The following is a 57378-nucleotide window of genomic DNA, read 5'->3' as shown; positions in this document are numbered from 1 at the left end:
AGCTCGACGAGGGTGGCACGCAGACCTTCTACCTGCGCAAGTTCGACCGCTCCAACCAGGGCACGAGCTACAACCACCGCGTGGTCGTCTCGGCCGGCGAGCGTGTGGAGCAGGGCGAGGTCATCGCCGACGGTCCCGCGACGGAGAACGGCGAGCTCGCGCTCGGCAAGAACCTCCTCGTCGCGTTCATGCCGTGGGAGGGCTACAACTACGAGGACGCGATGATCCTGTCGCAGAACCTCATCAAGGACGACACGCTCTCCTCGATCCACATCGAGGAGTACGAGGTCGACGCCCGCGACACGAAGCTCGGCAAGGAGGAGATCACCCGTGACCTCCCCAACGTCAGCCCGGACCTGCTGGCCGACCTCGACGAGCGCGGCATCATCCGCATCGGTGCCGAGGTCCGCCCCGGCGACATCCTGGTCGGCAAGGTCACGCCGAAGGGCGAGACCGAGCTCTCCGCTGAAGAGCGCCTCCTCCGCGCCATCTTCAACGAGAAGTCGCGCGAAGTGCGCGACACCTCGCTGAAGGTGCCCCACGGTGAAGAGGGCACGATCATCGGCGTCAAGGTGTTCGACTCGCAGGACGGCGACGACGAACTCGGCTCTGGTGTCAACCAGCGCGTGGTCGTCTACATCGCCCAGAAGCGCAAGATCACCGCGGGTGACAAGCTCGCCGGTCGTCACGGCAACAAGGGCGTCATCTCGACCATCCTCCCGGTCGAGGACATGCCCTTCCTCGCCGACGGCACCCCGGTCGACATCGTCCTGAACCCGCTCGGCGTCCCCGGCCGCATGAACTTCGGCCAGGTCCTCGAGATCCACCTCGGTTGGCTCGCCAAGCAGGGCTGGAACGTCGAGGGCATCCAGGAGTGGGCATCGGCCCTCCCCGAGGCAGCGCACAGCGCCGCTCCGGGCACGAAGGTCGCCACTCCGGTGTTCGACGGTGCGTACGAGCGCGAGATCGAGGGCCTCCTCGACTCGACGCTCCCGAACCGCGACGGCGAGCGCCTGATCGGCTCGTCCGGCAAGGCGCAGCTCTTCGACGGTCGCTCCGGCGAGCCGTTCCCCGAGCCCGTCTCGGTCGGCTACATGTACATCCTCAAGTTGCACCACCTGGTCGACGACAAGATCCACGCTCGTTCGACGGGTCCGTACTCGATGATCACGCAGCAGCCGCTGGGTGGTAAGGCGCAGTTCGGTGGCCAGCGATTCGGTGAGATGGAGGTGTGGGCGCTCGAGGCGTACGGCGCCGCTTACGCCCTCCAGGAGCTCCTGACGATCAAGTCCGACGACATCCTCGGCCGCGTGAAGGTCTACGAGGCGATCGTCAAGGGCGAGAACATCCAGGAACCGGGCATCCCCGAGTCCTTCAAGGTCCTCATGAAGGAGATGCAGTCGCTCTGCCTGAACGTCGAGGTCCTCTCGGCCGACGGCCAGGCGGTCAGCCTGCGCGACAACGATGACGAGGTCTTCCGCGCTGCGGAGGAGCTGGGCATCAACATCTCCTCGCGGTTCGAGTCGTCGTCCGTCGACGACATCTGATCCCGCCCGTACATCGAAGCCTGAATCAAGCAAGAGAGAAGAACATTGCTCGAAGCAACTTCCTTTGACGCCATTCGGATCGGCCTCGCGACCGCCGAGGACATCCGTCAGTGGTCGTACGGCGAGGTCAAGAAGCCGGAGACCATCAACTACCGCACCCTGAAGCCCGAGAAGGACGGTCTGTTCGGCGAGCAGATCTTCGGTCCTTCCCGCGACTGGGAGTGCGCCTGCGGCAAGTACAAGCGTGTCCGGTTCAAGGGCATCGTCTGCGAGCGCTGCGGCGTCGAGGTCACCAAGTCCTCGGTCCGTCGTGAGCGCATGGGCCACATCGAGCTCGCTGCCCCCGTCACGCACATCTGGTACTTCAAGGGCGTCCCGTCGCGCCTCGGGTACCTCCTCGACATGGCGCCGAAGGACCTCGAGAAGGTCATCTACTTCGCGGCGTACATGATCATCGACATCGATGAAGAGGGCCGTCACGCGGACATGCCCGGTCTCGAGAACGAGATGCGTCTCGAGATCAAGACCCTCGAGGGCCAGCGCGACTCGATCATCGCCGACCGCCTCAAGAAGCTCGAGGACGACCTCGCAGCCCTTGAGGAAGAGGGAGCGAAGGCCGACGTCAAGCGGCGCACCAAGGACACCGCCGAGAAGGAGATGTCCCAGGTCCGCAAGTCGTTCGACGAGGACATCACCCGTCTCGAGCGTGTGTGGGAGGACTTCCGCAACCTCAAGGTGGGCGACCTCAAGCCCGAGGACGCCGTCTTCCACGAGCTCCAGGACCGGTTCGGGATCTACTTCGACGCCTACATGGGCGCCGAGGCGATCAAGCTCCGGCTCGAGGCGTTCGACCTGGCTGCCGAGGCCGAGGCGCTGCGTCTGCAGATCGCCGAGGGCAAGGGCCAGAAGAAGATCCGTGCGATCAAGCGTCTGCGCGTCGTCAGCTCCTTCCTCGCCACCGGCAACTCGCCGGCAGCGATGGTGCTCGGCGTCGTGCCGGTCATCCCGCCGGAGCTGCGCCCGATGGTGCAGCTCGACGGTGGCCGTTTCGCCACGTCGGACCTCAACGACCTCTACCGTCGTGTGATCAACCGCAACAACCGTCTCCGCCGCCTGCTCGACCTCGGTGCCCCCGAGATCATCGTGAACAACGAGAAGCGCATGCTGCAGGAAGCCGTTGACGCGCTGTTCGACAACGGTCGTCGTGGACGTCCGGTCACGGGTACCGGCAACCGCGCCCTGAAGTCCCTGAGCGACATGCTCAAGGGCAAGCAGGGTCGTTTCCGCCAGAATCTGCTCGGCAAGCGCGTCGACTACTCGGGCCGTTCGGTCATCATCGTCGGCCCGCAGCTGAAGCTGCACCAGTGTGGTCTGCCCAAGCAGATGGCGCTCGAGCTCTTCAAGCCGTTCGTGATCAAGCGCCTGATCGACCTGTCGCACGCGCAGAACATCAAGTCGGCCAAGCGCATGGTCGAGCGTTCGCGTCCGCAGGTGTGGGACGTGCTCGAGGAGATCATCCGCGAGCGCCCCGTGCTGCTGAACCGTGCGCCGACGCTGCACCGTCTGGGCATCCAGGCGTTCGAACCGCAGCTCGTCGAGGGCAAGGCCATCCAGCTCCACCCGCTCGTGTGTGCTGCGTTCAACGCGGACTTCGACGGTGACCAGATGGCCGTGCACCTGCCGCTGTCGGTGGAGGCCCAGGCCGAGGCCCGCATCCTGATGCTCGCCTCGAACAACATCCTGAAGCCGTCCGACGGCCGTCCGGTGACCCTGCCCGCACAGGACATGATCATCGGTCTGCACCACCTGACGACCGTCCGCGAGGGCGCCGTCGGTGAGGGCCGTGCGTTCTCGTCGGTCGCCGAGGCGATCCTGGCCAACGACCAGCACACGCTGCACCTCAACGCCATGGCGAAGATCCGCATGACGGGTGTCCACTTCGCCGAGGGTGAAGCTCCCGAGGGCTACGAGCAGGGCGACACCGTCCTCCTCGAGACGACCCTGGGCCGTGCGCTCTTCAACGAGACCCTCCCGGCGAACTACCCGTTCGTCCAGAAGGTCACCGACAAGGGTGTGCTGTCCGCGATCGTCAACGACCTCGCCGAGCGGTACTCCAAGACCGAGACGGCCGCTGCGCTGGACCGGATCAAGGACGCCGGCTTCTACTGGGGCACGCGCTCCGGTGTGACCGTCGCCCTGTCGGACGTCGTGACGCCTCCTCGCAAGAAGGAGATCATCGCGGGCTACGAGATCCAGGCCGCCAAGGTGCAGGGCGAGTTCGACAAGGGTCTGATCACCGACTCCGAGCGTCGCGCCGACCTGATCAAGATCTGGACCGAGGCCACCAACGAGATCGCGCAGGAGATGCGGGACAACTTCCCCGTCGACAACACGATCAACCGCATGGTGTCGTCGGGTGCTCGTGGTAACTGGCTGCAGGTCCGCAACATCGCGGGTATGCGTGGTCTGGTGAACAACCCGAAGGGCGAGATCATCGCCCGCCCGATCATCAACTCGTACCGCGAGGGCCTGACCGTGGCGGAGTACTTCATCGCCACCCACGGTGCTCGCAAGGGTCTTGCCGACACCGCGCTCCGTACCGCGGACTCCGGGTACCTCACCCGTCGTCTCGTGGACGTCTCGCAGGACGTCATCATCCGCGAGGACGACTGCGGTACGACGCGTGGCCTCGAGCTGCCGATCGCGACCGTGGACGCGGACGGCAAGCTGGTCCGTGACCCGCGCGTCGAGAACACCGTGTACTCGCGCACCCTGGCCACCGAGGCCGTGGACGCCAAGGGCACGGTCGTCGCCGAGGCTCGTGAGGACGTCGGTGACGTGCTCCTCGAGAAGCTGCTGGCAGCCGGTGTCGAGAGCATCAAGGTGCGCTCGGTCCTGACCTGCGAGTCGGCCGTCGGTGTCTGCGCGAAGTGCTACGGCCGTTCGCTCGCCACCGGCAACCTGGTCGACATCGGTGAGGCAGTCGGCATCATCGCCGCGCAGTCCATCGGTGAGCCCGGTACCCAGCTGACGATGCGTACCTTCCACACGGGTGGTTCGGCCTCGGCCGATGACATCACCCAGGGTCTGCCGCGTGTCACGGAGCTCTTCGAGGCCCGTACGCCCAAGGGCGCGTCCCCGATCGCCGAGGCCCCCGGCCGCGTCGTCGTCGAGGACACGGACAAGGGTCGTCGGATCATCCTCACGCCGGACAACGGTGACGAGCCGTTCATCTACCCGGTGCTCAAGCGTGCGACGCTCCTCATCGAGGACAACCAGCACGTCGAGCTCGGCGAGCAGTTCATCGCCGGCACCGTCGACCCGAAGGAAGTCCTCCGGGTCAAGGGTGTCCGAGAGGTCCAGAAGCACCTGGTCAACGGTGTGCAGGACGTCTACGGCTCGCAGGGTGTGCCGATCCACGACAAGCACATCGAGGTCATCGTCCGTCAGATGCTCCGCAAGGTCACCGTCGTCGACCACGGCGACACCGACCTGCTGCCGGGTGAGCTCGTCGACCGGTCGCGCTACAACATGCTGAACCGCGCGGCGCTGCAGGAGGGTCGCAAGACCGCCTCGGCTCGCCAGGAGGTCATGGGCATCACGAAGGCGTCCCTCGCGACCGAGTCGTGGCTGTCCGCCGCTTCCTTCCAGGAGACCACCCGCGTGCTCACGCAGGCGGCCATGGAGGGCAAGCAGGACCACCTCGTCGGCCTCAAGGAGAACGTCATCATCGGTAAGCTCATCCCCGCCGGGACGGGTCTCAGCCGGTACCGCGACGTGGACGTGAACGCGACGGAAGAAGCGAAGGCAGAGCGGTACCCCAACCGCATCTTCGCGGACGACTCGTCGTTCTCGGACGCCGACCTGAGCTTCGTCGACTTCGACAGCTTCTCGTCGGACGACTTCACGCCGGGCACGTACAACTGAGTCTGATGTGATCCCACGAAGGCCCCGTCTCCGCAAGGAGGCGGGGCCTTCGTCGTGTCGTCACCACGTGACGGACAGGAGGCCCGGTGCCAGGCCGCCACGGGCCTCCCGGCCGTCGAGCGGGTGCGTCTAGAGCGCGCGGTCCGCGCCGCTGTCGCGTCCCGAACCGCGACCGGTCTCGTCCACGAGCGAGAACAGGCTGAGGACGTTGCCGTCGGGGTCGCGGACGTCGAACCAGTTCACGGCGCCGTCGACGCACTCGACAGGTCCGATGTCGATGCCGAGCGAGCCGATGCGAGCGTGCTGGGCTCCGACGTCGTCGACGCCGAACCGGACGCTCACGGGGTTCTCCTCGGCGGAGTCGTCCTCGTAGAGCTGGATCCAGATCCCGCCGACCTCGTACTCGGCGACACCGTCCTCGGGTTCGAGGTCCGGTTCGGTGCGCTCGAAGACGGCGCCGTACCAGAGGCAGGACGCCTCGATGTCGGTGACGGGCAGCCCCACGGTCACGCTCGTGATGTCCATGACTCATCATGGTCCCGGTCGGGCCTGCTCGTCGAGGGGCTTTCCGCGGTGCCTCGCCGCGCGGCGGAACTGGCAGGCTGGAGGGATGGCGACCCTGCGCGAACGGATCACGGCCCCGGCACACCTCTCGTTCCCCACGCCGATCGGCGGCCTGACGTTCCGCGCGGGCGCGCACGACGACGTCGGGGCGATGCACGCCGTCGCGGTCGCGTCGGCTGCGGTCGATGACCCGCACGCTCGTCCCTCCACAGCTGACCTCGAACGGTCGTTGTCCACCGAGGGGCTGGACGTCACCAGGGACACCGTGGTGGGGGTCGATGCTGGAGGGCATGTGCAGGCCTACGGCATCGTCATCGACGTCCCCTCCCGCGTCACCGCTGCGCGTGCCGTGCTCGACGGGGCGGTCCACCCCGACCTGCGCGGGCAGGGGATCGGACGGCGGGTGCTCGGATGGCAGGTCGGCCGGGCCCGGCAGCGCCTGGCGACGCTCGACGTCGACCTGCCGGCGACGCTCGAAGTCGGTGGACGGCAGGGGTCCTCGGCGCTGCGGCTGGCGGCGCACCACGACTTCGCGCCGGTGCGCACGTGGCTCGACATGCAGGTCGTGTTCGACGACCGCACGCCGGACACCGACGCAGTGCCCGTCCTGGGGGACGGGCTCGTCCTGCGGCCCGTCACGGCGGACGACATCGAACCGCTCCGGACGGCCAAGAACGACGCCTTCCGCGACCACTGGGGTTCCCAGCCGATGGTCGCGTCGGACTGGCGGGGGTTCCTCACCTCGGACAAGAGCCGGCTGGACCTGTCGCGGGCCGTCGTCGACGCCGACGGTTCGGTCGTGGCGTTCACGATCGTCGAGGTGGAGCCCGACGGGTTCGCTGCCCGGGGCCGTTCGTACGGGTACGTGCACTGGGTCGGCGTCGTGCGTGCAGCACGGGGGACGGGTCTCGCCCCGATCGTCCTCGACGCCACGCTGCAAGCGATCCGCGCCGACGGGCTGTCCGCGGCGGTGCTGCACGTCGACGCCGAGAACCCGAGCGGAGCCGGGCGCATCTACGAGCGACTCGGGTTCGTCGCCGGCGAGGTCCACGTCACCGCGTCGGCGTCGCTCTGACCGTCGCGTCGGGGATCCTGGACCCCAGTTCTGGGTGCATCCGGACCCCCTCCGCCCCCTCCTTCTGGGACTGCGGCCGACGACTGTCGCAGAAGTAGCGTGGTCGAGCGCCACATCCCTGGTGGTGCGGAACCCGACCACGTCTCGCCGCGCGCGAGTCCAAGGAGGCACAGGACTCATGGCGACCCTGTCCGAGATCCTCATCCTGAACGGCGCCCTGCCGATCGAGCACCTCGACTCGATGACGGGCGACGAGGACCTCGACGAGCGCGCGATCCGCGGCCTGGTCGACCAGGGCGTCGTGAGCGAGGCGCAGTTCATCACCGCCCGCGCGGCGTCGAACAACTCCCGCACCGTCCCGTTGACCGACTACCCGGTCGACGGCACCGCGGTCTCGATCCTCCCCGCTGCGCTCTGCCGTCGCCACGGTGTCCTCGGTGTCGGGTTCGAGGGCGAGCTGCTCATCCTCGCGATGGTCAACCCGACCAACGTGCTCGCGATCGACGATGCCCGCGCTGCGTCCGGCCGGCCGATCAAGCCGCTCCAGGTCGACGAGCGCGACCTGCTCACCGCGCTCGACCGCTACCTGCGTGCCGACGACGAGCTCAACGACCTGACCTCGTCGCTCGAAGAAGAAGCCTCGGTCAGCTCCTCGGCCCAGGTGGACCTGGCCGACGGTGCCCTCGACGACGTCCCGATCGTTCGCTTCGTGAACCTGCTCGTCTCGCAGGCCATCCAGGACCACGCCTCGGACATCCACATCGAGCCCGGTGAGCACGAGGTCCGGATCCGCTACCGCATCGACGGTGTGCTGCACGAGATGGCCCCGGCGCCGAAGAACATCCAGAACGGCGTCATCAGCCGCCTGAAGATCATGAGCGACATCGACATCGCCGAGCGTCGCAAGCCGCAGGACGGCCGCATGTCGGTCCGCCACGGTGGCCGCCAGATCGACCTCCGCGTGGCGACGCTGCCCACCGTGTGGGGCGAGAAGGTCGTCATGCGGATCCTCGACAACACGAACACGTCGCTGACCCTCAAGGACCTCAACCTCCTCGAGCAGAACTTCCAGGCGTACCAGCGGTCGTACTCGAAGCCGTACGGCATGATCCTGGTCACCGGGCCCACCGGCTCCGGCAAGTCCACGACGCTGTACACGACCCTGAACGCGGTCGCGAAGCCCGAGATCAACGTCATCACCGTCGAGGACCCGGTCGAGTACCGGATGGCCGGCATCAACCAGGTGCAGGTCAACCCGAAGGCCGGGCTGACCTTCGCCTCGGCGCTGCGCTCGATCCTGCGCTCCGACCCCGACGTCGTCCTGCTCGGTGAGATCCGCGACCACGAGACCGCCCAGATCGCCATCGAGGCATCTCTCACCGGCCACCTGGTGCTGTCCACCCTGCACACGAACGACGCCCCCTCCGCCGTGACCCGACTCACCGAGATGGACATCGAGCCCTTCCTGGTCGGCTCCGCGTTGGACTCCGTCGTGGCCCAGCGTCTGGCGCGACGGTTGTGCGACCGGTGCAAGGCCCCCGCCGTGTACGAGGCCGAACAGCTCCGTACCCTCGGGTTCCTGCGCCCCGGCGACGAGGTCCCGGCGTTCTTCGCCCCCATCGGCTGCGCGGTCTGCTCGAACACCGGGTACCGCGGCCGCATCGCCCTGCACGAGGTCATGACCGTCACCGAGGAGATCGAACGCCTCGCCGTCTCGCGCGCCTCGAGCGCCGAGATCAGCCGCGTCGCCCAGGCGCAGGGGATGCTGACGCTCCGCCAGGACGGCTTCGAGAAGGTCAAGCTCGGTCTCACGAGCGTCGACGAGATCCTGCGCGTGGTCGCGTAGTCACGAGAGAGCGCAGCAGATGACCGACTCCGTGTACGACATCACGCACCCCGGCGACGAGCCCGTCGCCGGCTGGCACCCGGGCAACCCCGGCACCGAGGTGGGCTCCCGCCGTGCAGCACGCCTGGCTGCCGCCGCAGCGTCGGCCCCTCCGGAGCAGGTGTACGACCTCGGGGACGACACTGCCGGATGGCCGGCACCGTCCGGGTCGCCCGTCGCCGTGCCCGTCGCGCAGCCGCTCGCCGCTCCGGCGACGCCGCCCGCCGGGGTGCCGTCGTCGATCGCGACCTACGGCTACGCCGAGGCGCCGACGCAGCAGCTCCCCACGGCTGGCGCCCCGGCACCGACCGCCACGATCGGCGGCGACATCGAGTTCTCCCGCCACGCGCGCGAGGTCGCCGACCCCGACCTGATCACCGCGCTCGCCCAGGTCGTGTACCAAGGCGCGTCCGACCTGCACGTCACCGCCGACGCACCGCCCACCGTCCGCGTCGATGGCTCGCTCCGTCCCGCGGTGCCCGGCGGCGCGTGGTCGCGCGGCAAGGTCATCGCCGCCCTCAAGACGATGCTGTCGGCCGAACAGGCCGGTCAGTTCGACCAGGAGCAGGAACTCGACTTCGCCTACTCGCTGTCGCCGGAGTACCGCTTCCGCGTGAACTTCTACCAGCAGCGTGGCAACTGGGGTGCCGCCTTCCGCATCATCCCCACCAAGATCAAGACGCTCAAGCAGCTCGGCATCCCCGAGCACGTCGGCGACTTCGCCGGCCTGCCCCGCGGACTCGTCCTGGTCACCGGCCCGACCGGTTCCGGCAAGTCCACGACCCTCGCCGCCCTGATCGACCTGGTGAACGAGAGCCGGGCCGACCACATCGTGACGGTCGAGGACCCGATCGAGTTCATGCACGAGCACAAGAAGGCGATCATCAACCAGCGCGAGGTCGGTGCCGACACGCACTCCTTCGCCGCCGCGCTGAAACACGTGCTGCGTCAGGACCCCGACGTCATCCTGATCGGGGAGCTCCGCGACCTCGAGACCATCTCGGTCGCGCTCACCGCCGCCGAGACCGGTCACCTGGTGTTCGCCACCCTGCACACGCAGAGCGCCCCCGGCACGATCGACCGAGTCATCGACGTCTTCCCGCCACACCAGCAGGGCCAGATCCGCACGCAGCTCGCGGCGACCCTGCAGGGCGTCGTCTGCCAGACCCTGGTGCCGAAGGCCAACGGTGTCGGCCGGGTCGTCGCCACCGAGATCATGACGATCACCCCCGCCATCGGCAACCTGATCCGCGAGGGCAAGACCTACCAGATCACCTCGGCCATGCAGGCCGGGCGTGACCTGGGCATGCACACCATGGACCAGGACCTCGCCGAACTGGTCAACGTCGGAACGATCTCGCGCAAGGCCGCAATGGAGAAGGTGCACGACGAAGAGGGCTTCGAACGCCTGGTGCAGCGCGTCGAGTCCCCGTCCGACTCCTCGGCAGCCGCGATCGCCGCCAGCGGGATCGACTTCGGCGACAAGTTCTCCGGAGGCTACTGATGTCCCTCGCATTCGACTACCGCGGGCGCGATGGTGCCGGCAAGCTCGTCAAGGGTCGTCTCGACGCCTCGTCCGAGGGCGCGGTCGTCCAGCGGCTCCGGGGCATGGGTGTCTCGCCGATCGCGATCACGGAGTCCAAGGCCGGCACCGGCCTGCAGACCGAGATCAAGATCCCGGGCTTCGAGAAGGGCGTCGGTCTCAAGGACCTCGCGATCATGTCGCGACAGGCCTCGACGATGCTCACCTCGGGACTCTCGCTGCTGCGCGCGCTGTCGATCCTCGCCGACCAGACCGAGAGCAAGAAGCTCAAGGAGATCCTCGGCAAGGTCCGCGACGACGTCGAACGTGGCGTCTCGTTCTCCGACGCGGTGGCGAAGTTCCCGGTCGAGTTCCCGCCGATCATGATCAACATGATCCGTGCGGGGGAGACCGGCGGGTTCCTCGACCAGGCAATGGACTCCATCGCCACCAACTTCGAGAAGGAGCACAAGCTCCGCTCGACGATCAAGTCGGCGATGACCTATCCGGTCGTGGTGCTGTGCATGTCCTTGGCCGCGGTCGTCATCATGCTCGTGTTCATCGTGCCGATCTTCCAGGGCATGTTCGAGTCGCTCGGCGGGCAGCTGCCGTTGCCGACGCTGATGCTCGTCTACCTGTCCCACGCGATGGTGTACGTCGGGCCGTTCCTCGCGGTCGCCGTGGTGGTCGGGTGGTTCTGGTGGCGGGCGAACAAGAACACCGACCGGGTGCGTCGGGTGATTGATCCGCTCCGGATGCGCCTTCCAGTGTTCGGGCAACTCAACCGCAAGATCGTGATGGCCCGCTTCGCTCGGAACCTGTCGAACATGATCGGGGCTGGTGTCCCTATTCTCGAGGCATTGCAGATCGCCGGACAGGTGTCGAACAACTTCGTCGTCGAGCAGGCATTGCGGCGCGTTTCCGACGCGGTTCGAAAAGGGGAATCAATCGCCGCCCCGCTCGAGCGGGAATCAGTGTTCCCGACGATGGTGACGCAGATGATCGCCGTCGGTGAGGACGCCGGTTCGATGGAATTGATGCTCGAACGGATCGCGGTCTTCTACGACAACGAGGTCGAGGCATCGACCGAGGCGCTGACCTCGCTGATCGAACCGCTGCTCATCGGGTTCCTCGGGGTGGTGGTCGGCGGCATGATCGTCGCGCTCTACCTGCCGATCTTCGAGATATCGTCGCTCGTCAAGTAGCGATCCAACAGCACGGGCCACCCTCCGACGGGGGTGGCCCGTGCTGTTCCACCCCCGGTACTGGGGGTATTTCGCACCCCCGATCACCCCCGTTCTCGGGATTCTGCACCGAACCTCGTGTGAATACGCTCGTCACCGGCGGCCGAGCAAGCCCCGGACACTTTCCCCATCACATTCCCGAAAGAATGGAAACACCATGTACTTCGCTCTCATGGGCAAGCTGAACGCTCGCCGCAAGGGTCTCCTCGAAGAGAACGAGAAGGGCTTCACGCTCATCGAACTCCTCGTCGTCGTGATCATCATCGGCATCCTCGCTGCGATCGCCATCCCGGTGTACCTGGGCATCACGAACAACGCGAAGGAATCGAGCACGAAGTCGGACATCACCAACTTCAAGACGGCCGTGATCAGCATCCAGTCGACCAGCGGTTCGTTCCCCGCCGCGGGGACGTACAACGGAACCACCGCGCTCACCACGGCGCTGAAGGGTGCGGGCGCGAGTCTGGGCAGCGACACGTCGTCGATCGCCTACACGATCGGCGGGACCACCACCGCGCCGACGTTCAAGATCGTCGGTACCAGCTCGACCAACAACACCTTCTGCACGTCGGACACCTCCGGCGTCGTCAGCGGTTCGACCTGCTGACATGACGTCCAGCGACGAGCCGTGACGTCCGTCACGGCTCGTCGCGACCACTACAGCTCCGACCGAGAGGCAGAACGTGTTGCTGCGCATCGTCGACCGCCTCCGGGCGGCCCGTGAGTCCGAAGAGGGCTTCTCGATCATCGAGGTGATGGTCGCGATGACGATCTTCGCGATGATCGCCGCGGGTGTCGCAGCGGGGATCGTCTCCACGCTCTACCTCACGCAGGACAACCGTTCGCGCGAAGCTGCGCTCAACCTGGCGAACCAGGCGCTCGACGCGGCACGCAGCACGAAGGACGTCTTCACGCTCGACGACGACACGACGCTGCAGTCGGTCGGCAACCAGGCGTACACGATCAAGCAGACCACCAACTGGATCAACTCGGACGGCTCCGACAACTCGTGCGGCGCGGGCTCAGGCGTCCTCGCTTACAAGCGTGTGTCGATCACCGTCTCCTGGACGAGCGGTACCTCGCCGCGACAGAAGAACGTCGTCCTCGACACCTTGATCTCCCCTTCCGCGGCGGTGTCGAGCGCGAGCGCGTCCACGATCGTGGTCGGGGTCCAGACGGCGACGGGCGGACCGAACTCCGGCGTCGCCGTGACGATCACGCCCGTGTCCGGCGGCGCGACCGGCTTGTCGAACCCCCCAGCGGTGACCGACACGAACGGGTGCAGTTACGCGGTCGGGGTCACACCGGGGACCTACAAGGTGACGATCGCCAAGGCCGGGAACATCGACAAGGGCGGAGTGACCGCTCCTTCGTCGTCGGTGGCCACCACCGCCGGTGGCGTCGGCAACGCGACCTTCCTCTACGACCAGGCGATCACCGTGACGGCCGGCACCCCCCTGAACCTTAAGGACGGCCTCACGGCGAAGCTGCCGACCTCGCTGCCGATGACCTACCGCTACGACGACACGGTGCAGACGGTCACCACCACGTCCACCGTGCTCTTCCCCTACCAGTGGACCGCGATCGCCGGCGCGTACACCTCGACGTGCAAGGACGTCAACCCGACGGCGTGGCCCACGGCGAGCAACCTGACGACGTCACCGAACATCTTCAACGCGCTCGACGGTTCCACCCCCGGGTACAACCCGACGACCGCGGTCACCGCCACCGCGCGCGCTCCCATGGGGGTGTTCGACGTGAAGATGGGCGGCGTGGACACCGTCCTCGTCGCGACTGTCAAGAACACTGCAGCGGTGACGAACGGCGATCCCGGGTGCGCCCCGTCGACGACGTACACCTTCACCGGAATGACGCCCTCGGCCGCGACGACGATCGCACTGCCGTTCGGTACCTGGACGCTGCGCGGGACGACGGTGCTCGGTGGCGTGTTGAGCAGCAATACTCAGACCATCGCCTCGAACCCGAACGTGTCGAACCTCAAGGTCTCATCGAGCGGCAACGTCGTGACGCTCGACCCACGAACGGTGCCGACCTCGTGATCGGCAGGATCCGCCGGGTGCTGGACCGTGCCCGCACCGACCAGCGGGGCATCACGCTCGTCGAGCTCATTGTGGGCATGAGCCTCTCGCTCCTCGTGCTGACGATCGCGGGCTCGTTCCTCGTCGCGTCCCAGAAGGCGTCCGTGACGGCGAGCTCGATCAGTCAGAACACCCGAGCTGCCTCGACGGCGATGAACGAGATGGGCCGCATGCTCCGGGCGGCGACCGACAACCCGGTGCCGACCGGCGATGACTCGCAGTTCGCCTTCCAGTACGCGAGCGCGACGTCGATCCGGTTCTTCGCCTACGTGAACCTCGACTCGACGCTCTCCCAGCCCGTCGAGGTGCAGCTGACGCTCGACCCGGTCACGAAGCGGATCACTGAGACGACGTGGAACGGCACCGCGGTGTCCGGGAACTCCTCGTACTTCTCGTTCCCCCTGGCCCTCGGTGCCACGCTGGCGTCGTCTCCGACGTCGAAACGCACGCTGGTGTCCTCAGCAGTGAACAGCGTCGCGTTCTCGTTCACCGACGCGTCGAACAACGTGCTCGGAACGCCGACGTCGCCGGTCGCGGTGACGGACCTGCCGAACATTCGTTCCGTCAGCGTGACACTGACGGTCGGGTCGAGTGCGACAGACCCGAACGCCGTGACCCTGACCAACAGGGCCAGCATGCCGAACATCGTGATGGGAGCTTCCTCGTGATCCGACTCCTCCGCGCGATCCGTTCCCGGGACGACGAGCGTGGTGTCGCCCTCGTCGCCGTCGTGGGGATCGGCATGGTCGTGATGATCCTGGTCGCGACGATGGTCGCGATCGCGACGTCGGGCGCGAAGGTCACATCGACGGACCGATCCTGGAACCGAGCCATCGCGGCGGCCTACGCCGGCGTCGCCGACTACCAGTCGCGGCTCAACGCCGACAACACGTACGGCAACTACGGGCAGTCGAGCGCACCGTTCAGCGCCGCATCGAGCAGTACCTTCAGCAAGGGCACCGGCGGCAACGCGGCGTTCAACTACCAGTCCGGTCAGCAGTGGGTGTCCGTTCCCACCGGCGACGGCTCCGCCGGCGACTCGTCGTTCCGGTACGCCGTCGACAACAGCAAGCTCTCGTCGCAGGGCGTGATCCGGGTGCAGTCGACCGGGCGCTCCGGCACGACGACCAGGACCGTCGTCGCCAACGTGCGGCCGGACGGTTTCTCGAACTACCTCTACTTCACCAACTTCGAGTCCGGCGACCCGACCGTCACGAACGAGAAGGGCGTCGGGACGCTGCCGTGCACCTCGGTGTACCGACCGGTCGCGACGTCGGCGACCTGCGACCAGATCCAGTTCGGCGGCGGCGACGTACTCGAGGGGCCGGTGCGGTCGAACGATCAACTCAAGGTGTGCGGCGCGCAGTTCAAGAGCACGGTCCAGAGCGTCTACGGCGTGAGCAGCAGTGGGTGCACGCTCGGGCGGTACGCCTCGAACCCGACGACGTCCTCGACCTTGACCCCGCCGGCCACGATCGGTGACCTGCGCGACTACACGCGTTCCGACCTGGCCAGCACCACCAGTACCGTCGAGGGAGCCGGCTGCATCTACACCGGACCGACGAAGATCACGTTCAACGGCGACGGCACGATGACGGTGCGCTCACCGATGACGATCGCGACGCAGGTCACCGGAGCGACCGCGACAACGGGGGCGCAGATCACGGGCGTGAACAGTGACACGTCGGCAGCCGCGGCCAAGTGCGGTGCTCCCACCGACCTCCGGAGTACCAGCGGTGCTCGCGTCACGATCCCGAAGAACAACCTGATCTTCGTGCAGAACGAGCCGAGCGCACGTGCGGCCGGGACGACGCCGGACCCGAACTACTGGAAGGGCAACGCCACCCTCAAGAACGTCGCGACGGCCTGTGACGCGACGTCGGCCGCGAGCACCGCGACCACCCTGAAGCCGAACGGTGTCGGTTTCCCCTTCGTCGGTTCCTCGGCGAGCAACTCCGAGACGGACCCCACCGCTGGCGGTGGCACCTCGGTGACGGCGCCGTACGGCTGCGATCGCGGCGACGCGTTCGTGCAGGGCACGGTCGACAAGGCGGTCACCATCGCCGCCGAGAACTACCTCTACGTCACCGGCGACATCCGGTACCCGACGACCCGGTCCGCGTCCACGGTCCTCGGGCTGATCGGTCAGCGTGCGGTCTGGGTGTGGAACCCGATCAACACGAACAACGCTGCGATCCTGTCGAACGATCGCGAGATCGACGCAGCGATCCTCTCGAACACCGGCACGTTCGTCGTGCAGAACTGGACGCGGGGTCCGTCGAACGGCCGGGGGACCCTCACGGTCAGCGGATCGATCGCGCAGAACTTCCGCGGTGCGGTCGGTCTGGCGAGCGGGCAGGGCTACACGAAGGCGTACACGTTCGACTCGAGCTTGGCGACCTACACGCCGCCGAAGTTCCCGCAGCCGACCGTGACGACGTACCGAGTGGCCACCCAGGTCGAGTCGAAGACGGCGTACGACCCGAACGGAGCGCCGATCTCGTGACCAGCGCCGTCTCGACCCTCGCGGCGTTCGTCGCGGCGTTTGGAGCGATGTTCGGGCTCGCCGTCGGTTCGTTCCTCAACGTGGTCGTCCATCGAGTCCCGGCCGGGATGTCCGTAGTCACCCCCGCATCCGCGTGTCCGAAGTGCGGGCGCGCGATCCGGGGGTTCGACAACGTTCCGTTGGTGTCCTGGTTGGTCCTCCGGGGCCGGTGCCGTGACTGCGCCGAACCGATCTCCGTCCGGTACCCGATCGTCGAGGCGTCGACCGGGGTGTTGTTCATCGCGGTGATGGTCAGGTTCCTGCCACAGGGCGGTGCGCCCGGTGCGGTCATCGCAGGCCAGACGGTCCTGCTCGTCGCCCTGCTCTTCGTCATGGCGGTGAGTGTCGCATTGGCGCTCATCGACATCGACACGCACACGTTGCCGAACCGAATCGTCCTGCCGATGTACCCGGTGCTGGTCGTGCTGCTCGCCACTTCGAGTGCCCTGACCGGTGAATGGGGCGCCATGCTCCGGGGGCTGCTCGGTCTGCTGATCCTCGGTGGCGTCTACCTGGTCCTCGCGATCGTGGCACCACGGGGGATGGGGTTCGGGGACGTGAAGCTCGCCGGAGCCCTGGGACTCCTGCTCGCGTACCTCGGATGGGGACCCCTCACTGTGGGTGCTTTCGGAGCGTTCCTCCTCGGCGGTACCTTCGGGATCGTCCTCCTCCTGACCAGGCGTGCGGGTCGCTCGACGGGGATCCCGTTCGGCCCGTGGATGCTCCTCGGCGCGTGGGTGGGCGCGTTCTTCGGGGTCCCGGTCTGGAACGCCTACCTCCAACTCCTCGGCCTCGCCTGACGATCCGGGCTGACACCCACTGAGCCCGGCCCGACCGGAAGGAACACGACATGACGAAGAACATCGTCGGCATCGACATCGGTGCCGAGACGATCCGCGCGGTGGAGGTCGCCGACGCCGAGAAGGCGAACCCGACGATCGTCCGTGTCGCCGAGGTGCCGGTCCCGAAGGACGCGACGAAGCAGGGCGAGGTCCTCGAAGCGAACACGGTCGCGGCGGCACTCCGTGAGCTCTGGTCGATCGGCCGCTTCCGGACCAAGGACGTCGTCCTGGGCATGGGGAACCAGCGCGTCCTCTCACGTGACCTCACCGTGCCCAAGGCGCCGCTCGCGCAGATCCGCGAGTCGCTCCCCTTCCAGGTCCAGGACATGCTTCCCGTCCCGGTCGTCGACGCGATCCTCGACTTCTACCCGGTGTCCGAGGGGGTCGGTGAGTCCGGACCGGTCGTGCACGGCTTGCTCGTCGCTGCGATCAAGGACGCGGTCCTCGCGAACGTCCGCGCTGCGGAGCTGGCCGGGCTGCGCCCGGTGGGTGTCGACCTGATCCCGTTCGCCCTGTCACGGGTCCTGGCACCCCGGGTCGCCGGCGCCGGGACGGTCGCGATCGTCGACTGCGGCGGCAACACGACGTCGGTCGTGATCGCCAACGACGGGGTCCCCACCTTCGTGCGCATCATCCCGACGGGCGGCGACCACGTGACCAAGACGATGGCCACCCGGCTCGAGGTCTCCCTCGCCGAAGCCGAGGCGATCAAGCGGCACTTCGGTCTGGTCGGACGGGCGCAGACGCCGGACGACGCCCGCGCCGTGGCCGTCACGCGTGAGACGGTCGGCGAACTGCTCACCAGTGTCCGGAACACGGTGACCTACTACGCGAACACCCGACCTGCCGATGTCGTGCGGGGCATCGTGCTCGTCGGTGGCGGTGCGGCTCTCCCCGGCTTCCGGGAGAGCCTCGGCGACGTCTCCGGCCTGCCGGTCGCCGTCGGGGACCCGTTCGTGTCAGCGCGGACCGCGCGGGGCATCACGCCGGAACTCCTCCGTGAGCGGTCGGCTTCCATTTCGGTCGCCTGGAGCCTGGCGGTCGGAGGTCGAGCAGCATGACCAAGATGATCGACACCCGCTCGACCGACCGACGTCGACCATCCCGGGCGACTCCCGGCCGCAGTGCAGACGCCACCCCCCGCACGCCGAGAGCCGGCGCGAAGACTCGCGTCCTGGTGGTCGGAGGACCGCCGCGTGTGGACCTGCTCCCCACCGAGGTCCACGTCAGCCGGCGGCAGCGCGCCACGGTTCGGCGTGCGTGGGCGGGCGTGCTGGTCGTCGCGGTCGCGGTCGGACTGGCGACGGGCTGGGCGATGACGGATCGCATGTCTGCCGAACAGGACTTGGCTGCGGCCCAGAGCGAGACGGCGACGCTCGCCAAGCAACAGGGGCAGTACCGCGACGTCCGTGTGGCCGAATCCGAGAGCGCGTTGCTGCAGAGCGCGCAGACGGTCGGCGGGTCGACGGAGATCGACTGGGCGACGACGCTCGCGTCGGTGCGGTCGAGACTGCCGGCCGGGGTGCAGATCACCGGACTGACGATCGACTCCGCCGGGGCCGAGGAAGCGTACGCGCAGTCGGATGACCCTCTGCAGGGGCAACGCATCGCGACGCTCACCTTCGACGCCACGAGCGACGCCCTGCCCTCGATCCCGGACTGGCTCACCGCCGTCGGCGGGGTCACCGGGTTCGTCGATGCGAACGCCAACTCGGTCGCACGGTCGCAGGACGGCGGCGGGTACGCGGTCAACATGACCATCCATCTCGACGAGAAGGCGTTCGACGGTCGGTACGCCGTCGACAACGCGAAGAAGGACTGATCATGTCTCGAAACCGCCTGAGCCTCTTGCTCGCCGTCCTCGCGATGGCGGTCGTCGCCGTCGGCGGGTTCTTCCTCGCGGTCCAGCCGCAGCTCGCACAGACGGCCGCGGCACACACCCAGACTGCGTCCGTCGAGCAGACGAACGACACCAGCCGGAGCGAGCTCGCACGCCTGCGCGAGCAGGCGGCGGACCTGCCAACCATGAAGCGCGAGCTGTCGACCCGCGCGACCTCGGTACCGGACACCGCTCGGCTGTCGGCGTTCATCGACGAGCTCAACACGACCGCCGCGGCTGCCGGGATGCAGGTCTCCTCGTTCACGGCGAGCGACGCGACGGCGTACTCGCCAGCGGTCGCGGCGGAGCCCGCGGCTGCGGGACAGGGCGGTGCGACGCCCTCGGCATCGCCGTCTGCGACGGCTGGAGCGGCGCCGTCCGCCCCACAGGCACCGAGCCTCGTCACGGATGCGGCGGTCACCGGCCAGAACTTCTCGGTGATCCCCGTGACCGTTGCGGTCGACGGCTCGTTCGACCAGGCGCTGAAGTTCGTCAAGGGGGTCCAGGGCGGCGATCGACTGTTCCTCATCACGACCGTTTCGTCGGCAGAGAAGAGCGGGGATGACGGAGCTGCCAGCAGCAGCAGTTCGTGGACCTTCGGCGGATCGATCTACGTTCTCGACCGGTCCCCTGACGCGGCTGCCGACACCGCAGCCGCGGCCTCGACCAAGGGCTGATCCGCCCCCCTCCCACTGGGGTGTGACGCGCCACGCCGACCCCTCTTCCGCGACACCCGACGGTGTGCGTACGATGCTCACGACGCCGTGATCGCGGCTGCTCATCTCCGTCTCGAACGGTCGGCTCGAACCGGCCGTTCCCGTCGTGCCCGGAGTCGCGCGTGTTGGTCGGAATCGTGGAATTCCTTGGTTGGTTCGGCGCTGTAACCGTGCTGGCCGGTTACATTCTCTTCTCCACGGGGAAGCTCCCGAACGGGCCGGTCTACCAGCTCTTCAACCTCGTCGGCGGGCTGGCCGTCGCCGTCAACGTGGCCGCGCACCACGCGGTGCCGTCGACCATCGTCAACGGCATCTGGGCGATCGTGGCGGTGGTCGTCCTGGTGAAGATGGGACGCGCCCGTCGCGCGGCGAAGCGCGGCGAGCTGGCGGCCTCCGAGGCGACCGTCCTGCACGCCGAGCCGGCGTCCACCACCGGCGTCCTGCCGATCATCGGCCCGGCCCTGCGCGACCACGAGCCGGACGAGCCCTCCGAGGCGGACGCAGCCCCGGGCCTCCAGGCAGCGCCGACCACCAGCACGACGCAAGCAGCGCCGACCACGAGCACGACGCAAGCAGCGCCGACCACGAGCACGACGCAGGTCGCTCCGATGACCGAGACCGTCCCGATCATCACCGCGACGATCGCGCTGGCCCTGGTCGCCGCAGCCCAGGGGCACGTGGAGCGTGCGGACGGCGCGGACAGCGCAGACGCCGCCGAAGGCGCCGACCACGCGGAGCGGACCGAAGCCACCCGCTGACCGCCCCGTCGGCGATACGATCACCTCATGTCCCGGTGGTTGATCGCGACGATGACGTCCGTCCTCTTCATCGCGCTCGTCGTCGCCGTCGCGGGGTTCGAAGCGCTCCTCGCCGACGTCGAGGCGATCGCGCAGCCGGACGCGACCCCGTACCTCGGCCCGGCCATGGTGATCGGCGCCGCAGTGGTGGTGTTCCTCGCGACCGCGGTCGGCGCGCGAGAGGGCAACCCCGGTGTCACCGGCCTGGTCGCCGCCGCGACCGCCTACCTGGTCATGCTCGGCGTCGGTGCCGTCGGGTACGCGGCGATCCGCCGCGACCTGACCGAGCTCCTCGTCTTCCCGGCCGGCTACGCACTCGGGCCGTTCGTCGTCGGCTCCGTCGTGGTGGCGCTCCTGTCGGTGATCGGCGGGATCTCCATGGCCCGGCACCAGGCCCGGACGACGGGCTCGACACCGACGGCAGGGCAGCGGCAGGAGCCGACCGTCGCGGGTGACGACACCGTCGGGCGGTAGTCTGCCCGGGCAGGACGCACACGCAACGGGGGAACGATGAGCGACGAGAACACGCCGGATCCGGACCAGCAGGACGGTTGGGGAGCCGTGCCGTCGGTGGCGTCGATCCGCGGGACGCAAGAGACGCCCGCGGCCGCGCAGAACGCGCAGGCCGGGTCGACGGCGCAGGTCGGCACGACCGCGCACGGCGCGCAGTACGCCCCGACCGCGTCGCGTGCACCGCGCCGAAAGCTCCGCCGCGGCCAGCTCATCGGGATCATCGCCGGCAGCACCGCCGTCGTGCTGTTGCTCGTCGCCGGTGTCGTCGGGTTCTCGGTCGGCTCGGCCACCCACTCGGCCGACCGCCCCGTGCGGGCGTTCCTCGACGACCTGACCGCGGGGAAGGTCACCGACGCCCTCGACGCAGCGGGCATCGACCGGACGAAGGCCGACGTGCTCCTGACCGACGCCGCGTACGCGAAGGCGACCGCCAAGGTCACCGGTTACCGGGTGGCCGCGACGCGCACGGACGGCGACACCGCCACCGTCCGCGCGTACCTGCGCCAGGCCGGCCGTGACGTCGCGGCGACCTTCACGCTCGACAAGACCGGCACCGACTGGGGCGTGTTCCCGGTGTGGGAGCTGCAGGCGCCGGAGCTCGGCAGCGTCGACGTCAGCGTCCGGGGTCCGGCCGGCGCCTCGGTGCAGGTCGCGGGCACGTCGACGAAGACCCCGAAGGACGGCACGGTCGGTCTCCGCGCCCTCCCCGGCACCTACGCGGTCACGTACGACGGCGGCAAGTGGACCAAGGCCACTGGAGGCAGCGCCGTCGTGGGCGGGTTCGGTGGCAGTACCTCGACGCCGGTGCAGATGACCGCGACGCTCACGAACGCGGGCGACCAGGCGGCGAAGCGGGCCGTGGACGCCTGGGTGGACGGCTGCATCGCCTCGAACGACGCAGCGCCGGCCGGGTGCAGCTTCTACGCGTACGGCGAGAACCCCGCGTACACCTACACGAACGAGAAGTGGACGCTCGAGTCGCGGCCGACCGTCGCCGTCGGCAGCTGGACGACGAACGGCTGGCTCGTCTCCACCACCACCTTCGGTCGGGCCACCTTCACGGCGGACATCGCCGGCGCGGGCGGCACCGGGACGGCCACGGCCGGACCGCTCAACGTCAACGCGAGCGGGTACATCACGGGGTTCTCGAGCTCGGGCGCGACGTTCCGGTCGGCGGTCGGCAACGGGTCCTCGGACACCGGCTCATGACGGTGTCCGGCGTGGTGCCGGCCCGGATTGATTTCGTCCCGTTACGCGGGTAGTCTCTTCTGGGTGTGCGCCCTCGGGCGCGCCCGAAAAGTCCGGCGAGCAAGATCGCCCAGTCGGACCACTCCGTCCCCCCGCAGATTCCTCCGCCGTCAGGCGGTCATCAGCGTGGGACGAGGAAGCCGGCGGATCGCGCCGGCCAGAGAGCACGAGCGAAGAACCAGGAGAACAGTTGCCTACTATTCAGCAGCTGGTTCGCAAGGGTCGTACGCCGAAGGTCACCAAGACCAAGGCGCCCGCCCTGAAGGCGAACCCCCAGCAGCGTGGTGTGTGCACCCGCGTCTACACCACCACCCCGAAGAAGCCGAACTCCGCACTGCGCAAGGTCGCTCGTGTGAAGCTCTCGAACGGCACCGAGGTCACGGCGTACATCCCCGGTGAGGGCCACAACCTCCAGGAGCACTCGATGGTGCTCGTCCGTGGCGGTCGTGTGAAGGACCTCCCCGGTGTGCGGTACAAGATCATCCGTGGCGCCCTGGACACCCAGGCCGTGAAGAACCGTAAGCAGGCTCGTAGCCGCTACGGCGCGAAGAAGGGTTGAGTTAGATGCCTCGTAAGGGTCCCGCCCCCAAGCGTCCCGTCGTCGCCGACCCGGTCTACGGTGCGCCGATCGTCAGCCAGCTCGTCAACAAGATCCTGCTCGACGGCAAGAAGGGCCTCGCCGAGCGCATCGTCTACGGTGCACTCGAGGGCGTCACTGCCAAGAACCAGCAGGATGCTGTCGTCACGCTCAAGAAGGCGCTCGACAACGTCCGTCCGACCCTCGAGGTCCGCAGCCGCCGCGTCGGTGGCTCGACCTACCAGGTCCCGGTCGAGGTCAAGCCGCACCGCGCGAACACCCTCGCGCTCCGCTGGCTGACCTCGTACGCCAAGGCCCGTCGCGAGAAGACGATGACCGAGCGTCTCATGAACGAGATCCTCGACGCGTCGAACGGTCTCGGTGCCGCGGTCAAGCGCCGCGAGGACACGCACAAGATGGCCGAGTCGAACAAGGCCTTCGCCCACTACCGCTGGTAGTCCCGGCACCGTCCGGGCACCGGTGGTCAAGAACCCCGGCGCCCGGACGGCCGCCAACCTCTCCTACAACTCTTCCGGAGGAACCCTGTGGCACAGGACGTGCTCACCGACCTGAACAAGGTCCGCAACATCGGCATCATGGCGCACATCGATGCCGGCAAGACCACGACGACCGAGCGCATCCTGTTCTACACGGGCATCACGCACAAGATCGGTGAGGTCCACGACGGCGCTGCCACGATGGACTGGATGGCGCAGGAGCAGGAGCGCGGCATCACGATCACGTCGGCCGCGACGACCTGCTTCTGGGACAACAACCAGATCAACATCATCGACACCCCCGGTCACGTGGACTTCACGGTCGAGGTGGAGCGTTCGCTCCGCGTCCTCGACGGTGCGGTCGCCGTCTTCGACGGCAAGGAGGGCGTCGAGCCCCAGTCCGAGACCGTGTGGCGTCAGGCTGACAAGTACAACGTCCCGCGCATCTGCTTCGTCAACAAGATGGACAAGCTCGGCGCGGACTTCTACTACACCGTCGACACGATCATCAACCGCCTCGGTGCGGAGCCCCTCGTGCTCCAGCTGCCGATCGGTTCGGAGAGCTCGTTCGAAGGCGTCGTCGACCTCGTCCAGATGCGTGCACTCACCTGGCGCGGCGACGCCAAGGGTGACGTCGCGATGGGTGCGAAGTACGAGATCGAAGAGATCCCGGCCGACCTGCAGGACCGCGCCGCCGAGTACCGCGAGAAGCTCATCGAGCGCGTGGCCGAGGCGGACGACGTCCTCATGGAGCGTTACCTCGAGGGCGACACCGACTTCTCGGTCGACGAGATCAAGGCCGCGATCCGCGCCCTCACCGTGAGCAGCACGCTCTACCCGGTGCTGTGCGGTTCCGCGTTCAAGAACCGCGGTGTCCAGCCGATGCTCGACGCCGTCATCGACTACCTCCCGTCCCCGCTCGACGTGCCGCCGATGATCGGCCACGACGTCAAGGACGAGGAGAAGGAGATCATCCGCAAGCCCGACGCGTCGGAGCCGTTCTCGGCTCTCGCGTTCAAGGTCGCGGTGCACCCCTTCTTCGGTCGCCTCACCTACGTCCGCGTGTACTCCGGCTCGATCGAGTCCGGCGCACAGGTCATCAACTCGACCAAGGGCAAGAAGGAGCGCATCGGGAAGATCTTCCAGATGCACTCCAACAAGGAGAACCCGGTCGCCAACGTGACCGCTGGCCACATCTACGCGGTCATCGGCCTCAAGGACACCACCACCGGTGACACCCTGTGCGACCCGACCAACCAGGTCGTCCTCGAGTCGATGACGTTCCCGGAGCCGGTCATCGAGGTCGCGATCGAGCCGAACACGAAGGCTGACCAGGAGAAGCTCTCCACGGCCATCCAGAAGCTCGCCGAAGAGGACCCGACGTTCCGCGTCGAGCTCAACGCCGAGACCGGTCAGACGACGATCAAGGGCATGGGCGAGCTCCACCTCGACATCCTCGTCGACCGCATGAAGCGCGAGTTCCACGTCGAGGCGAGCGTCGGCAAGCCCCAGGTGGCCTACCGCGAGACGCTCACCAAGATCGTCGAGCGCTACGACTACACCCACAAGAAGCAGACCGGTGGTTCCGGTCAGTTCGCGAAGGTGCAGATCGCGCTCGAGCCGATGGAGGTCACGAGCGAGAAGGTCTACGAGTTCGTCAACGCGACCTCCGGTGGCCGTGTCCCGCGCGAGTACATCCCCTCGGTCGACGCCGGTATCCAGGACGCCATGCAGGTCGGCATCCTCGCGGGCTACCCGACCGTCGGCGTGAAGGCCATCCTCAAGGACGGCGCGGCGCACGACGTCGACTCGTCCGAGATGGCGTTCAAGATCGCCGGTTCCATCGCCTACAAGGAAGCGGCCCGCAAGGCCGGTCCCGCGATCCTCGAGCCGATCATGGCCGTCGAGGTCCGTACTCCTGAGGAGTACATGGGCGACGTCATCGGTGACCTGAACTCCCGTCGTGGCCAGATCGCCTCGATGGAGGACGCCTCGGGCGTCAAGGTGGTCCGCGCGAGCGTGCCGCTGTCCGAGATGTTCGGCTACGTCGGCGACCTGCGGTCGAAGACCTCTGGTCGTGCGGTCTACTCGATGACCTTCGAGACCTACAGCCAGGTCCCGGCCAAGGTCGCCGAGGAGATCATCGCGAAGAACGCGGGGGAGTAGCGCTCAGCGCTTCTCCACAGGCGGGGGTGCCCGGCGACGGGCCCCTCGCCACCAAGTAAAGTACAGACACACACCGCGCATCAACGGTCGCGAGCCCATCCAGGGCCGGCCGGGGATGACGCTTCCGAGTCCTGAGGAGGACCCACAGTGGCCAAGGCCAAGTTCGAGCGCACCAAGCCGCACGTCAACATCGGAACCATCGGTCACGTCGACCACGGCAAGACCACGCTCACGGCGGCGATCACCAAGGTTCTGCACGACCAGTACCCGGACCTCAACGAGGCCCGTGACTTCGCGCAGATCGACAACGCTCCCGAGGAGCGCCAGCGCGGCATCACGATCAACATCTCGCACGTCGAGTACCAGACCGAGAAGCGTCACTACGCGCACGTCGACGCCCCCGGTCACGCCGACTACGTGAAGAACATGATCACGGGTGCGGCGCAGATGGACGGCGCGATCCTCGTGGTCGCCGCCACCGACGGCCCGATGCCCCAGACGCGTGAGCACGTGCTGCTCGCCCGCCAGGTCGGCGTCCCCTACATCGTCGTCGCGCTGAACAAGTCCGACATGGTGGACGACGAGGAGATCCTGGAGCTCGTCGAGCTCGAGGTCCGCGAGCTCCTCGGCACGCAGCAGTTCGACGAGGACGCCCCCGTCGTGCAGGTCTCGGCGCTCAAGGCGCTCGAGGGCGACGAGAAGTGGGTCAAGTCGGTCCAGGAGCTCATGGCCCAGGTCGACGAGCACGTGCCGGACCCGGTGCGCGCCACCGACCAGCCCTTCCTGATGCCGATCGAGGACGTCTTCACGATCACCGGTCGTGGAACGGTCGTCACCGGTCGCGTCGAGCGTGGAACGCTCAACCTGAACGCCGAGGTCGAGATCGTCGGCATCCGCGCGACGCAGAAGACCACCGTCACGGGCATCGAGATGTTCCGCAAGCTGCTCGACCAGGCGGTCGCCGGTGACAACACCGGTCTGCTCATCCGTGGCCTCAAGCGCGAGGACGTGGAGCGCGGCCAGGTCGTCGTGAAGCCGGGTTCGGTCACGCCGCACACCGAGTTCCAGGCGAACGCGTACATCCTGACCAAGGACGAGGGTGGGCGTCACAACCCGTTCTACGCGAACTACCGCCCGCAGTTCTACTTCCGCACCACGGACGTCACCGGCGTCATCACGCTGCCCGAGGGCACCGAGATGGTCATGCCCGGTGACACCGTCGCCATGACGGTCGAGCTGATCCAGCCGATCGCCATGGAAGAGGGCCTCCGTTTCGCCATCCGTGAGGGTGGTCGTACGGTCGGCGCCGGTACGGTCGAGAAGATCCTCAAGTAACTCCGGTTACCTGCCGCAGCGGGGTCGAGCCTTCGGGCTCGGCCCCGCTGCGTCGTTGCCCCGGTCGCAGCGGGGTCGAGCCTTCGGGCTCGGCCCCGCTGCGTCGTTGCCCCGGTCGACGTGGCAGCGCTCGGAGCCACTGTCGGCCGCTCACGGCCCTGGCGGGCGGCGGACGGGAGGCCCGGGGTACGCCCGCCACGACGGCGTCCGTCCGCCCCGTACGGCGTCCCAGGCAGCGGGGAGTTGGCTCGGCCGGGTGACTCGTCTGCGCCGTTCCACGACCTCCGGTCGTGGCTACCACCGTGTCCGGAGCGGCCGCGGCTTCTCGTACCGTGACCCCGACGGTGCGACCGTCACCGATGCCGCGGTGCGTCAGCGGCTCGAGGACCTCGTCATCCCGCCGGCCTGGGACGACGTCTGGATCTCGCCGTACGAGAACGGGCACGTCCTCGCGACCGGGATCGACGGGGCCGGACGCCGCCAGTACATGTACCACCCGTCGTGGCGCGAACGGATGGACCGGATCAAGTACGACCGGGCGCTCGCCCTCGCGGAGTCGCTGCCGGTCGCACGGCGCGGGGTCACGCAGGACCTCCGACGACCGGAACCCGATCGCCGCCGAGCGCTGGCCGCAGCGTTCCGGATGCTCGACCAGGGCTCGCTGCGGGTCGGATCGGAGCGGTACGCCAGCGAGCACGGCAGCCGCGGACTGTCGACCCTGCTGTGCGCGCACGCCCACGTCTCCGGTGACGACATCGAGCTCGACTTCCCCGGCAAGAGCGGGCAGGAGTGGTCGTCGTCGATCCACGACGCCGACCTCGCGACGGTGATCGCCGGCATGAAGCGCCGTGGGCCGAACGCCCGACTGCTGTCGTTCCGCGAACGCCGCGGTGACGAGTGGGAGCCGTTGTCCGCCGAGGACATCAACGCCTACGTCAAGGAGCGTGCTGGTGACGACTTCACGGCGAAGGACTTCCGCACCCTGCACGGCACGGTGGCCGCGGCCGTCGACCTTGCCCAGACCGGTCCGCTGTCGTCGCAGGCGAAGCGGAAGCGTGCGGTGTCCCATGCCGTGAAGGCCGCGAGCGACGAGCTCGGCAACACCCCGACGGTGTGCCGGCAGAGCTACATCGACCCGCGGCTGCTCGACGCCTACGAGCACGGCGAGACCATCGATCCGGCCCGGATCCACGCCGCCGAGTCCGAGGTCCGGGCACTGCTCTACCGACAATGACCCCGGGAGCGTCCGGATGACGTAGCGTTGGTCGACGTGCCGGACCACCCCACACGGCACGGAAGGACCCACAACAGTCGTGACTGACGAGTGCATCCACGGTTTCCCCACCGAGCTCTGCGACATCTGCGCGCCCCGGCAGCGTGAGGAGTCGGCGATCCCAGCCGCTCCGGCGCCACGGCGGACCCGCATCACCACCAACCTGCGCGTCGACCCGCCGGCCTCCGGCCCCGGGACGTCGCTGCGTTCACCGACGTCGCTCCGGTCGTCGTCGGCCGACCTGCCCGAGGCTCGGGTGTTCGCGTCGCTGCGTGCGCACCACGTGACCCACATCGACAACCTCGACGGCATCGTCGGGTCCGGCGCCATCCTGGCGGCCGACCAGGCGGAGCCCGCCGTCGACGTCAGCAGCCCCGAGACCCGGGGCGCACGCGCCGAGGCCGAAGCGCCCGACGGCAGCACCATCGCGAGCCACGTGCCCTTCACCCTGTCGCCGGATGCCGTCCGGTGGGACGAACTCCGCACCGGCGCCGTCGGGGAGCGGTGGTCCGACGCCGCCCGACGCACGCGCGCGGTGGACTACGTCGTGCTCGTCGTCCCGGTCTCGGCGTTCGGTGACTCGGTGGTCGTCGCCGACCAGGACGCCGACGCCGACGACGTCCGGTTCGCCGTCGGCCCCGACGCCGGGACGAACCTGATCCGCCGCACCGACTTCTCCGACCCCGAGATGCTCGGACTCGAGCTCCTCGCGGGGCCGAGCGTGCCGTTCTCGTCCGTCGCGGTGATCGGTGTCCCGAACGACAAGGCCCGTCAGACAGTCCGTGCGGTGCTCGCCGACCACGGCGGCCACGCGCCGCGCGTGGCGGTCTTCCCGCCGTGGTTCGTCCCCCCGGTGACGGCCGAGTAACCGTCTCCACGAGCGCCCTCCGGACCATGTCCGGAGGGCGCTCCGCGTTGCGGCGGCGACCCGTGCCTCCAGGCCGTCCGATCCGCGTGGATCCGGGGAAGCGAGCCGGTGTCGACACGCCCGGCACATCGCGACACGCCCGGGTTGCACGTGGGCTCGGGACATGCGAGACTTGTCCGGTTCCGAATTCCCCGCGGGTGCGAGTCCGCAGGATCACTGCTCTGGCAGTGCACAACCCCCCTGTTCAGCAGGGCTGGGTTGGGCCGCAGGCAGCAGAACACGACTCCCCGAGGTCATGACGGACGCGACACTGTTGCGCCCGGAGTGCGAGGAAGTCGATTGCCCACGCTGGACGGCCAAGGTCGCCCGCGCGGTTGACAGGTGAACAGCGGTCATCCCCAGCGGATGCGGCCGGTTGGTTCAGGAAAACAGCACGGTCTGCAGCAATGCGGAGCCGAGCGGCGTCAGGCGGCCTGCGGGTGCGCGGCGCAGAGAGAGGACAAGAGACACATGGCGGGACAGAAGATCCGCATCCGGCTCAAGTCGTATGACCACGAGGTCATCGACACGTCGGCCCGGAAGATCGTCGACACGGTGACCCGTGCCGGTGCAACCGTGGTCGGCCCGGTGCCACTCCCCACCGAGAAGAACGTGATCGCAGTGATCCGTTCTCCTCACAAGTACAAGGACTCGCGCGAGCACTTCGAGAAGCGCACGCACAAGCGGGTCATCGACATCGTCGACCCGACGCCGAAGGCCGTTGACTCGCTCATGCGACTCGACCTGCCGGCAGACGTCAACATCGAGATCAAGCTGTAAGGGGGCTGACCAATGGCGAACTCAACCAAGACCGTCAAGGGCCTCCTCGGCAAGAAGCTCGGGATGACCCAGGTGTGGGACGAGAACAACAAGTTCATCCCCGTCACCGTGATCGAGGTCGGCCCGAACGTGGTCACCCAGATCCGCAACGCTGAGCGCGACGGCTACGAGGCGATCCAGATCGCCGCCGGTGCCATCGACCCGCGCAAGGTCAACAAGCCGGCCGCTGGCCACTTCGAGGCCGCTGGCGTGACCCCGCGTCGCACCCTCACCGAGATCCGGACCAACGACTCCGCTGAGTACACGCTCGGCCAGGAGCTCACCGTGGACGGCACGTTCACGGCGGGCCAGAAGGTCGACGTCGTCGGTACCTCCAAGGGCAAGGGCTTCGCCGGTGTCATGAAGCGCCACGGCTTCCACGGCGTCGGCGCCTCGCACGGTGCACACCGCAACCACCGCAAGCCCGGCTCGATCGGTGCTTCCTCGACCCCGTCACGTGTCTTCAAGGGCATGCGCATGGCCGGTCGTATGGGTGGCGACCGCGTGACCGTCCTCAACCTCACGGTGCACGCCGTCGACGCCGAGAAGGGTCTGCTGCTCGTCAAGGGCGCCGTCCCCGGTGCTCGTGGCCGCTCCGTCTTCGTCCGCACCGCCGTGAAGGGTAAGTGATCATGGCCACCACGACCGCAACCACGATCGACGTCCTCGACGCATCGGGTGTCAAGTCCGGCACCGTCGAGCTGCCTGCAGCTCTCTTCGACGTCGAGACCAACGTCCCGCTGATCCACCAGGTCGTCACCGCGCAGCTCGCAGCCGCGCGTCAGGGCACCCACAAGACCAAGAACCGCGGCGAAGTCCGCGGTGCCGGTCGCAAGCCGTTCAAGCAGAAGGGCACCGGCCGCGCCCGTCAGGGTTCCGTCCGTGCTCCCGAGCACACCGGTGGTGGTGTCGTCCACGGACCGACCCCCCGCGACTACTCGCAGCGCACCCCCAAGAAGATGATCGCCGCAGCGCTGCTCGGCTCGCTCTCGGACCGCGCCCGCGGTGGCCGCATCTCGGCTGTCGACGGCTTCGTCGAGGCCGACGTGCCGTCGACCAAGGTCGCTCGCACGCTCCTCGAGAAGGTCGCGCCCGTCAAGCACGTGCTGATCGTGCTCGAGTCGAACGACGAGCTGACGCTCAAGTCGATCCGCAACCTGCCGAACGTCCACGCGCTCTCGTACGGCCAGCTGAACGCCTACGACGTCCTCAAGTCGGACGCCGTCGTCTTCAGCAAGAGCGCCCTCGACGCCTTCATCGCGTCGAAGACCGCGAAGGAGATCACCGCATGAGCGGCTTCAACAAGGACCCGCGCGACGTCATCATCTCGCCGGTCGTCTCGGAGAAGAGCTACGCGCTCATCGACCAGGGCAAGTACACGTTCATCGTGGACCCCCGTTCGAACAAGACCGAGATCAAGCTCGCCATCGAGAAGATCTTCGAGGTCAAGGTCGCGAGCATCAACACGCTGAACCGCCCGGGCAAGACCCGTCGCACCAAGTTCGGTCTCGGCAAGCGCAAGGACACCAAGCGCGCCATCGTGACGCTCAAGTCCGGTTCGATCGACATCTTCACGGCTGTCGGCTGAGGACCAGAGGGATAAATCATGGCTATTCGTAACTACAAGCCGACGACCCCCGGTCGTCGCGGCTCGTCGGTCGCCGACTTCGCTGAGATCACCCGTTCGACTCCGGAGAAGTCCCTGCTTCGTCCGCTGCCGAAGACCGGTGGTCGCAACAGCTCCGGCCGCATCACCACGCGTCACATCGGTGGTGGCCACAAGCGCCAGTACCGCGTGATCGACTTCCGTCGCTCCGACAAGGACGGCGTGGACGCCAAGGTCGCTCACATCGAGTACGACCCCAACCGCACTGCGCGCATCGCGCTCCTGCACTACGTGGACGGCACGAAGCGGTACATCATCGCGCCGAACAAGCTCAAGCAGGGCGACGTCATCGAGCAGGGCCCCGGCGCCGACATCAAGCCCGGCAACAACCTGCCGCTGCGCAACATCCCCGTGGGTACCGTCGTGCACGCCATCGAGCTCCGCCCCGGTGGCGGCGCGAAGATGGCCCGCTCGGCCGGCGCCTCGGTGCGTCTCGTCGCCAAGGACGGCCCCTACGCGCAGCTCCGTCTGCCGTCGGGCGAGGTCCGCAACGTCGACGCACGCTGCCGCGCCACGATCGGCGAGGTCGGCAACGCCGAGCAGTCGAACATCAACTGGGGCAAGGCCGGCCGCATGCGCTGGAAGGGCGTCCGCCCGACCGTGCGTGGTGTCGCGATGAACCCGGTCGACCACCCCCACGGTGGTGGCGAGGGCAAGACCTCCGGTGGTCGTCACCCGGTCAGCCCCTGGGGCCAGGCCGAGGGTCGCACGCGCAAGCCGAACAAGCCGAGCGACAAGCTCATCGTCCGTCGCCGTAACGCCGGCAAGAAGCGCAAGTAGGAGTTCAGAAGATGCCACGCAGTCTGAAGAAGGGCCCCTTCGTCGACGAGCACCTGCTCCGCAAGGTCGTCACGCAGAACGAGGCCAACACCAAGAACGTGATCCGTACCTGGTCGCGACGGTCGATGATCGTCCCGAACATGCTCGGTCACACCATCGCGGTGCACGACGGCCGCAAGCACATCCCGGTGTTCGTCACCGAGTCGATGGTCGGTCACAAGCTCGGCGAGTTCGCGCCGACCCGCACCTTCCGTGGTCACGTGAAGGACGACAAGAAGGGCCGTCGCCGCTAACGCGGGGACGCAGAGGAGGAACGAAATGGTGGAGTCGATCGCACGCGTGCGACACATCCGCGTCACGCCTCAGAAGGCCCGTCGCGTCATCGAGCTGATCCGCGGCAAGCAGGCCCACGAGGCGCTCGCCATCCTGAAGTTCGCCCCCCAGGGCGCTTCGGAGCCCGTGTACAAGCTGGTCGCCTCGGCGATCGCGAACGCCCGGGTGAAGGCTGACTCGACGAACAGCTTCCTCGACGAGCGCGACCTCTACGTGAGCCGCGTCTTCGTCGACGAGGGAACGACCCTGAAGCGGTTCCAGCCGCGCGCCCAGGGCCGGGCCTTCCGCATCAACAAGCGCACCAGCCACATCACGGTCGTCCTCGCGACGCCGGAAGAGGCCGAGGCTGCCGCGACGAGCAAGAAGGCGAGCAACTAATGGGCCAGAAGGTCAACCCGTACGGCTTCCGTCTCGGGATCACGACGGACCACGTCTCGCACTGGTTCACCGACAGCAAGAAGGCCGGTCAGCGCTACGCCGACTACGTGGCCGAGGACATCAAGGTGCGCGAGTACCTGAAGAAGACCCTCGACCGCGCCGGTGTCGCTCGCATCGAGCTCGAGCGCACCCGTGACCGTGTCCGCGTGGACATCCACACGGCGCGTCCGGGCATCGTCATCGGCCGCCGCGGCGCCGAGGCGGAGCGCGTTCGCGGTGAGCTCGAGAAGCTCACCAAGAAGCAGATCCAGCTGAACATCCTCGAGGTCAAGAACCCCGAGACCGAGGCCCAGCTCGTCGCGCAGGGCATCGCCGAGCAGCTCTCCGCTCGTGTCGCGTTCCGTCGCGCCATGCGCAAGGGCCTGCAGGGTGCACAGCGCGCCGGCGCCAAGGGTGTCCGCATCCAGGTGTCGGGCCGTCTCGGCGGCGCCGAGATGTCCCGTTCGGAGTTCTACCGCGAAGGCCGTGTGCCGCTGCACACCCTCCGCGCGAACATCGACTACGGCTTCTACGAGGCCCGGACCACGTTCGGCCGCATCGGCGTGAAGGTCTGGATCTACAAGGGCGACATCACGAACAAGGAGCTCGCTCGCGAGCAGGCGAACCAGCGTTCGTCGCGCCCCGAGCGTCGTGGCGGCCCGCGCGGTGAGCGTGGCGACCGTGGCGGCGACCGTCGTGGCAGCGACCGCGGTGACCGCCGCCCGCAGCAGGCCCCGCAGGACGCGCCGGCCGGCGCAGGAGTTGAGGCGTAACCATGCTTATTCCCCGTCGAGTCAAGCACCGTAAGCAGCACCACCCGAAGCGTTCGGGTCAGGCAACCGGTGGTACCAAGGTCAGCTTCGGCGACTACGGCATCCAGGCCCTCACCCCGGCGTACGTGACCAACCGTCAGATCGAGTCCGCTCGTATCGCCATGACGCGTCACATCAAGCGTGGCGGCAAGGTCTGGATCAACATCTACCCGGACCGCCCGCTCACGAAGAAGCCGGCTGAGACCCGCATGGGTTCCGGTAAGGGCTCGCCCGAGTGGTGGGTCGCCAACGTCAAGCCGGGTCGTGTGCTCTTCGAGCTCTCCGGCGTCACCGAGGACATCGCCCGTGAGGCGCTGACCCGTGCAATCCACAAGCTGCCCCTCAAGGCACGCATCATCAAGCGCGAGGAGGGCGACGCATAATGGCGATCGGTTCCAAGGAGCTCCGTCCGACGGAGCTCGACACGTTCGAGAACGAGCGTCTCGCTGACGAGCTGAAGAAGGCCAAGGAGGAACTCTTCAACCTCCGCTTCCAGTCGGCCACCGGCCAGCTGGAGAGCCACGGTCGTCTCCGTGCCGTCAAGCGCGACATCGCTCGCATCTACACCGTCCTCCGCGAGCGCGAGCTCGGCATCCGTGCCACTCCCGCGCCCGTCGAGACCGCCACCAAGGCCAAGAAGACGACGAAGAAGGCTGACAAGCCGGCTGAGTCGACCGAGGCCGAGACCGCCGAGGAGAAGTAATGGCGAACGAAGAGAAGACCTCCGCCGCCCTCTCTCGCGGCTACCGCAAGACGCGTCGCGGCTACGTGACTAGCGACAAGATGGACAAGACCATCGTGGTCGAGGTCGAGGACCGCGTGAAGCACGCGCTCTACGGCAAGATCATCCGTCGCACGTCCAAGGTGAAGGCCCACGACGAGCTCGGCACCGCTGGTGTCGGCGACCTCGTCGTGATCAGCGAGACCCGTCCCCTCAGCGCTTCCAAGCGCTGGCGCCTGGTCGAGATCCTCGAGAAGGCCAAGTAGGCCTCGGCCTGCTTCGGAATAGGAGACAGCAGTGATTCAGCAGGAATCCCGCCTGAAGATCGCCGACAACACGGGTGCCAAGGAGATCTTGACCATCCGCGTGCTCGGTGGTTCGGGTCGTCGCTACGCCGGTCTCGGTGACGTCATCGTCGCCACGGTGAAGGACGCCATCCCCGGCGGCAACGTGAAGAAGGGTGACGTCGTCAAGGCAGTCATCGTTCGCACCAAGAAGGAGACCCGTCGTCAGGACGGCTCCTACATCAAGTTCGACGAGAACGCGGCAGTGATCCTCAAGGCCGACGGCGACCCGCGCGGCACGCGCATCTTCGGTCCGGTCGGTCGCGAGCTCCGTGACAAGAAGTTCATGAAGATCATCTCGCTCGCGCCGGAGGTGCTGTAAGCCATGGCGAACATCAAGAAGGGTGACCTCGTCCAGGTCATCACGGGCGCGACGCAGGAGCGTGGCGGCGACCGTGGCAAGCAGGGCAAGGTCATCGAGGTCCTCAAGGACAAGCAGCGCGTCGTCGTCGAGGGCGTGAACTTCGTCACGAAGCACGTCCGCGTCGGCCAGACGCAGCGCGGCTCGAAGACGGGTGGCATCGAGAAGCACGAAGCCTCGATCCACGTGTCCAACGTCGCTCTCGTCGACCCGAAGACGAAGAAGCCGACCCGCGTCGGCTTCCGTACCGAAGAGGTGGAGAAGGGCGGGGTCAAGAAGACCGTCCGTGTCCGCTACGCCAAGAAGTCAGGTGAAACGCTCTGATGACTGACACGACTGCAACGACTGAGGCCCCCAAGGCCCAGCCGCGCCTCAAGCAGAAGTACAAGGACGAGATCAAGGCCACGCTCACCGAGCAGTTCGGCTACGCGAACGTCAACCAGGTCCCCGGCCTGGTCAAGGTCGTCGTGAACACCGGTGTCGGCGAGGCCGCTCGCGACTCGAAGATCATCGAGGGGGCCATCAAGGACCTCACGGCGATCACGGGTCAGAAGCCCCAGGTCAACATCGCTCGCAAGTCCATCGCGCAGTTCAAGCTGCGCGAGGGTCAGGCGATCGGTGCGCACGTCACCCTCCGTGGTGACCGCGCCTGGGAGTTCCTCGACCGCCTGATCTCCCTCGCACTGCCCCGCATCCGCGACTTCCGCGGTCTCAGCGACAAGCAGTTCGACGGGAACGGCAACTACACGTTCGGTCTCTCGGAGCAGTCCGTGTTCCACGAGATCGACCAGGACCGCATCGACCGTGTCCGCGGCTTCGACATCACTGTCGTCACCACCGCGAAGACGGACGACGAGGGACGCGCGCTGCTCCGTCAGCTCGGCTTCCCGTTCCGCTCCAACGAGCAGACGGTCTAAACTACTTCGGGCGGTGCGGGCCGGAGGATTCACGTCCTCCGGCCCGCACGCACGAACACACCGATCCTGGGGAACCGCCCCGGGATCACTCGATCGCTCAGGTCGGCATTCGTGGAACGGGTGTCGAAACCAGGCGAGAAATGGACGAACATCATGACGATGACCGATCCGGTCGCAGACATGCTGACCAGATTGCGGAACGCGAACTCCGCGCACCACGACGCCGTCGCGCTCCCGAGCTCCAAGCTCAAGAAGAACATCGCCGACATCCTCAAGCGTGAGGGCTACATCAGCGAGTGGAAGGTGGAGGACGCCCGAGTCGGGCAGACCCTCACCATCGACCTGAAGTACGGCCCCGAGCGCGAGCGTTCGATCGCCGGCATCAAGCGCGTGTCGAAGCCGGGCCTCCGGGTCTACGCGAAGTCGACGGAGATCCCCCAGGTCCTCGGTGGCCTCGGCGTGGCGATCCTCTCGACCTCGTCCGGCCTGCTGACCGACCGCGAAGCCGAGCAGAAGGGCGTGGGTGGGGAAGTCCTCGCCTACGTGTGGTGATCGACAATGTCACGAATCGGACGTCTTCCCATCGACATCCCCGCCGGCGTGACCGTCTCCGTTGACGGTCAGAGCGTGGCGGTCAAGGGCCCGAAGGGCGAGCTCGCGCTCGTCATCGCGGAGCCCATCCAGGCCAAGGTCGAGGAGAACCAGGTTCTCGTCACCCGTCCGGACGACGAGCGCGAGTCGCGTTCGCTCCACGGCCTGACCCGTACCCTCATCGCCAACAACATCATCGGCGTGACCCAGGGCTACACCAAGGGCCTCGAGGTCGTCGGCACCGGTTACCGCGTGCAGGCGAAGGGCTCGAACCTCGAGTTCGCGCTCGGGTACTCCCACTCGATCACGGTCGAGCCGCCCGCGGGCATCAGCTTCGCGGTCGAGGGCAACAACAAGGTCACGGTCGCCGGCATCGACAAGCAGGCAGTCGGCGAAGTGGCGGCGAACATCCGGAAGCTCCGGAAGCCCGAGCCGTACAAGGGCAAGGGTGTCCGTTACGCCGGCGAGAACGTGCGCCGCAAGGCCGGAAAGTCAGGTAAGTGATCATGGGACTCCTCAAGACACGAGGCAAGAGCAAGGCGGCCGCCAAGGCGCGTCGTCACAACCGTCTCCGCAAGAAGATCACCGGCACCGAGGCTCGTCCCCGTCTCGCCGTCACCCGCTCGTCGCGTCACGTGTTCGTGCAGGTCATCGACGACGCGAAGGGTCACACCCTCGCAAGCGCCTCGACGATGGAGGCAGACCTCCGCTCGTTCGACGGCGACAAGACCGCCAAGGCCCGTCGCGTCGGTGAGCTCCTCGCCGAGCGCGCGAAGTCGGCTGGCGTCGAGGCCGTGGTCTTCGACCGCGGTGGCAGCAAGTACGCCGGTCGCGTCGCCGCGATCGCCGATGGTGCCCGTGAAGGAGGGCTGAACCTGTGAGCGACAACGCGAACACCAACGAAGACGCCAAGACCGAGGCCGCCGAGGCCACGGACGCCGTCGAGACCACCGAGGCGAGCACGGAGGCCCCCGAGGCCACCGAAGCGACCGCTGAGGGCACCGAGGCAACTGCTGAGGGCACCGAGGCAGCCGCTGAGGGCACCGACACCGCCGCGAAGGGCAAGGAGGCGGAGGCACCTGCCGTCGCCGAGCGTCCCGTCGAGACCGCTGCCGGTTCCGCATCGAACAACCGCGACTCGGCTGACAACCGTGGCCGTCGTGGTGGCGGTCGTGACCGTCAGCAGGGTCGCGACCGCAACAACCGCGGTGGCGACAGCCAGTTCCTCGAGCGCGTGGTGACCATCAACCGCGTGTCGAAGGTCGTCAAGGGTGGTCGTCGCTTCAGCTTCACGGCGCTCGTCGTCGTGGGTGACGGCAACGGCCTCGTGGGCGTCGGCTACGGCAAGGCCAAGGAGGTCCCCACGGCGATCTCCAAGGGTGTCGAAGAGGCGAAGAAGAACTTCTTCCGCGTCCCCCGCGTCGGCAACACCATCCCGCACCCCGTGCAGGGTGAAGCCGCTGCTGGCGTCGTCCTCCTGCGTCCGGCTGGCCCGGGTACCGGTGTCATCGCCGGTGGTCCCGTCCGCGCCGTGCTCGAGTGCGCCGGCATCCACGACGTCCTGAGCAAGTCGCTCGGTTCGTCGAACACCATCAACATCGTGCACGCGACCGTCGAGGCTCTGAAGCAGCTCGAGGAGCCCCGCGCCGTCGCGAGCCGTCGTGGCCTCGACGTCGAGCGGGTCGTCCCGGCTCGTCTGCTCCAGGCTGAGGCCGCAGCACTGCGTGCCGCGACCGAGAAGGCAGGTGCGTGATGGCGACGCTGAAGATCACGCAGATCAAGTCCGTTATCAGCGAGAAGCAGTACCAGCGCGACACGCTCCGCAGCCTGGGTCTCAAGCGCATCGGCCGTACGGTCGAGCGTGAGGACAACGCCCAGAACCGCGGGTACATCGCAACGGTGGCGCACCTCGTGAAGGTCGAGGAGGTCGACGCATGAGCGACGAGAAGAACGAGCGCGTGCAGGTGCTGAAGCTGCACCACCTCCGCCCCGCAGAGGGCGCCAAGAAGGACCGCACCCGTGTGGGTCGCGGTGAGGGCTCGAAGGGCAAGACCGCTGGGCGTGGTACCAAGGGCACGAAGGCCCGTTACCAGGTCCGGGTCGGCTTCGAGGGTGGGCAGATGCCGCTGCACATGCGCACCCCGAAGCTCCGCGGGTTCAAGAACCCGTTCCGGGTCGAGTACCAGGTCGTGAACCTGGACAAGATCTCGGAGCTCTACCCCGATGGTGGCGACGTCACCGTTGCGGGCCTGGTCGCCAAGGGCGCCGTCCGCAAGAACGAGAAGGTCAAGGTTCTCGGTCAGGGTGACATCACCGTGAAGATCACGGTCACGGTCGACAAGGTCTCGGCGTCCGCCGCCGAGAAGATCGTGGCTGCTGGCGGCACCGTCTCCCAGTAACCCCCGTCGGCGGCCCGTGCGTTTGCGCACGGGCCGCCGTTACGGTTTCCTTGACAGTGGCCGGCATCCGCCAGCCTGGTCGGCCCTGCCGACCGACACCGGAACGGCCGCGATCGACGGCCCCGGTCCCAGAAGTTCGGAGTCCTCGTGTTCAGAGCGGTCGCGCGCATCATGCGCACCCCTGATCTTCGCAAGAAGATCGGCTTCACCCTCGCGATCATCGCGCTGTTCCGCCTCGGGTCGTACATCCCGGCACCGTTCGTCGACTACGCGGCCGTGCAGAGCTGTCTCGCCAGCGCCTCGTCGTCCGGCGGTCTCTACGACCTGATCAACCTGTTCTCCGGCGGCGCGCTGCTGAAGCTCTCGGTCTTCGCGCTCGGCATCATGCCGTACATCACGTCGTCGATCATCGTGCAGCTCCTGCGCGTGGTCATCCCGCACTTCGACTCCCTCTACAAGGAGGGCCAGTCCGGTCAGGCGAAGCTGACGCAGTACACGCGCTACCTCACGATCGCGCTGGGCGTGCTGCAGTCCACCACCCTGATCACGGTCGCCCGCTCGGGTGCCCTCTTCGGCACGAACGCGTCGTCCTCCTGCTCGTCGATCATCTCGAACGACAGCTGGTACGCGATCATGCTCATGGTCGTCACGCTGACCGCCGGTACCGGCCTCATCATGTGGATGGGCGAGCTCGTCACCGAGCGCGGCATCGGCAACGGCATGTCGCTCCTCATCTTCACGTCGATCGCGGCGCAGTTCCCGTCGGCGCTCTGGGCCATCGAGCAGTCGCAGTCGTTCGAGCTCTTCCTGTTCGTCATCCTGGTCGGACTGGTCATCATGATGGCCGTCGTGTTCGTCGAGCAGTCGCAGCGGCGGATCCCGGTCCAGTACGCCAAGCGCATGGTCGGCCGACGCACGTACGGCGGCAACAACACGTACATCCCGATCAAGGTGAACATGGCCGGCGTCGTGCCCGTCATCTTCGCGTCGTCGCTGCTGTACCTGCCGGCTCTGGTCGCGCAGTTCAACAAGCCCTCCGACGGCTCCGAGCCCGCGGCGTGGGTCACCTGGATCGAGAACAACCTCGTCTCCGGCGACAACCTGTTCTACATGGTGCTGTACTTCCTGCTCATCGTCGGGTTCACGTACTTCTACGTGGCGATCACCTTCAACCCTGAAGAGGTCGCCGACAACATGAAGAAGTACGGCGGGTTCATCCCCGGCATCCGTGCCGGTCGTCCGACCGCCGAGTACCTCGACTACGTCCTCACCCGGGTGACGCTGCCCGGCTCGCTCTACCTCGGTTTCATCGCGCTCATCCCGCTGGCAGCACTGGCGCTGTTCGGCGCGAACCAGAACTTCCCGTTCGGTGGCGCGAGCATCCTGATCATCGTGGGTGTCGGTCTCGAGACCGTGAAGCAGATCGACTCGCAGCTGCAGCAGCGTCACTACGAAGGGCTTCTCCGTTGAGCGCACGTCTCATCATCGTCGGACCCCCCGGAGCGGGGAAGGGCACCCAGGCCGGACGGATCGCCGAGTCCTTCGGGATCCCGGCGGTCTCGACGGGCGACATCTTCCGCAAGAACGTCGCAGAGGGCACGCCGCTCGGTGTGCAGGCCAAGGCGATCATGGACGCCGGCGACTACGTGCCGGACTCCCTGACGAACGAGCTCGTGAAGTCGCGCCTGAACGAGGCCGACGCAGCCGAGGGGTTCCTGCTCGACGGGTACCCCCGCACGGTCGGGCAGGTCGAGTACCTCGACGCGCTGCTCGCCGAGCAGGGCACCGGGATCGACGCGGTCGTGCAGCTCGTCGCCGACCAGGACGAGCTCGTCGGCCGGTTGCTCAAGCGTGCCGAGCAGCAGGGCCGCAGTGACGACAACGAGGAGACGATCCGTCGTCGCCAGCAGGTCTACACCGAGCAGACCGCCCCGATCGTCGGCGCCTACGGCGAGCGCGGTCTCGTCCTCGACGTCGACGGCCTCGGCGCGATCGACGAGGTCGGCGACCGCATCCAGGCCGCGCTGTCGGCTCGCGGGCTCACCGCGGGCGTCTGACCCGGCGTGGTCCGCTTCCGCAAGCCCTCGATCTACAAGACGCCGGACGAGCTCCGCGCCATGGTGCGACCCGGGCTGCTGACCGCCGAGGCGCTCGACGCCGTGCGTGCGGCGATCCGTCCCGGCATCACGACCGGTGAGCTCGACGCGATCGCCGAGCGGACGATCCGGGCCGGCGGCGGGATCCCGAACTTCCAGCTCGTGCCGGGCTACCGGCACACGCTGTGCGTGTCCGTGAACGACGAGATCGTGCACGGCATCCCCGGTGACCGCCTGCTCGCTCCCGGTGACATCGTGTCGGTGGACGCCGGTGCCGAGGTCGACGGCTGGAACGGCGACAGCGCGTTCACCACGGTCGTCCCCGGTGGTGACGCCGAGGTGTCCGCGGCGCGCCAGACCCTCTGCGACACCACGGAGCGATCGCTCTGGCACGGCATCGCGGCGCTCGCCCACGCGAAGAACCTGCACGAGGTCGGTTCCGCGGTCGAGGACGCGATCGACGAGACCGGCGCCTGGGGCATCGTCGAGGACTACACGGGGCACGGCATCGGTCGCTCCATGCACGAGGACCCGCCGGTCTTCAACTACCGCGTCCGCGGTGCCGGTCCGGCGGTGAAGCCCGGCCTGGTGGTGGCCATCGAGCCGATGGTCACCGCGGGCACGATCGACAGCTCGACGGACGACGACGACTGGACCGTCCGCACGATGGACGGCGGGGATGCCGCGCACTGGGAGCACAGCGTCGCGGTGCACGCCGACGGCGTGTGGGTCCTGACGGCCGCCGACGGCGGCGCTGCGGGCCTGGCCCCGCTGGGCGTGACGCCCGTCCCGATCCCGTAGGACGGGCCTCCAGTCCGACACGCCACTACCGGCCGCACACCCCGACCGGGAGGCTCGGCGCAGCTCCGTCCCGCAGCGCGCGCTCGGCGGTCCCACGTCCACGGCCGCGCGAGACGCCGTCGTCGTGCGGAGACGCCGGCAAGACGCCGAGGCGCCGGCAAGACGCCGAGACGCCGTCGGATCCGGCGGCGTCTCGTGCGTTCGGGGGTGTCGTGCCAGGACGACGGCGTCTGGGGTGCGGTCAGTTGCCGACGGAGCAGGTCTGCTCGGAGGCGCTCTGCCCGGTGATCGACGACGGCAGCGGTGTCGATGTCGCCGTGCTCGTGGCCGACGAGCTCGGTGCGGACGACGTGCCCGACGATGCGCCGCTCGACGCGGGCGACGACGCCGTGTCGGACGGCGTGGTGCCGGTCGACGGTGCGGTCGTCGCGGTGCCCCCGGCGGTCGGTGACTCCTCGGAGGCGCGCCCGGTGCTCGAGTCGCTCAGCGAGGACTTCACGTCGTTCTGCAGCGCCACGTTGAGCGTGTGGGCGGTCTCCTGGTCGACGATCACCCGCGCGCTGTCGTCGGGGTCGTCGGCGACGGGGTACTGCACGAAGAGCATGTTGGCGGTGCTCATGCCGCGCAGTGCGGAGGCGAGGCCGACGAGGGTGCGGGTCTGGGCCAGGCCGTCGGACAGCGTCATGTTCGACAGGGCCGCGCCGGCGAGCTTGTAGAGCGTGATGGGGTTCGACAGGGTGCCGTCGGAGGTGACCTTGCGGAGCAGCGCCGACAGGAACACCTGCTGCGAGCTGATCCGGGCCAGGTCGCTGCCGTCGCCGACGCCGTGGCGGGTGCGCAGGAACGCGAGGGCGTCGGAGCCCTCGAGGTTGTGCGAGCCGGCGGTGAGGTGCAGACCGGTGAAGGTGTCGTCGATGGGCTCCGCGACGCAGACGTCGACGCCGCCCAGCGCGTTCGACATCTCGATCACGCCGTCGAAGGTGACGAGCCCGGCGTAGGGGATGCTCAGGCCGGTGAGGTTCTCGACGGTGTCGACGACGCACGAGACGCCACCGTTGCCGAGCGCCGTGTTGAACATGGCGGAGGTCGAGGCCGGGTAGGTCGTCCCGCTCGCGGGGTTGGTGCAGGCCGGGATCGGGACCATCAGGTCGCGGGGGAAGCTGACCGCGGTGAGCTGCTGGTGGTCCTCGGAGATGTGGATGAGCATCGTGACGTCGTTGCGGGCGCCCTCGACGTCCTCGTCGGAGTCGAACTGTCCGACGCGGGTGTCGCTGCCGATGAGCAGGATGTTCGCCCCGCCCTTGATCGCCGTGATGTCGGCGGTCTTCGCGGTGCTCTGGTCGTCGGTGCTGAGCTGCACGGTCTGCGGTGCGGTGGCCAGCTGGGCGCCGGCGATGGCGGCGACGCTCGTCCCGCTCACGAGCACGACGGCCAGCGCCGAGGCCACGACGGTCACGAGTGTGGTCCAGCCGCGACGGCGGGCCTGCTTGCCGTGTGCGGCGAAGGGGCGTCGTGTGGCGTCGGGCACGTGGTCTCCGTTCGGTGGTCCGCGCAGGGTACGTGGGCGGCGGACGTGGCTGCGGAGCAACGCTACGGTCCGGGCACAAGCTCCGGCCCGGAGCACGCCGTCAAACCACTGTGGAACACTCAGGCGTGCTCGCGGAAGCCCCAGGTGAGGGGGCGTGCCGCGCCTGCACTTGGCAATTGCGGGTTTACCACATAAGATCGATCTTTGGTGTGTCATGCCCTCTCGGGTGTGGCGACCGACCCGCAGACCGGTTCGGGGATCACACCTGTTCCACAACCAAGCGACAGTGAGGCTATGGCCAAGAAAGACGGCGTCATCGAGATCGAAGGCTCGGTGCTCGAAGCTCTGCCCAACGCGATGTTCCGCGTTGAGCTGACGAACGGACACAAGGTCCTCGCGCACATCTCCGGGAAGATGCGCCAGCACTACATCCGCATCCTCCCCGAGGACCGCGTGATCGTGGAGCTGAGCCCGTACGACCTGACCCGCGGCCGGATCGTCTACCGCTACAAGTGATCCGCGAGCTGGAAAGGAACGGCTCGGCAATCCTGCCGCGCACGAAGCCAGCGAGCACGAGGAAAGAACAATGAAGGTCAACCCCAGCGTCAAGCCCATGTGCGAGCACTGCCGAGTGATCCGCCGCAAGGGCCGCGTCATGGTGATCTGCAAGAGCAACCCGCGTCACAAGCAGCGCCAGGGCTAGTCCCGGGCGCGTGACCGGCGCCGACGCTGTCCCTCGGACAGCAGGCTGCTCGAGCACGACCCACAACTGAAGATCGACAACGCAGTACCAGAACCCGGTCGCACGACGGCCGGGGGACACCTCGGGTCGGAGGCCCGGGCACCGGTACTGCTCCACACCTCCATCGACAACAGGAGCAGCCATCACATGGCACGTCTAGCAGGCGTCGACATCCCGCGCGAGAAGCGCGTGGAGATCGCACTCACGTACATCTACGGCGTCGGCCGTACCCGCGCGGTCCAGGCACTCGCCGAGACCGGTATCTCCGGTGACATCCGCGTCAAGGACCTGACCGACGACCAGCTCGTCGCCCTCCGTGACTTCATCGAGGGCAACTTCAAGGTGGAGGGTGACCTCCGCCGCGAGGTGGCAGCCGACATCCGTCGCAAGGTCGAGATCGGTAGCTACGAGGGTCTTCGCCACCGTCGTGGTCTCCCGGTGCGCGGTCAGCGCACCAAGACCAACGCGCGTACCCGCAAGGGACCGAAGCGCACCGTGGCAGGCAAGAAGAAGGCTCGATAGGAGACCCCGATGGCTACCCCCAAGACTGCCGCGCGCAAGCCGCGCCGCAAGGAGAAGAAGAACGTCGCAGTGGGCCAGGCCCACATCAAGAGCACGTTCAACAACACGATCGTCAGCATCACCGACCCGTCGGGTGCCGTCCTCAGCTGGGCGTCCTCGGGTGCCGTGGGCTTCAAGGGTTCGCGCAAGTCGACGCCGTTCGCGGCGCAGCTCGCCGCCGAGTCCGCTGCGCGTCAGGCGCAGGAGCACGGCGTCAAGAAGGTCGACGTCTTCGTGAAGGGTCCGGGTTCGGGCCGCGAGACCGCGATCCGTTCGCTCCAGGCCGCTGGCCTCGAGGTCGGTTCGATCAACGACGTCACTCCGCAGGCGCACAACGGTTGCCGCCCGCCGAAGCGTCGTCGCGTCTGACGCGAGGAGCAACCGGCCGCGCCCTGCTCGTCCCCTGACGGGGTCGGGCAGGGCCCGCGGCCATTCCTGGTCGTTCGATCGCGCACATCGGTGCGCGTGATCACAACTCAACAGACCCGTCGGGGCCCACGCGGCCCCGTCGTACCGCCAAGTGTCATATAGCGGACACTTCGCCGAAAGGAATCCCACAGTGCTCATTGCACAGCGCCCCACCCTGACCGAGGAGTCGATCTCCGAGCACCGCTCGCGCTTCGTCATCGAGCCGCTCGAGCCGGGCTTCGGTTACACCCTCGGCAACTCGCTGCGCCGCACGCTCCTCTCCTCGATCCCCGGCGCGGCTGTCACCAGCATCCGCATCGACGGTGTCCTCCACGAATTCAGCACCGTTCCCGGTGTGAAGGAAGACGTCACCGAGATCATCCTCAACATCAAGAGCCTCGTCGTCTCCAGCGAGCACGACGAGCCGATCACCGCGTACCTGCGCAAGCAGGGTGCCGGTCAGGTCACCGCAGCGGACATCTCCGCTCCGGCCGGCGTCGAGATCCACAACCCGGAACTCGTCATCGCGACCCTGAACGACACCGCGCGGTTCGAGCTCGAGCTCACGATCGAGCGCGGCCGCGGCTACGTCTCGGCCACGCAGAACCGTTCCGAGTTCTCCGAGGCCGGTCAGATCCCGATCGACTCGATCTACTCGCCGGTCCTCAAGGTCACCTACCGCGTCGAGGCGACGCGTGCCGGTGAGCGCACGGACTTCGACCGCCTGGTCGTCGACGTCGAGTCGAAGCCGGCGATCACGCCGCGCGACGCCATCGCGTCGGCCGGTCGCACGCTGGTCGAGCTGTTCGGGCTCGCTCGCGAGCTCAACACGGCCGCAGAGGGCATCGAGATCGGCCCCGCGCCGGTCGACGCTGTCCTGTCGAACGAGCTGCAGACCCCGATCGAGGACCTCGACCTGTCGGTCCGCAGCTACAACTGCCTGAAGCGCGAGGGCATCAACACGGTGTCCGAGCTCGTCGCCCTGTCGGAGACGCAGCTCATGAACATCCGCAACTTCGGTCAGAAGTCGGTGGACGAGGTCAAGGACAAGCTCACCGAGCTCGGCCTGTCCCTCAAGGACACCGTCCCCGGATTCGACGGCGCCCACTTCTACAGCGGGTACGACGAGGACGAGTCCAACAACTGATCTCGCGCTCACGCGCAAGCGCGCTGACACCGCGCGCACCACTTTCACCACTGGAGAACTGACATGCCGAAGCCCACCAAGGGCCCCCGCCTCGGTGGCGGTCCCGCTCACGAGCGCCTGCTCCTGAGCAACCTCGCCAACGCCCTCTTCACGCACGGCCGCATCACGACCACCGAGACGAAGGCCAAGCGCCTCCGTCCGGTCGCCGAGCGGCTCATCACGTTCGCGAAGCGCGGCGACCTGCACGCTCGTCGTCGGGTCATCGCGACCCTGCGCGACAAGTCCGTCGTGCACACGCTGTTCACGGAGATCGCCCCGCAGGTCGAGGACCGTCAGGGCGGTTACACCCGCATCACGAAGCTCGGCTTCCGCAAGGGCGACAACGCCCCGCTGGCGTCGATCGAGCTCGTCCTCGAGCCGGTGTCGGGCACGCCCGCCCCGGTGAAGCGCACCGCGGCTCCGGCCCCCGCCGCTCCGGTCGAGGAGCCGGCTGCCGACGAGACCACCGAGGAGGCCCCGGTCGAGGCGACCGAGACCACCGAGGAGTCCGCGCCGGTCGAGTCGGAGACCGAGACCGAGGCTGCCGCCGAGGTCGAGGCCGACGCCGCCGAGAAGAGCGACGACACCAAGTAGGACCCCGCGTCACCACGAAGCCCCCGCGACCCAGGTCGCGGGGGCTTCGTCGCGTTCGGGAGCGCTACCCCTGCTCCCCGACGTCCGGAGAACGCAGGACCGTCGCCTTCCCAGTGGGCGCCCCGTAGCGTGTCCGCCCGACAGGGAGAGTCACCACATGGAGTTCCAACACATCGCGGGCGTCGGTCGCCGCGCGTGGCGGTGGAGCCGCACGTCCGGCACACAGCCGCGACTGCTGCACGCAGCCAAGGCCGCCGGCGCCGCGGCACTGGCCTGGTTCATCGCCAGGCACGTGCCCGGGGTCGCGTCCGACTACCCGTACTACGCACCGCTCGGGGCGATCGTCGCGATGCAGACGACGGTCTACGCGGGGCTGCGCAACGGCATCCAGACGCTCGTCGGCATCCTGCTCGGCATCGCCGTCGCGGGCTTCACGATGCTCGTGGGCGACCCGGGGATCCTCGCCGTGGCCCTGGCGGTCGGCGTCGGCGTACTCGTCGGCGGGTTCCGGGTGCTCGGCGAGGGCAGCACCTGGGTCTCGACGGCGGCGTTGTTCGTGCTGCTCGTCGGCGGGGCGAACGCCGAGGGCTACTCGTTCGGGTACCTGGTGCAGATGGGCGTCGGCGTCGTCGTCGGCCTGCTCGTGAACTTCCTGGTGTTCCCGCCGCTGCACTTCTGGGACGCCGAACGTCGGATCGACGAGGTGAACGCCGTGTTGGCCGAGCACCTCGAGGGGCTCGCCCGCGTGCTGGAGACCGGCAAACGCGACGAGGACGCCTGGAACCGGCAGCAGGACAAGCTCGACCGTGCGATCGCCGATGTGCGCGCGCGGGTGTCCGTCGCCCACGAGAGCCGGAAGATCAACCCCCGCGGGGCGCTCCGCGGGTCACGGGCTCGGCTCCAGCAGGACGGAGCACGCTTCCGGGCGCTCGAACGGGTCGCCTGGTACACGACGGACCTCACCGAGCTCGTCGCCCGGTCGGGTCCGGTGTCCGCGAACATCGGGCGTCCCGACCCCGCGTTCACCGAGCCCCTCACGGAGGCGCTCCGCCAGCTCGCGTGCATGATCCGCGGGGAGTGCCCCGAGGACGAAGGCGACAAGGCGATCGAGCGACTCGAGCAGGCGCTCGACGCTTCGCGCGAGAACCCCTCGCACGTCGCGGTGACGGCGTCCGCGCTCGTGGCGCTCCGCGGCATCGTGGAGTCCGAGCGCCGTGCGACGGACAACCTCGACACCCGCACGGGGCCGTCAGCGTTCCGCCGTCCGCGCGGCTGACGCGAGGACCCCGTGACACCGGCGCTCCGTAGACTCGCACCGTGACCGTCCCGCCCCGAATCAACGTCCTCGGACCGGTCACGGTGACGGGTGCGGACGGCCGGCAGTCGCCGGTGCCCGGTGCGCTCGCTCGGGCGTTCCTGACGGCGCTGGTGCTCGCGCGCGGCCACGCCCTGACCACCGAGTCCCTGATCGACGACCTCTGGCCGGACGTGCAGCCGCGGGGTGCCCGTGCAGCGCTGCAGACGCTCGTGTCCCGACTGCGCCGGAGCGTGGCGGACGGCCTCGTGGAGTCGACGAGCACCGGGTACGCGTTGGGCGGCGACCCCGAGGACGTCGACCTCGCCCGTGCCGAACATGCGGTGGGCGAGGCGGAGCCGGCAGCGGTCCGTGCGGCCCTCGACCTCTGGCGTGGTGACCCGGGCGCCGACGTCGACGGCGACCTGGGCGCGGCACTCGCGGACCGAGCGGCAGCGCTCCGGCGGACACTCCGACGCGCGCTCGGCGGTGCACTGCTCGACGAGGGCGACGCCGACGAGGCCGCCGCACTCTGGGCAGCAGAGGCCGTCGCCAACCCCTACGACGAGGTCGCGGTCGCCGGTTCGATGCGTGCCCTCGCCGCGGCCGGCCGCACGAGCGAGGCCATCGCCGCCTTCGCGGCGCACCGTGACCGGCTCGCCGACGAACTCGGCGCCGACCCCTCGGCCGACCTGGTCCGCCTCAACGCCGAGTTGCTGCGTCGGTCCGGCCCCGCCACGGGCAGCGTCCGCCGCGTCGGCCTGCGTGCTGCGCCGAACACGTTGGTCGGGAGGGAGGCCGACCTCGCCGCCGTCTCGGACCTGCTGTCCGCCGGACGGCTGGTCACGATCCTCGGTGCGGGTGGGCTGGGGAAGACCCGCCTCGCGCAGGCGGTCGCCGCCGGCCTGCCGCCGACACAGGGCGTCGTCGTGTTCGAGCTCGCGCCGCTCGCCACGGCTGACGACATCGTGCCGGCCCTCGGCGCGCTGCTCGGGATCGCCGAGTTCCGCTCCACCAGGTCGCTCCGGGACGCCGTCGCGGCCGACCTGCGCACCCGGGTCGTGCGGGCGCTCGCCGACGGGCCGACCGTGCTCGTCCTGGACAACTGCGAACACCTGGTTGCCGAGGTCGCCGCCTTCGCCGCGGACCTGCTCGCGACCGTGCCCGAGCTGCGGATCCTGACGACGTCACGCGCGCCGCTCGCCATCGCCGGCGAGGTCGTGGCTCCCCTCGCGCCCCTGCCCGTCGAGGCCGACGGGGCAGCCGTCCGGCTGTTCACCGAGCGGGCGCGGGCCGCACGACCCGGAGCCGTGCTGCCGGTGGACGCGGTGCGCCGGATCTGCACGCGGCTCGACGGGTCACCGCTGGCCATCGAGCTCGCGGCCGCACGCATCCGGGGGATGAGCGCCGACGAGATCGAGCGCCGGCTGGACGACCGGTTCGCGCTGCTGCGCGGCGGCGACCGGAGCGCCCCGGAGCGGCACCGCACCCTGCTCGCCGTGATCGAGTGGAGCTGGCGCCTGCTCGACGACGGGGCCCAGGACCTGTTGACCCGGCTGGCGCTCTTCCCGGACGGACTCGCGGTCGACGCCGTCGAGGCCGTCGCCGCCCCGGACCGCCGGGCCGACGCGCTCGACGACCTCGCCGAGCTCGTGGAGCAGTCGCTCGTGCAGCTCGTCGAGCACGAGGGCGAGCCCGTGCGGTACCGGCTGCTCGAGACCGTGCGGGAGTTCGGTGCCGCCCGGCTGGGGGACCGCGGCGCCACCGAGGCCGTCCGAGCGGCCATGATCGGCTGGGGCCGTGGGTTCGCGGCCGAGCGCAACCTCCTCACCATCACGGGTTCCGCCCAGCTCGAGCGGTTCCGCGAGGTCGCCCGCGAATCCGACAACCTCGTCACGCTGCTCCGCTGGAGCCTGGCGGCCGACGACACCGCGGCGGTCGCGCACCTGTTCGCGGCCCTCGGCGGCTACTGGTCGCTGCGCGGTGCCCACGGTGAGGTCGTCGCACTCGGCCCCGAGGTCGTCCCGGTCCTGCGCCGTACCGGACCGGCGACCGAGGACCGTGCCGCGACCGTGCTCGGACTCGTCGTCACCGGCGGGTCGTCCGCGTTCAGCGACAAGCGCACCGCAGCCCTGGCCGTGTCGACCCTGCGCCGCGTGATGCGCGACGGCACCACCGGGTTCGCGGTGCTCGACGCCCAGGCAGCGCTGCTCCTCACCCTGGGGCGACCGGCCGACGGGTACGCCCTGCTCGCCCGCTACCGCGACGACCCGGAGCCCGGGGTCGCCTGCCTGGCGAACATGCTCAGCGCGCCGCTCGCCGAGAACGACGGGGAGTCCGCCGTCGCCCTGCGGTACGCGACCCGCGCCGAGACGCTCTCGCGGTCGAGCGACGACGCCTGGACCACCGGGTCGATCGCCGTCACCATGACCCAGCTCCTGGCGCAGACCGGCCGGCACGCCGACGCACTGCGGTCCGCCGAGGTCGCCCGCGAGCAGCTCGAACGGTTCGGGGCCGACGACGACCTGTACGAGATCGGCTGGACCGTCGGCCTCTGCGCCGCGAGCACCGGCGACGTCGTGCGTGCCCGGCAGGTCGCCGACGACCTGCAGCACCGGCCGGTCGAGGCCCGCGGCGGGTTCGACGAGGACCGGGTGCAGATCGGCGTGCTCGCGATGGCCATCGGTGCGGAGTGCTCGCGCTGGGAAGGAGCCCTCGACGACGCTGCGGCGGAGTACACCCGCGCCTGGGACTCCGTGCTGCCCCTGCGGAAGCAGACGCCGCACTGGACGCTCATGGCGGGCTCGGCGCGGATCGCGGCGCGGGACGAGGCGGCGGTGCACCGGACCGACGGAGCCGCGCCGGGCCTCCCGGTCGACGACGTGGCGGTCGCGAGACGCCTGCGCGTCGGTGCGCTCGTGATGCTGCGCGTCCACCCGTGGTGGCTGGACCTGCCCGTGATCGGGACCGCCCTGCTCGGCCTGGCGCTCGCCGCCGCCCGTGACGGACAGCCGGAGCACGCCGCTCGCTGCTGGGGGCTGGCGACCCGACTCGGTTCGCGGCAGGACTTCGGCGTGCTCGCGCACCCACGGATGCGGTCGGTGCTGGCCGACGCCCTCGGCGACGCGGTGCTGGCGGACGCCGAGACGGCCTCGGCCGGATCGAACCGGACCGAGGCCGTCTCGCAGGCGCGGCTCCTGCTCGAGGAGCTGCGGTTCCGCGCGCGCTGATCCGCGCCCGTCAGGCCTTCCGCATGTACGCGCGGACCGTCAGCGGCGCGAACACCGCGACCACGACCGCTGCGCCGAGCAGGCTGATCCAGAGGTCGACGCCCACCGTGCCGTGGTTCACGAGCTCGCGGACCGCCGTGATGAGGTGCGAGATCGGGTTCACCTCGGAGAACCAGCGCAGCCAGTCCGGCAGGGTGTCCGCCGGCACGAACGCGTTCGACAGGAACGTCAGCGGGAACAGCACCATGTTGGAGATGCCGGAGACGCTCGACGCCGTCCGCGCGACGACGCCGAAGTAGGCGAAGATCCAGCTGATCGCCCACGCGACGACGATGACCAGCAACCCGGCCAGGACGACCGCACCGAACCCGCCGGCGGGACGCAGACCCATGATGATGCCGACCGTGAAGGTGATCGTCGTGGCGATCGCGTACCGGACGGTGTCGGCGAGCAGCGCACCCGCGAGCGGGGCGATCCGGGCGATGGGCAGGGACTTGAAGCGGTCGAAGACGCCCTTGTCCATGTCCTCGCGCAGCTGCACGCCCGTGACGATCGACGACGTGATGTTCGTCTGCACCAGGATGCCGGGGATGATGATCGGCAGGTAGCTCGCGACGTCACCCGCGATCGCACCACCGAAGATGTACGTGAACATCACGGTGAAGATGATCGGCATCAGGGTGACGTCGAACAGCTGCTCGGGAGTGCGCCGGACCTTGATCAGCCCGCGGTACGCCATCGTGAGCGACTGCCGGACGGTGGCGCCGAGGCCGGTCACACCGACGCCGGGGCGCGGGGTGATCCGGGGAGCAGCGGTGCCCGTGGTGCTGGTGAGGGTGGTCATGCGATGCTCCCTGCGAGTTCGCGGTCGGTGCTGTCGTTGTCGTCGTCGGTGCCGTCGTCGTCGGTGCCGTCGTCTTCGGTGGTCGCCGGTGCGCCGGTGATCGTCAGGAAGACCTCGTCGAGGGTGGGCTTCTGCACGCTCATCTCGGCGAGGGTGATGCCGGCCTCGCGGAACGACACCAGCAGGTCCGTCACGCGGTCGGGGTCCGACATCGGTGCGGTGAGACGCGAGCCCTCGGGGCTGGCCACCGCGTCGACACCGAGGGTGTTCCGGACGATCGTGCGCGCGGCGTCGAGCCGGAGCGCATCGGTCAGGCGGAGCTGCAGCGACGAACTGCCGATCGAGGCCTTCAGCTCGTCGCTCGTGCCCTCGGCGACGACCTTGCCGTGGTCGATGACCGCGATGCGGTCGGCGAGCTGGTCCGCCTCGTCCAGGTACTGCGTCGTCAGCAGCACCGTCGAACCCGTCGCCACGAGCTCGCGGATGGTGTCCCACATCTGCGCACGGGTGCGGGGGTCGAGCCCCGTCGTCGGCTCGTCGAGGAAGATCAGCGGCGGCTGCGCGATGAGGCTCGCAGCCAGGTCGAGCCGGCGACGCATGCCACCGGAGAAGCCCTTGAGCGGGCGTGACGCGGCCTCGGTCAGCCCGAAGCGTTCGAGCAGTTCCACGGCCTTCCGCTTCGCGTCCGCGCGGGACAGCCCGAGCAGGCGCGCGAAGATCACCAGGTTCTCGGTCGCGCTGAGCGTCTCGTCGACGCTGGCGTACTGACCGGTCACCCCGATCAGGGTGCGGACCGTCTGCGCCTCGCGCCGGACGTCGTGCCCGAAGATCCGGGCCTCGCCGCCGTCCGCCTTGAGCAGGGTCGCGAGCATGGAGATGGTGGTGGTCTTGCCGGCGCCGTTGGGACCGAGCACGCCGTAGACCGTGCCGGCCTCCACACGGAGGTCGACACCGTCCACTGCGCGGTTCGTCCCGAAGGTCTTCACGAGGCCGGAGGCCTCCACCGCGAGCGGTGTCGTGGTCATCGAAATGTCCTTTCGTCGATGTCGAGGACGATGGTGCCGCGGGGCGCTCACGCGGCACTGACGTGGCGCTGACACCGGTGGACAGCGCGCGTCAGCGGCGCAGCGGCCTTCGGTTGTGCAGACGGGTGTCCGCCGACTGCCGGGAGGCGCGGTGCGGCCCCGGTACGGTGGTCGCGTGGACGAGACGGCGGGCCCGCAGAGCGGCGGCGAGGTTGCCGGGATCCGGCTGCGGCTGGACATCGCGTACGACGGGGCCGCGTTCTCCGGGTGGGCCCGGCAGCCCGGGCTGCGGACCGTGCAGGGCGCGCTCGAGGCCGCCCTCGCCACCGTCTTCACCCGGTGGGGCGAGCCGCCACTGCTCACCGTCGCCGGACGCACCGACGCCGGCGTGCACGCCACCGGGCAGGTCGCCCACCTCGACCTGTCCGCCGAGCAGTGGGACGCGCTCAGCGCCAAACGCGGCACGGGGCGCTCGCCGCTGGACGGGCTCGTCAAACGCGTGAACGGCATCGCGGCACCCGAGGGCGACGTCGTCGTCACCCGGGCGTCGGTCGCGCCGGACGGGTTCGACGCCCGGTTCTCGCCGCTCTGGCGACGGTACGAGTACCGGATCGCGGACGCCGACGCCCCGCGCGATCCACGTCGGCGCGGGCACACGGTCTGGCACGGGGCGAGCCTCGACCCGGCAGCGATGGAGCGCGGTGCGCTGACGCTGTTGGGGCTGCACGACTTCGCGACGTTCTGCAAGCCGCGCGAGGGCGCGACGACCATCCGGACGCTGCAGGAGTTCCGCTGGGACCGCGAGCCGGACGGCGTGCTGGTGGCGCGCCTCCAGGCCGATGCGTTCTGCCACTCCATGGTGCGCGCGATGGTGGGGGCGACCATCGCCGTCGGCGAGGGGCGGTTCGGGCCGGAACGGCTCGAGGAGCTCCGCGTCGCCGAGACGCGGACGAGCGCGTTCAAGACCGCTCCGGCGAAGGGGCTGACGCTGACCGAGGTGGGGTACCCGGCCGACGAGGAGCTCGCGGGGCGGGCGGAGCAGACGCGGGCGCGGCGGGAGTGAACGCCCGGTGCTGATGTTGCCGAACGCAATCATTCACCTGCGCGAAACCTGAGGGACTCCGCAGGTCGGTAGCGTGCGGGCATGCCCAACTCCCTCGGGCGCACTCTGCTGTGCGCCACGGCTGCCGCGACACTCCTCGCGGCCCCGCTCGTCACCGTCACCGCAGCGACCGCGAACCCCGAGGGGAGTGGCCTCGTCATCGAGGAGGCCTACCTGAAGGCGGGCAGCAACGGCGCCTTCTACAACCAGAAGTTCATCGAGATCGGCAACCCGACCGACGCCCCGGTGTCGCTCGACGGCTGGTCGCTGCAGTACCGCTCGGCGACGAGCACCGGCGCCTTCTCGACGAGCGCGCTCGAGGGGACGGTGCCGGCCGCGGGCACGTTCCTGGTGTCGATGGCCGGCAACGGCGGCGCCACCCCGGTCGGAGCGGACCTGCCGACGGCGGACGACACCGCCTCGCTGAACCCCTCCGGAACCACGGGCACGCTCGTGCTGTCCGACGCCTCCACGCCGGTGGCGCTCGCCGCGGGTCCCGTGACGACCGGCACCGCTGGCGTCGTCGACCTGCTCGGCTACGGCGCCTCGAACACCTTCGAGCGCACCGTGCGCACCGTCGAGGGGGCGAACGCCGTGCCGAACGGCCTGGTCCGCCAGGGCACGAAGGACACCGACGACAACGGCGCGGACTTCTCGGTGACGACGACCCTGACCCCGCGGAACGCCGCGGGTGAGACGGCTGCGCCGACCGACCCGACCGAGCCCACCGACCCGACCGACCCGACGGAGCCGACGGACCCCGGCGCCCCCGCCGAGGCCGTGACCATCGCCCAGCTGCAGGGCTCCACGGACACCTCGCCCTACGCCGGCAAGACCGTCACCACCGACGGTGTCGTCACCGCGGTGTACGCGTCCGGCGGCTTCAACGGCTACACGATCCAGACGCCGGGGACCGGCGGCGCGATCGACTTCGGCACCCACACCGCGTCCGACGCCGTCTTCGTCTTCTCGTCCGCGACCGCCGGGCTGGTGGCCGAGGGCGACCACGTGCGGGTCACCGGTGCGGTCTCCGAGTACTTCGGCCTGACCGAGCTGACGGTGTCGGGGGCATCCTCGCTCGAAAAGCTCAGCGACGCCGTCGTCGCTCCGCAGCCCGCCGCGGTCGCGTTCCCGTCGTCGGACGCGCAGCGCGAGTCGCTCGAGAGCATGCTCATCGCCCCGCAGGGCTCCTTCACGGTCGCCGACAACTACACGACGAACCAGTACGGCGAGGTCGTGCTCGCCAGCGGCGCCGGCCGGCTCGTCCAGCCGACCGAGGTCGGTCGTCCGGGCAGCGCCGAGGCGACGGCCGCCGCGGCGTCCAACGCCGCGCGCAAGGTCACGCTCGACGACGGTGCCAGCACCAACTTCCTGACGAAGGCCAACCAGGGCATCCCGGTGTCCTGGCTCACCCAGGGCCCGGTCACCGTCGGTGCGACCGCCACGTTCGAGGGTCCGGTCGTCCTCGACTACCGCAACAGCGGGTGGAAGTTCCAGCCGACCGCGCCGATCACCGGTGCGACCCCGGCGGCGGACCTGCCCGCGTCGTTCTCGAACGTGCGCCAGGCGAAGCCGCAGGACGTCGGCGGCGACCTCAAGCTCGCCGGGTTCAACGTGCTGAACTACTTCCCGACCACGGGTGACCAGCTCACCGGCTGCTCGTACTACACCGACCGTGCGGGCGACCCCGTCACGGTGAACTCCGGCTGCGACGCCCGCGGTGCTGCCGAGGAAGAGGACTTCCTGCGCCAGCAGGTCAAGATCGTCAAGGCGATCAACGGCCTCGGTGCCGACGTCGTCTCGCTCGAGGAGATCGAGAACTCGGCGCGCTTCGGCCAGGACCGGGACGCCGCGGTCGCCACGCTCGTCGACGCCCTGAACGCCGCCACCGGCGAGGACACCTGGGCCTACGCGAAGTCGCCCGCGACCGTCCCGGCGAGCGAGGACGTCATCCGCCTCGCGCTCATCTACAAGCAGGACCGCGTCGAACCCGTCGGTGCGTCGACGATCCTGCTCGACGACGCCTTCACGAACGCCCGGCAGCCCGTCGCGGACGCGTTCCGCCCCGTCGGCGGCACCGCGGACGACGACTTCCTGGTGATCGCGAACCACTTCAAGTCGAAGGGCTCCGGCACCGGCGAGAACGCCGACCAGGGTGACGGCCAGGGCGCCTCGAACGCCGACCGGGTGCGGCAGGCCAAGGCCCTCGTGACCTTCTCCGCCGACATGCAGGCGCAGTACGGCACCGACAAGGTGTTCATGCTCGGCGACTTCAACGCCTACAGCAAGGAGGACCCGGTGGTCGTCCTCGACGACGCCGGCTACACCGACCTCGGCCCGGCGCTCGACGCCACCGAGTACTCGTACGTGTTCTCCGGCTTGAGTGGCTCGCTGGACCACGTGTTCGCGTCGAAGGCCGCGCTCGAGACGGTCACGGGCGTGGACATCTGGAACATCAACTCGGTCGAGTCGGTGGGTCTGGAGTACAGCCGCTACAACTACAACGCGTCGGACCTGTACACCGACGACGTGTTCCGCGCGAGCGACCACGACCCGATCCTGGTCGGGTTCGACCTCGACGCTGCCGGCACGGACCCCGGGACCGACCCGACTCCGGTGCCGACCCCGACCCCGACGCCGGGTGACGGC

At 68.6% G+C, this 57378-nt stretch carries 60 protein-coding genes (1 of these 60 only partly in view); 56 read left to right on the top strand and 4 right to left on the bottom strand.

Going from position 1 to position 57378, the window contains the following annotated elements:
* Positions 1–1547, top strand: partial view of a DNA-directed RNA polymerase subunit beta gene (gene rpoB / locus GVL05_RS05005; protein WP_111083490.1) — the end only. The gene continues 1942 nt to the left of window position 1, outside the view; only the last 1547 of its 3489 coding nucleotides appear in the window; its start codon lies beyond the left edge, outside the window; the stop codon is at positions 1545–1547.
* Between the two features lie 45 nt (positions 1548–1592).
* Positions 1593–5474: a DNA-directed RNA polymerase subunit beta' gene (rpoC, locus tag GVL05_RS05000; RefSeq protein ID WP_111083489.1), complete on the top strand. Its 3882-nt coding sequence runs from the start codon at positions 1593–1595 to the stop codon at positions 5472–5474.
* Between the two features lie 129 nt (positions 5475–5603).
* Here rpoC and GVL05_RS04995 read toward each other — a convergent pair whose 3' ends face one another.
* Positions 5604–5999, bottom strand: a complete 396-nt coding sequence (locus GVL05_RS04995; protein WP_159571823.1) for a VOC family protein — start codon at positions 5997–5999, stop codon at positions 5604–5606.
* A gap of 85 nt (positions 6000–6084) precedes the next feature.
* On the opposite strand from GVL05_RS04995, the gene GVL05_RS04990 reads away from it, so the two are divergent.
* The 44 genes from GVL05_RS04990 to map all read left to right on the top strand — a co-directional run bounded on the left by GVL05_RS04990 (position 6085) and on the right by map (position 42215).
* A complete protein-coding gene (locus tag GVL05_RS04990; RefSeq protein ID WP_159571820.1) occupies positions 6085–7113 on the top strand; it encodes a GNAT family N-acetyltransferase in 1029 nt (342 codons plus the stop codon).
* A 178-nt stretch (positions 7114–7291) separates the two neighbouring features.
* Positions 7292–8959, top strand: a complete 1668-nt coding sequence (locus tag GVL05_RS04985) for a GspE/PulE family protein (protein WP_111083486.1) — start codon at positions 7292–7294, stop codon at positions 8957–8959.
* 19 nt (positions 8960–8978) lie between these two features.
* Positions 8979–10502 carry a type IV pilus twitching motility protein PilT gene (locus GVL05_RS04980; protein ID WP_159571817.1) on the top strand — a complete coding sequence of 508 codons (1524 nt, stop codon included), beginning with the start codon at positions 8979–8981 and terminating at the stop codon, positions 10500–10502.
* Entirely contained in the window at positions 10502–11725 is a 1224-nt protein-coding gene (locus GVL05_RS04975) for a type II secretion system F family protein (RefSeq protein WP_159571814.1), read from the top strand. Before GVL05_RS04980 ends, GVL05_RS04975 begins: the two co-directional genes overlap by 1 nt.
* A 196-nt stretch (positions 11726–11921) precedes the next feature.
* A complete protein-coding gene (locus GVL05_RS20335) occupies positions 11922–12371 on the top strand; it encodes a type II secretion system protein (RefSeq protein ID WP_123339460.1) in 450 nt (149 codons plus the stop codon).
* A 76-nt stretch (positions 12372–12447) separates the two neighbouring features.
* Complete coding sequence (locus GVL05_RS04965; protein WP_159571811.1) at positions 12448–13824, top strand: prepilin-type N-terminal cleavage/methylation domain-containing protein; 1377 nt, start codon at positions 12448–12450, stop codon at positions 13822–13824.
* On the top strand, positions 13821–14531 hold the full coding sequence (locus GVL05_RS04960) for a type II secretion system protein J (RefSeq protein WP_159571808.1): 711 nt from the start codon (positions 13821–13823) through the stop codon (positions 14529–14531). The genes GVL05_RS04965 and GVL05_RS04960 overlap by 4 nt, the downstream gene beginning before the upstream one ends.
* Positions 14528–16369 (top strand): hypothetical protein, encoded by a 1842-nt coding sequence (locus GVL05_RS04955; RefSeq protein ID WP_159571806.1) that lies wholly within the window; start codon positions 14528–14530, stop codon positions 16367–16369. Before GVL05_RS04960 ends, GVL05_RS04955 begins: the two co-directional genes overlap by 4 nt.
* A 47-nt stretch (positions 16370–16416) precedes the next feature.
* Positions 16417–17208, top strand: coding sequence for an A24 family peptidase (locus GVL05_RS04950; RefSeq protein WP_159571944.1), 792 nt, complete (start codon positions 16417–16419; stop codon positions 17206–17208).
* A 50-nt stretch (positions 17209–17258) separates the two neighbouring features.
* Positions 17259–18311 carry a type IV pilus assembly protein PilM gene (gene pilM, locus GVL05_RS04945; RefSeq protein ID WP_123339464.1) on the top strand — a complete coding sequence of 351 codons (1053 nt, stop codon included), beginning with the start codon at positions 17259–17261 and terminating at the stop codon, positions 18309–18311.
* 137 nt (positions 18312–18448) lie between these two features.
* Positions 18449–19072, top strand: a complete 624-nt coding sequence (locus GVL05_RS04940) for a hypothetical protein (protein WP_123339465.1) — start codon at positions 18449–18451, stop codon at positions 19070–19072.
* Between the two features lie 2 nt (positions 19073–19074).
* Positions 19075–19806, top strand: a complete 732-nt coding sequence (locus GVL05_RS04935) for a hypothetical protein (protein WP_159571803.1) — start codon at positions 19075–19077, stop codon at positions 19804–19806.
* Between the two features lie 176 nt (positions 19807–19982).
* A complete protein-coding gene (locus GVL05_RS04930; protein ID WP_235035854.1) occupies positions 19983–20603 on the top strand; it encodes a hypothetical protein in 621 nt (206 codons plus the stop codon).
* A gap of 27 nt (positions 20604–20630) precedes the next feature.
* Positions 20631–21116, top strand: a complete 486-nt coding sequence (locus GVL05_RS04925; protein ID WP_123936962.1) for a DUF6121 family protein — start codon at positions 20631–20633, stop codon at positions 21114–21116.
* Between the two features lie 36 nt (positions 21117–21152).
* The gene (locus GVL05_RS04920; protein WP_159571797.1) at positions 21153–22364 is read left to right on the top strand and encodes a hypothetical protein; all 1212 of its coding nucleotides are present in this window, start codon (positions 21153–21155) and stop codon (positions 22362–22364) included.
* A gap of 229 nt (positions 22365–22593) precedes the next feature.
* Positions 22594–22962, top strand: coding sequence for a 30S ribosomal protein S12 (gene rpsL, locus GVL05_RS04915; protein WP_017885540.1), 369 nt, complete (start codon positions 22594–22596; stop codon positions 22960–22962).
* A 5-nt stretch (positions 22963–22967) separates the two neighbouring features.
* The gene (gene rpsG, locus GVL05_RS04910) at positions 22968–23438 is read left to right on the top strand and encodes a 30S ribosomal protein S7 (protein ID WP_055950927.1); all 471 of its coding nucleotides are present in this window, start codon (positions 22968–22970) and stop codon (positions 23436–23438) included.
* Positions 23439–23525: 87 nt separating this feature from the next.
* Complete coding sequence (gene fusA, locus GVL05_RS04905) at positions 23526–25643, top strand: elongation factor G (RefSeq protein ID WP_111083473.1); 2118 nt, start codon at positions 23526–23528, stop codon at positions 25641–25643.
* Between the two features lie 147 nt (positions 25644–25790).
* Positions 25791–26978 carry an elongation factor Tu gene (gene tuf / locus GVL05_RS04900; protein WP_131845947.1) on the top strand — a complete coding sequence of 396 codons (1188 nt, stop codon included), beginning with the start codon at positions 25791–25793 and terminating at the stop codon, positions 26976–26978.
* Positions 26979–27234: 256 nt separating this feature from the next.
* Positions 27235–28212, top strand: a complete 978-nt coding sequence (locus GVL05_RS04895) for a DNA topoisomerase IB (protein ID WP_123293138.1) — start codon at positions 27235–27237, stop codon at positions 28210–28212.
* 79 nt (positions 28213–28291) lie between these two features.
* Entirely contained in the window at positions 28292–29119 is an 828-nt protein-coding gene (locus GVL05_RS04890; protein ID WP_159571794.1) for a DarT ssDNA thymidine ADP-ribosyltransferase family protein, read from the top strand.
* Positions 29120–29629: 510 nt separating this feature from the next.
* Positions 29630–29938 carry a 30S ribosomal protein S10 gene (gene rpsJ / locus GVL05_RS04885; protein WP_017885534.1) on the top strand — a complete coding sequence of 103 codons (309 nt, stop codon included), beginning with the start codon at positions 29630–29632 and terminating at the stop codon, positions 29936–29938.
* Between the two features lie 12 nt (positions 29939–29950).
* A complete protein-coding gene (gene rplC, locus GVL05_RS04880) occupies positions 29951–30607 on the top strand; it encodes a 50S ribosomal protein L3 (protein WP_027466731.1) in 657 nt (218 codons plus the stop codon).
* Positions 30608–30609: 2 nt separating this feature from the next.
* Positions 30610–31269, top strand: a complete 660-nt coding sequence (gene rplD / locus GVL05_RS04875; protein WP_111083469.1) for a 50S ribosomal protein L4 — start codon at positions 30610–30612, stop codon at positions 31267–31269.
* Positions 31266–31565 carry a 50S ribosomal protein L23 gene (gene rplW, locus GVL05_RS04870; RefSeq protein ID WP_111083468.1) on the top strand — a complete coding sequence of 100 codons (300 nt, stop codon included), beginning with the start codon at positions 31266–31268 and terminating at the stop codon, positions 31563–31565. The genes rplD and rplW overlap by 4 nt, the downstream gene beginning before the upstream one ends.
* Positions 31566–31583: 18 nt before the next feature.
* Entirely contained in the window at positions 31584–32423 is an 840-nt protein-coding gene (gene rplB, locus GVL05_RS04865; RefSeq protein ID WP_111083467.1) for a 50S ribosomal protein L2, read from the top strand.
* An 11-nt stretch (positions 32424–32434) separates the two neighbouring features.
* Complete coding sequence (rpsS, locus tag GVL05_RS04860) at positions 32435–32716, top strand: 30S ribosomal protein S19 (protein ID WP_017885529.1); 282 nt, start codon at positions 32435–32437, stop codon at positions 32714–32716.
* Positions 32717–32741: 25 nt separating this feature from the next.
* Positions 32742–33134, top strand: a complete 393-nt coding sequence (gene rplV, locus GVL05_RS04855) for a 50S ribosomal protein L22 (RefSeq protein WP_111083466.1) — start codon at positions 32742–32744, stop codon at positions 33132–33134.
* On the top strand, positions 33134–33946 hold the full coding sequence (gene rpsC, locus GVL05_RS04850) for a 30S ribosomal protein S3 (RefSeq protein ID WP_159571791.1): 813 nt from the start codon (positions 33134–33136) through the stop codon (positions 33944–33946). The genes rplV and rpsC overlap by 1 nt, the downstream gene beginning before the upstream one ends.
* A 2-nt stretch (positions 33947–33948) precedes the next feature.
* A complete protein-coding gene (rplP, locus tag GVL05_RS04845) occupies positions 33949–34368 on the top strand; it encodes a 50S ribosomal protein L16 (RefSeq protein WP_111083465.1) in 420 nt (139 codons plus the stop codon).
* Positions 34368–34688: a 50S ribosomal protein L29 gene (gene rpmC / locus GVL05_RS20110; RefSeq protein ID WP_111083464.1), complete on the top strand. Its 321-nt coding sequence runs from the start codon at positions 34368–34370 to the stop codon at positions 34686–34688. The genes rplP and rpmC overlap by 1 nt, the downstream gene beginning before the upstream one ends.
* A complete protein-coding gene (rpsQ, locus tag GVL05_RS04835; RefSeq protein ID WP_159571788.1) occupies positions 34688–34972 on the top strand; it encodes a 30S ribosomal protein S17 in 285 nt (94 codons plus the stop codon). Before rpmC ends, rpsQ begins: the two co-directional genes overlap by 1 nt.
* Positions 34973–35003: 31 nt before the next feature.
* On the top strand, positions 35004–35372 hold the full coding sequence (gene rplN, locus GVL05_RS04830; RefSeq protein ID WP_111083462.1) for a 50S ribosomal protein L14: 369 nt from the start codon (positions 35004–35006) through the stop codon (positions 35370–35372).
* 3 nt (positions 35373–35375) lie between these two features.
* Positions 35376–35735, top strand: coding sequence for a 50S ribosomal protein L24 (gene rplX / locus GVL05_RS04825; RefSeq protein WP_111083461.1), 360 nt, complete (start codon positions 35376–35378; stop codon positions 35733–35735).
* The gene (rplE, locus tag GVL05_RS04820; protein WP_111083460.1) at positions 35735–36328 is read left to right on the top strand and encodes a 50S ribosomal protein L5; all 594 of its coding nucleotides are present in this window, start codon (positions 35735–35737) and stop codon (positions 36326–36328) included. Before rplX ends, rplE begins: the two co-directional genes overlap by 1 nt.
* A gap of 153 nt (positions 36329–36481) precedes the next feature.
* Complete coding sequence (rpsH, locus tag GVL05_RS04815; RefSeq protein ID WP_017885519.1) at positions 36482–36880, top strand: 30S ribosomal protein S8; 399 nt, start codon at positions 36482–36484, stop codon at positions 36878–36880.
* A gap of 6 nt (positions 36881–36886) precedes the next feature.
* Positions 36887–37423 carry a 50S ribosomal protein L6 gene (gene rplF / locus GVL05_RS04810; protein WP_111083459.1) on the top strand — a complete coding sequence of 179 codons (537 nt, stop codon included), beginning with the start codon at positions 36887–36889 and terminating at the stop codon, positions 37421–37423.
* Between the two features lie 2 nt (positions 37424–37425).
* Entirely contained in the window at positions 37426–37800 is a 375-nt protein-coding gene (rplR, locus tag GVL05_RS04805; protein WP_031259041.1) for a 50S ribosomal protein L18, read from the top strand.
* On the top strand, positions 37797–38672 hold the full coding sequence (gene rpsE, locus GVL05_RS04800; RefSeq protein WP_131921062.1) for a 30S ribosomal protein S5: 876 nt from the start codon (positions 37797–37799) through the stop codon (positions 38670–38672). Before rplR ends, rpsE begins: the two co-directional genes overlap by 4 nt.
* Positions 38672–38857, top strand: a complete 186-nt coding sequence (rpmD, locus tag GVL05_RS04795) for a 50S ribosomal protein L30 (protein WP_173168934.1) — start codon at positions 38672–38674, stop codon at positions 38855–38857. Before rpsE ends, rpmD begins: the two co-directional genes overlap by 1 nt.
* Positions 38854–39318, top strand: a complete 465-nt coding sequence (gene rplO / locus GVL05_RS04790) for a 50S ribosomal protein L15 (protein WP_027466723.1) — start codon at positions 38854–38856, stop codon at positions 39316–39318. Before rpmD ends, rplO begins: the two co-directional genes overlap by 4 nt.
* Before the next feature lie 147 nt (positions 39319–39465).
* Positions 39466–40788, top strand: a complete 1323-nt coding sequence (gene secY, locus GVL05_RS04785) for a preprotein translocase subunit SecY (RefSeq protein WP_111083457.1) — start codon at positions 39466–39468, stop codon at positions 40786–40788.
* Positions 40785–41375 (top strand): adenylate kinase, encoded by a 591-nt coding sequence (locus GVL05_RS04780; protein WP_123339470.1) that lies wholly within the window; start codon positions 40785–40787, stop codon positions 41373–41375. The genes secY and GVL05_RS04780 overlap by 4 nt, the downstream gene beginning before the upstream one ends.
* A 6-nt stretch (positions 41376–41381) precedes the next feature.
* Entirely contained in the window at positions 41382–42215 is an 834-nt protein-coding gene (gene map, locus GVL05_RS04775) for a type I methionyl aminopeptidase (protein WP_159571785.1), read from the top strand.
* A 241-nt stretch (positions 42216–42456) separates the two neighbouring features.
* On the opposite strand, the gene GVL05_RS04770 is transcribed toward map, so the two are convergent.
* On the bottom strand, positions 42457–43743 hold the full coding sequence (locus GVL05_RS04770) for an LCP family protein (RefSeq protein WP_159571782.1): 1287 nt from the start codon (positions 43741–43743) through the stop codon (positions 42457–42459).
* Positions 43744–44037: 294 nt separating this feature from the next.
* On the opposite strand from GVL05_RS04770, the gene infA reads away from it, so the two are divergent.
* From infA to GVL05_RS04730, 8 genes are all read left to right on the top strand, one after another.
* On the top strand, positions 44038–44259 hold the full coding sequence (gene infA, locus GVL05_RS04765) for a translation initiation factor IF-1 (RefSeq protein WP_017885509.1): 222 nt from the start codon (positions 44038–44040) through the stop codon (positions 44257–44259).
* Between the two features lie 70 nt (positions 44260–44329).
* Entirely contained in the window at positions 44330–44446 is a 117-nt protein-coding gene (rpmJ, locus tag GVL05_RS04760; RefSeq protein WP_071276701.1) for a 50S ribosomal protein L36, read from the top strand.
* Positions 44447–44632: 186 nt separating this feature from the next.
* Positions 44633–45007, top strand: a complete 375-nt coding sequence (gene rpsM / locus GVL05_RS04755; RefSeq protein ID WP_058728274.1) for a 30S ribosomal protein S13 — start codon at positions 44633–44635, stop codon at positions 45005–45007.
* Positions 45008–45016: 9 nt separating this feature from the next.
* Positions 45017–45415, top strand: coding sequence for a 30S ribosomal protein S11 (gene rpsK / locus GVL05_RS04750; protein WP_017885507.1), 399 nt, complete (start codon positions 45017–45019; stop codon positions 45413–45415).
* Positions 45416–45605: 190 nt separating this feature from the next.
* Positions 45606–46601, top strand: a complete 996-nt coding sequence (locus GVL05_RS04745; protein WP_071259847.1) for a DNA-directed RNA polymerase subunit alpha — start codon at positions 45606–45608, stop codon at positions 46599–46601.
* Between the two features lie 63 nt (positions 46602–46664).
* Positions 46665–47234 (top strand): 50S ribosomal protein L17, encoded by a 570-nt coding sequence (gene rplQ / locus GVL05_RS04740; RefSeq protein ID WP_159571779.1) that lies wholly within the window; start codon positions 46665–46667, stop codon positions 47232–47234.
* A 157-nt stretch (positions 47235–47391) separates the two neighbouring features.
* A complete protein-coding gene (locus GVL05_RS04735; RefSeq protein WP_159571776.1) occupies positions 47392–48510 on the top strand; it encodes a hypothetical protein in 1119 nt (372 codons plus the stop codon).
* A gap of 41 nt (positions 48511–48551) precedes the next feature.
* Entirely contained in the window at positions 48552–51758 is a 3207-nt protein-coding gene (locus GVL05_RS04730; protein ID WP_159571773.1) for a BTAD domain-containing putative transcriptional regulator, read from the top strand.
* Positions 51759–51768: 10 nt separating this feature from the next.
* Here the strand turns inward: GVL05_RS04730 and GVL05_RS04725 are convergent, their stop codons facing one another.
* Both GVL05_RS04725 and GVL05_RS04720 read right to left on the bottom strand, forming a co-directional pair.
* Entirely contained in the window at positions 51769–52602 is an 834-nt protein-coding gene (locus tag GVL05_RS04725; RefSeq protein WP_159571770.1) for an ABC transporter permease, read from the bottom strand.
* On the bottom strand, positions 52599–53627 hold the full coding sequence (locus tag GVL05_RS04720) for an ATP-binding cassette domain-containing protein (RefSeq protein ID WP_159571767.1): 1029 nt from the start codon (positions 53625–53627) through the stop codon (positions 52599–52601). The genes GVL05_RS04725 and GVL05_RS04720 overlap by 4 nt, the downstream gene beginning before the upstream one ends.
* Positions 53628–53802: 175 nt before the next feature.
* On the opposite strand from GVL05_RS04720, the gene truA reads away from it, so the two are divergent.
* Both truA and GVL05_RS04710 read left to right on the top strand, forming a co-directional pair.
* Positions 53803–54690 (top strand): tRNA pseudouridine(38-40) synthase TruA, encoded by an 888-nt coding sequence (gene truA / locus GVL05_RS04715; RefSeq protein ID WP_235035853.1) that lies wholly within the window; start codon positions 53803–53805, stop codon positions 54688–54690.
* 81 nt (positions 54691–54771) lie between these two features.
* Positions 54772–57378: ExeM/NucH family extracellular endonuclease (locus GVL05_RS04710; RefSeq protein WP_159571764.1), on the top strand; the 2607-nt coding region annotated here is incomplete at its 3' end.

Origin of the sequence: Curtobacterium sp. 18060 (assembly GCF_902706105.1) — a bacterium.
Classification (GTDB): domain Bacteria; phylum Actinomycetota; class Actinomycetes; order Actinomycetales; family Microbacteriaceae; genus Curtobacterium.
This window is presented reverse-complemented; position numbering and strand designations above follow the sequence as displayed.

What these genes read in the sequence shown, in the direction of transcription:
- rplX (WP_111083461.1), top strand. Translation starts at nt 35,376, where the DNA reads ATGGCGAACATCAAGAAGGGTGACCTCGTCCAGGTCATCACGGGCGCG.
- infA (WP_017885509.1), top strand. Translation starts at nt 44,038, where the DNA reads ATGGCCAAGAAAGACGGCGTCATCGAGATCGAAGGCTCGGTGCTCGAA.
- rpsH (WP_017885519.1), top strand. Translation starts at nt 36,482, where the DNA reads ATGACGATGACCGATCCGGTCGCAGACATGCTGACCAGATTGCGGAAC.
- GVL05_RS04985 (WP_111083486.1), top strand. Translation starts at nt 7,292, where the DNA reads ATGGCGACCCTGTCCGAGATCCTCATCCTGAACGGCGCCCTGCCGATC.
- rplQ (WP_159571779.1), top strand. Translation starts at nt 46,665, where the DNA reads ATGCCGAAGCCCACCAAGGGCCCCCGCCTCGGTGGCGGTCCCGCTCAC.
- GVL05_RS04920 (WP_159571797.1), top strand. Translation starts at nt 21,153, where the DNA reads ATGAGCGACGAGAACACGCCGGATCCGGACCAGCAGGACGGTTGGGGA.
- GVL05_RS04980 (WP_159571817.1), top strand. Translation starts at nt 8,979, where the DNA reads ATGACCGACTCCGTGTACGACATCACGCACCCCGGCGACGAGCCCGTC.
- GVL05_RS04935 (WP_159571803.1), top strand. Translation starts at nt 19,075, where the DNA reads ATGTCTCGAAACCGCCTGAGCCTCTTGCTCGCCGTCCTCGCGATGGCG.
- rpsJ (WP_017885534.1), top strand. Translation starts at nt 29,630, where the DNA reads ATGGCGGGACAGAAGATCCGCATCCGGCTCAAGTCGTATGACCACGAG.
- GVL05_RS04950 (WP_159571944.1), top strand. Translation starts at nt 16,417, where the DNA reads ATGTTCGGGCTCGCCGTCGGTTCGTTCCTCAACGTGGTCGTCCATCGA.
- GVL05_RS04925 (WP_123936962.1), top strand. Translation starts at nt 20,631, where the DNA reads ATGTCCCGGTGGTTGATCGCGACGATGACGTCCGTCCTCTTCATCGCG.
- rpsQ (WP_159571788.1), top strand. Translation starts at nt 34,688, where the DNA reads ATGGCGAACGAAGAGAAGACCTCCGCCGCCCTCTCTCGCGGCTACCGC.
- GVL05_RS04990 (WP_159571820.1), top strand. Translation starts at nt 6,085, where the DNA reads ATGGCGACCCTGCGCGAACGGATCACGGCCCCGGCACACCTCTCGTTC.
- rpmJ (WP_071276701.1), top strand. Translation starts at nt 44,330, where the DNA reads ATGAAGGTCAACCCCAGCGTCAAGCCCATGTGCGAGCACTGCCGAGTG.
- rpsM (WP_058728274.1), top strand. Translation starts at nt 44,633, where the DNA reads ATGGCACGTCTAGCAGGCGTCGACATCCCGCGCGAGAAGCGCGTGGAG.
- rplE (WP_111083460.1), top strand. Translation starts at nt 35,735, where the DNA reads ATGACTGACACGACTGCAACGACTGAGGCCCCCAAGGCCCAGCCGCGC.
- GVL05_RS20335 (WP_123339460.1), top strand. Translation starts at nt 11,922, where the DNA reads ATGTACTTCGCTCTCATGGGCAAGCTGAACGCTCGCCGCAAGGGTCTC.
- rplB (WP_111083467.1), top strand. Translation starts at nt 31,584, where the DNA reads ATGGCTATTCGTAACTACAAGCCGACGACCCCCGGTCGTCGCGGCTCG.
- rplR (WP_031259041.1), top strand. Translation starts at nt 37,426, where the DNA reads ATGGGACTCCTCAAGACACGAGGCAAGAGCAAGGCGGCCGCCAAGGCG.
- rpsK (WP_017885507.1), top strand. Translation starts at nt 45,017, where the DNA reads ATGGCTACCCCCAAGACTGCCGCGCGCAAGCCGCGCCGCAAGGAGAAG.
- GVL05_RS04735 (WP_159571776.1), top strand. Translation starts at nt 47,392, where the DNA reads ATGGAGTTCCAACACATCGCGGGCGTCGGTCGCCGCGCGTGGCGGTGG.
- rpsG (WP_055950927.1), top strand. Translation starts at nt 22,968, where the DNA reads ATGCCTCGTAAGGGTCCCGCCCCCAAGCGTCCCGTCGTCGCCGACCCG.
- GVL05_RS04720 (WP_159571767.1), bottom strand. Translation starts at nt 53,627, where the DNA reads ATGACCACGACACCGCTCGCGGTGGAGGCCTCCGGCCTCGTGAAGACC.
- rplF (WP_111083459.1), top strand. Translation starts at nt 36,887, where the DNA reads ATGTCACGAATCGGACGTCTTCCCATCGACATCCCCGCCGGCGTGACC.
- rplP (WP_111083465.1), top strand. Translation starts at nt 33,949, where the DNA reads ATGCTTATTCCCCGTCGAGTCAAGCACCGTAAGCAGCACCACCCGAAG.
- GVL05_RS04725 (WP_159571770.1), bottom strand. Translation starts at nt 52,602, where the DNA reads ATGACCACCCTCACCAGCACCACGGGCACCGCTGCTCCCCGGATCACC.
- rplD (WP_111083469.1), top strand. Translation starts at nt 30,610, where the DNA reads ATGGCCACCACGACCGCAACCACGATCGACGTCCTCGACGCATCGGGT.
- rpsS (WP_017885529.1), top strand. Translation starts at nt 32,435, where the DNA reads ATGCCACGCAGTCTGAAGAAGGGCCCCTTCGTCGACGAGCACCTGCTC.
- rplO (WP_027466723.1), top strand. Translation starts at nt 38,854, where the DNA reads ATGAGCGACGAGAAGAACGAGCGCGTGCAGGTGCTGAAGCTGCACCAC.
- rpsC (WP_159571791.1), top strand. Translation starts at nt 33,134, where the DNA reads ATGGGCCAGAAGGTCAACCCGTACGGCTTCCGTCTCGGGATCACGACG.
- rplW (WP_111083468.1), top strand. Translation starts at nt 31,266, where the DNA reads ATGAGCGGCTTCAACAAGGACCCGCGCGACGTCATCATCTCGCCGGTC.
- rplV (WP_111083466.1), top strand. Translation starts at nt 32,742, where the DNA reads ATGGTGGAGTCGATCGCACGCGTGCGACACATCCGCGTCACGCCTCAG.
- GVL05_RS04995 (WP_159571823.1), bottom strand. Translation starts at nt 5,999, where the DNA reads ATGGACATCACGAGCGTGACCGTGGGGCTGCCCGTCACCGACATCGAG.
- rplC (WP_027466731.1), top strand. Translation starts at nt 29,951, where the DNA reads ATGGCGAACTCAACCAAGACCGTCAAGGGCCTCCTCGGCAAGAAGCTC.
- GVL05_RS04975 (WP_159571814.1), top strand. Translation starts at nt 10,502, where the DNA reads ATGTCCCTCGCATTCGACTACCGCGGGCGCGATGGTGCCGGCAAGCTC.
- pilM (WP_123339464.1), top strand. Translation starts at nt 17,259, where the DNA reads ATGACGAAGAACATCGTCGGCATCGACATCGGTGCCGAGACGATCCGC.
- rpmD (WP_173168934.1), top strand. Translation starts at nt 38,672, where the DNA reads ATGGCGACGCTGAAGATCACGCAGATCAAGTCCGTTATCAGCGAGAAG.
- rpmC (WP_111083464.1), top strand. Translation starts at nt 34,368, where the DNA reads ATGGCGATCGGTTCCAAGGAGCTCCGTCCGACGGAGCTCGACACGTTC.